At 49.3% G+C, this 55,754-nt stretch carries 56 protein-coding genes, 1 rRNA gene and 1 riboswitch; of the genes, 37 read left to right on the top strand and 20 right to left on the bottom strand.

The window, feature by feature from the left end; all coding sequences use genetic code 11:
- The first annotated feature begins 9 nt into the window (after positions 1-9).
- From rrf to NO559_RS14590, 6 genes are all read left to right on the top strand, one after another.
- Positions 10-125 (top strand): 5S ribosomal RNA (gene rrf / locus NO559_RS14565).
- Positions 126-722: 597 nt separating this feature from the next.
- Entirely contained in the window at positions 723-1,640 is a 918-nt protein-coding gene (locus tag NO559_RS14570) for a formylglycine-generating enzyme family protein (protein WP_258332605.1), read from the top strand.
- 85 nt (positions 1,641-1,725) lie between these two features.
- A complete protein-coding gene (locus NO559_RS14575; protein WP_258332606.1) occupies positions 1,726-3,270 on the top strand; it encodes a 2-isopropylmalate synthase in 1,545 nt (514 codons plus the stop codon).
- Positions 3,270-4,013, top strand: a complete 744-nt coding sequence (locus NO559_RS14580; RefSeq protein WP_258332607.1) for a hypothetical protein — start codon at positions 3,270-3,272, stop codon at positions 4,011-4,013. Before NO559_RS14575 ends, NO559_RS14580 begins: the two co-directional genes overlap by 1 nt.
- Positions 4,014-4,487, top strand: coding sequence for a ribosomal protein S18-alanine N-acetyltransferase (gene rimI, locus NO559_RS14585; protein ID WP_258332608.1), 474 nt, complete (start codon positions 4,014-4,016; stop codon positions 4,485-4,487).
- Positions 4,484-4,885 carry a hypothetical protein gene (locus NO559_RS14590; protein WP_258332609.1) on the top strand — a complete coding sequence of 134 codons (402 nt, stop codon included), beginning with the start codon at positions 4,484-4,486 and terminating at the stop codon, positions 4,883-4,885. Before rimI ends, NO559_RS14590 begins: the two co-directional genes overlap by 4 nt.
- A 51-nt stretch (positions 4,886-4,936) precedes the next feature.
- On the opposite strand, the gene NO559_RS14595 is transcribed toward NO559_RS14590, so the two are convergent.
- Both NO559_RS14595 and NO559_RS14600 read right to left on the bottom strand, forming a co-directional pair.
- On the bottom strand, positions 4,937-6,187 hold the full coding sequence (locus tag NO559_RS14595) for a hypothetical protein (protein WP_258332610.1): 1,251 nt from the start codon (positions 6,185-6,187) through the stop codon (positions 4,937-4,939).
- Positions 6,188-6,190: 3 nt separating this feature from the next.
- Positions 6,191-6,769, bottom strand: coding sequence for a tRNA-(ms[2]io[6]A)-hydroxylase (locus tag NO559_RS14600; RefSeq protein ID WP_258332611.1), 579 nt, complete (start codon positions 6,767-6,769; stop codon positions 6,191-6,193).
- Between the two features lie 175 nt (positions 6,770-6,944).
- Here NO559_RS14600 and fabV point away from each other — a divergent pair, with 175 nt between their 5' ends.
- The 4 genes from fabV (at position 6,945) to NO559_RS14620 (ending at position 11,363) form a co-directional block, all read left to right on the top strand.
- Positions 6,945-8,135 carry an enoyl-ACP reductase FabV gene (gene fabV / locus NO559_RS14605; RefSeq protein ID WP_258332612.1) on the top strand — a complete coding sequence of 397 codons (1,191 nt, stop codon included), beginning with the start codon at positions 6,945-6,947 and terminating at the stop codon, positions 8,133-8,135.
- 57 nt (positions 8,136-8,192) lie between these two features.
- Positions 8,193-9,029 carry an MBL fold metallo-hydrolase gene (locus NO559_RS14610; protein ID WP_258332613.1) on the top strand — a complete coding sequence of 279 codons (837 nt, stop codon included), beginning with the start codon at positions 8,193-8,195 and terminating at the stop codon, positions 9,027-9,029.
- A 90-nt stretch (positions 9,030-9,119) separates the two neighbouring features.
- Positions 9,120-9,686, top strand: coding sequence for a YfaZ family protein (locus NO559_RS14615; protein WP_258332614.1), 567 nt, complete (start codon positions 9,120-9,122; stop codon positions 9,684-9,686).
- A gap of 66 nt (positions 9,687-9,752) precedes the next feature.
- On the top strand, positions 9,753-11,363 hold the full coding sequence (locus tag NO559_RS14620) for a diguanylate cyclase (protein ID WP_258332615.1): 1,611 nt from the start codon (positions 9,753-9,755) through the stop codon (positions 11,361-11,363).
- Between the two features lie 196 nt (positions 11,364-11,559).
- Here NO559_RS14620 and NO559_RS14625 read toward each other — a convergent pair whose 3' ends face one another.
- Both NO559_RS14625 and NO559_RS14630 read right to left on the bottom strand, forming a co-directional pair.
- A complete protein-coding gene (locus NO559_RS14625; RefSeq protein ID WP_258332616.1) occupies positions 11,560-12,471 on the bottom strand; it encodes an MBL fold metallo-hydrolase in 912 nt (303 codons plus the stop codon).
- 28 nt (positions 12,472-12,499) lie between these two features.
- Positions 12,500-13,117 (bottom strand): methyltransferase, encoded by a 618-nt coding sequence (locus NO559_RS14630; protein ID WP_258332617.1) that lies wholly within the window; start codon positions 13,115-13,117, stop codon positions 12,500-12,502.
- 290 nt (positions 13,118-13,407) lie between these two features.
- Here NO559_RS14630 and NO559_RS14635 point away from each other — a divergent pair, with 290 nt between their 5' ends.
- From NO559_RS14635 to thiE, 6 genes are all read left to right on the top strand, one after another.
- The gene (locus tag NO559_RS14635; protein WP_258332618.1) at positions 13,408-14,070 is read left to right on the top strand and encodes an SDR family oxidoreductase; all 663 of its coding nucleotides are present in this window, start codon (positions 13,408-13,410) and stop codon (positions 14,068-14,070) included.
- Positions 14,071-14,209: 139 nt separating this feature from the next.
- Positions 14,210-14,320, top strand: a riboswitch (TPP riboswitch).
- Positions 14,321-14,426: 106 nt separating this feature from the next.
- Positions 14,427-16,295, top strand: a complete 1,869-nt coding sequence (gene thiC, locus NO559_RS14640) for a phosphomethylpyrimidine synthase ThiC (protein WP_258332619.1) — start codon at positions 14,427-14,429, stop codon at positions 16,293-16,295.
- Positions 16,296-16,301: 6 nt separating this feature from the next.
- Entirely contained in the window at positions 16,302-17,363 is a 1,062-nt protein-coding gene (locus NO559_RS14645; RefSeq protein ID WP_258332620.1) for an FAD-dependent oxidoreductase, read from the top strand.
- On the top strand, positions 17,360-17,575 hold the full coding sequence (thiS, locus tag NO559_RS14650; protein ID WP_258332621.1) for a sulfur carrier protein ThiS: 216 nt from the start codon (positions 17,360-17,362) through the stop codon (positions 17,573-17,575). The genes NO559_RS14645 and thiS overlap by 4 nt, the downstream gene beginning before the upstream one ends.
- A 2-nt stretch (positions 17,576-17,577) precedes the next feature.
- Positions 17,578-18,384 (top strand): thiazole synthase, encoded by an 807-nt coding sequence (locus NO559_RS14655; RefSeq protein ID WP_258332622.1) that lies wholly within the window; start codon positions 17,578-17,580, stop codon positions 18,382-18,384.
- 13 nt (positions 18,385-18,397) lie between these two features.
- Entirely contained in the window at positions 18,398-19,870 is a 1,473-nt protein-coding gene (gene thiE / locus NO559_RS14660; RefSeq protein WP_258332624.1) for a thiamine phosphate synthase, read from the top strand.
- Positions 19,871-19,931: 61 nt separating this feature from the next.
- On the opposite strand, the gene NO559_RS14665 is transcribed toward thiE, so the two are convergent.
- Positions 19,932-20,840 (bottom strand): LysR substrate-binding domain-containing protein, encoded by a 909-nt coding sequence (locus NO559_RS14665; protein ID WP_258332625.1) that lies wholly within the window; start codon positions 20,838-20,840, stop codon positions 19,932-19,934.
- 120 nt (positions 20,841-20,960) lie between these two features.
- On the opposite strand from NO559_RS14665, the gene NO559_RS14670 reads away from it, so the two are divergent.
- Genes NO559_RS14670 through NO559_RS14680 form a run of 3 tightly spaced genes read left to right on the top strand, consistent with a single transcriptional unit; the run spans position 20,961 to position 23,331 of the window.
- Complete coding sequence (locus NO559_RS14670; protein ID WP_258332626.1) at positions 20,961-21,404, top strand: DoxX family protein; 444 nt, start codon at positions 20,961-20,963, stop codon at positions 21,402-21,404.
- 11 nt (positions 21,405-21,415) lie between these two features.
- Complete coding sequence (locus NO559_RS14675) at positions 21,416-22,408, top strand: glutathione S-transferase family protein (RefSeq protein WP_258332696.1); 993 nt, start codon at positions 21,416-21,418, stop codon at positions 22,406-22,408.
- A gap of 50 nt (positions 22,409-22,458) precedes the next feature.
- A complete protein-coding gene (locus NO559_RS14680) occupies positions 22,459-23,331 on the top strand; it encodes a pirin family protein (RefSeq protein ID WP_258332627.1) in 873 nt (290 codons plus the stop codon).
- 87 nt (positions 23,332-23,418) lie between these two features.
- Here the strand turns inward: NO559_RS14680 and NO559_RS14685 are convergent, their stop codons facing one another.
- Positions 23,419-24,300, bottom strand: a complete 882-nt coding sequence (locus NO559_RS14685) for a LysR family transcriptional regulator (RefSeq protein WP_258332628.1) — start codon at positions 24,298-24,300, stop codon at positions 23,419-23,421.
- Between the two features lie 120 nt (positions 24,301-24,420).
- Between NO559_RS14685 and NO559_RS14690 the strand changes: the two genes are divergently transcribed.
- On the top strand, positions 24,421-25,095 hold the full coding sequence (locus NO559_RS14690; RefSeq protein ID WP_258332629.1) for a type 1 glutamine amidotransferase domain-containing protein: 675 nt from the start codon (positions 24,421-24,423) through the stop codon (positions 25,093-25,095).
- 97 nt (positions 25,096-25,192) lie between these two features.
- Here the strand turns inward: NO559_RS14690 and NO559_RS14695 are convergent, their stop codons facing one another.
- Positions 25,193-25,813: a MarC family protein gene (locus NO559_RS14695; RefSeq protein ID WP_258332630.1), complete on the bottom strand. Its 621-nt coding sequence runs from the start codon at positions 25,811-25,813 to the stop codon at positions 25,193-25,195.
- 388 nt (positions 25,814-26,201) lie between these two features.
- Here NO559_RS14695 and NO559_RS14700 point away from each other — a divergent pair, with 388 nt between their 5' ends.
- The gene (locus NO559_RS14700; protein ID WP_258332631.1) at positions 26,202-26,822 is read left to right on the top strand and encodes a PEP-CTERM sorting domain-containing protein; all 621 of its coding nucleotides are present in this window, start codon (positions 26,202-26,204) and stop codon (positions 26,820-26,822) included.
- A gap of 122 nt (positions 26,823-26,944) precedes the next feature.
- Here NO559_RS14700 and NO559_RS14705 read toward each other — a convergent pair whose 3' ends face one another.
- Positions 26,945-27,670, bottom strand: coding sequence for a hypothetical protein (locus NO559_RS14705; RefSeq protein WP_258332632.1), 726 nt, complete (start codon positions 27,668-27,670; stop codon positions 26,945-26,947).
- A 164-nt stretch (positions 27,671-27,834) separates the two neighbouring features.
- Positions 27,835-28,869 (bottom strand): HDOD domain-containing protein, encoded by a 1,035-nt coding sequence (locus NO559_RS14710; RefSeq protein WP_258332633.1) that lies wholly within the window; start codon positions 28,867-28,869, stop codon positions 27,835-27,837.
- A 162-nt stretch (positions 28,870-29,031) separates the two neighbouring features.
- Between NO559_RS14710 and NO559_RS14715 the strand changes: the two genes are divergently transcribed.
- Complete coding sequence (locus NO559_RS14715; RefSeq protein WP_258332634.1) at positions 29,032-29,295, top strand: DUF4404 family protein; 264 nt, start codon at positions 29,032-29,034, stop codon at positions 29,293-29,295.
- Positions 29,296-29,319: 24 nt separating this feature from the next.
- On the top strand, positions 29,320-29,778 hold the full coding sequence (locus NO559_RS14720; RefSeq protein WP_258332635.1) for a GNAT family N-acetyltransferase: 459 nt from the start codon (positions 29,320-29,322) through the stop codon (positions 29,776-29,778).
- Here the strand turns inward: NO559_RS14720 and NO559_RS14725 are convergent.
- Genes NO559_RS14725 through NO559_RS14740 form a run of 4 tightly spaced genes read right to left on the bottom strand, consistent with a single transcriptional unit; the run spans position 29,768 to position 33,685 of the window.
- Positions 29,768-30,109 carry a hypothetical protein gene (locus NO559_RS14725; protein ID WP_258332636.1) on the bottom strand — a complete coding sequence of 114 codons (342 nt, stop codon included), beginning with the start codon at positions 30,107-30,109 and terminating at the stop codon, positions 29,768-29,770. The two genes, NO559_RS14720 and NO559_RS14725, sit on opposite strands and share 11 nt — an antisense overlap.
- A gap of 19 nt (positions 30,110-30,128) precedes the next feature.
- Positions 30,129-31,412, bottom strand: coding sequence for a dihydrolipoamide acetyltransferase family protein (locus tag NO559_RS14730; protein WP_258332637.1), 1,284 nt, complete (start codon positions 31,410-31,412; stop codon positions 30,129-30,131).
- 25 nt (positions 31,413-31,437) lie between these two features.
- Positions 31,438-32,514 (bottom strand): alpha-ketoacid dehydrogenase subunit beta, encoded by a 1,077-nt coding sequence (locus NO559_RS14735; protein WP_309149083.1) that lies wholly within the window; start codon positions 32,512-32,514, stop codon positions 31,438-31,440.
- Positions 32,447-33,685, bottom strand: a complete 1,239-nt coding sequence (locus NO559_RS14740; RefSeq protein WP_258332639.1) for a 3-methyl-2-oxobutanoate dehydrogenase (2-methylpropanoyl-transferring) subunit alpha — start codon at positions 33,683-33,685, stop codon at positions 32,447-32,449. The genes NO559_RS14735 and NO559_RS14740 overlap by 68 nt, the downstream gene beginning before the upstream one ends.
- Before the next feature lie 127 nt (positions 33,686-33,812).
- Here NO559_RS14740 and NO559_RS14745 point away from each other — a divergent pair, with 127 nt between their 5' ends.
- Together NO559_RS14745 and NO559_RS14750 are read left to right on the top strand one after the other, a co-directional pair.
- Positions 33,813-34,370, top strand: a complete 558-nt coding sequence (locus NO559_RS14745; protein ID WP_258332640.1) for an O-acetyl-ADP-ribose deacetylase — start codon at positions 33,813-33,815, stop codon at positions 34,368-34,370.
- Between the two features lie 136 nt (positions 34,371-34,506).
- Positions 34,507-36,777 carry a DUF1631 domain-containing protein gene (locus tag NO559_RS14750; protein ID WP_258332641.1) on the top strand — a complete coding sequence of 757 codons (2,271 nt, stop codon included), beginning with the start codon at positions 34,507-34,509 and terminating at the stop codon, positions 36,775-36,777.
- An 80-nt stretch (positions 36,778-36,857) separates the two neighbouring features.
- Here the strand turns inward: NO559_RS14750 and NO559_RS14755 are convergent, their stop codons facing one another.
- On the bottom strand, positions 36,858-37,361 hold the full coding sequence (locus NO559_RS14755) for a DUF3806 domain-containing protein (protein WP_258332642.1): 504 nt from the start codon (positions 37,359-37,361) through the stop codon (positions 36,858-36,860).
- A 208-nt stretch (positions 37,362-37,569) separates the two neighbouring features.
- Here NO559_RS14755 and dapA point away from each other — a divergent pair, with 208 nt between their 5' ends.
- The 3 genes from dapA to NO559_RS14770 all read left to right on the top strand — a co-directional run bounded on the left by dapA (position 37,570) and on the right by NO559_RS14770 (position 40,313).
- A complete protein-coding gene (dapA, locus tag NO559_RS14760; protein ID WP_258332643.1) occupies positions 37,570-38,445 on the top strand; it encodes a 4-hydroxy-tetrahydrodipicolinate synthase in 876 nt (291 codons plus the stop codon).
- A 66-nt stretch (positions 38,446-38,511) separates the two neighbouring features.
- Positions 38,512-39,549, top strand: coding sequence for an outer membrane protein assembly factor BamC (gene bamC / locus NO559_RS14765; protein ID WP_258332644.1), 1,038 nt, complete (start codon positions 38,512-38,514; stop codon positions 39,547-39,549).
- Positions 39,549-40,313 carry an MBL fold metallo-hydrolase gene (locus tag NO559_RS14770; protein WP_258332645.1) on the top strand — a complete coding sequence of 255 codons (765 nt, stop codon included), beginning with the start codon at positions 39,549-39,551 and terminating at the stop codon, positions 40,311-40,313. The genes bamC and NO559_RS14770 overlap by 1 nt, the downstream gene beginning before the upstream one ends.
- Positions 40,314-40,326: 13 nt before the next feature.
- Here NO559_RS14770 and NO559_RS14775 read toward each other — a convergent pair whose 3' ends face one another.
- A complete protein-coding gene (locus NO559_RS14775; protein WP_258332646.1) occupies positions 40,327-41,241 on the bottom strand; it encodes a lysophospholipid acyltransferase family protein in 915 nt (304 codons plus the stop codon).
- Between the two features lie 150 nt (positions 41,242-41,391).
- Between NO559_RS14775 and NO559_RS14780 the strand changes: the two genes are divergently transcribed.
- Genes NO559_RS14780 through NO559_RS14795 form a run of 4 tightly spaced genes read left to right on the top strand, consistent with a single transcriptional unit; the run spans position 41,392 to position 44,775 of the window.
- Positions 41,392-41,661, top strand: a complete 270-nt coding sequence (locus NO559_RS14780) for a PilZ domain-containing protein (RefSeq protein ID WP_258332647.1) — start codon at positions 41,392-41,394, stop codon at positions 41,659-41,661.
- Between the two features lie 60 nt (positions 41,662-41,721).
- Positions 41,722-43,029, top strand: a complete 1,308-nt coding sequence (locus tag NO559_RS14785; protein ID WP_258332648.1) for a hypothetical protein — start codon at positions 41,722-41,724, stop codon at positions 43,027-43,029.
- A 22-nt stretch (positions 43,030-43,051) separates the two neighbouring features.
- Positions 43,052-43,984, top strand: coding sequence for a hypothetical protein (locus NO559_RS14790; RefSeq protein ID WP_258332649.1), 933 nt, complete (start codon positions 43,052-43,054; stop codon positions 43,982-43,984).
- A 5-nt stretch (positions 43,985-43,989) separates the two neighbouring features.
- The gene (locus NO559_RS14795) at positions 43,990-44,775 is read left to right on the top strand and encodes a class I SAM-dependent methyltransferase (protein ID WP_258332650.1); all 786 of its coding nucleotides are present in this window, start codon (positions 43,990-43,992) and stop codon (positions 44,773-44,775) included.
- A gap of 69 nt (positions 44,776-44,844) precedes the next feature.
- Here NO559_RS14795 and NO559_RS14800 read toward each other — a convergent pair whose 3' ends face one another.
- The gene (locus NO559_RS14800) at positions 44,845-45,609 is read right to left on the bottom strand and encodes a hypothetical protein (protein WP_258332651.1); all 765 of its coding nucleotides are present in this window, start codon (positions 45,607-45,609) and stop codon (positions 44,845-44,847) included.
- 299 nt (positions 45,610-45,908) lie between these two features.
- Between NO559_RS14800 and NO559_RS14805 the strand changes: the two genes are divergently transcribed.
- Entirely contained in the window at positions 45,909-46,202 is a 294-nt protein-coding gene (locus NO559_RS14805) for a DUF1244 domain-containing protein (protein ID WP_258332652.1), read from the top strand.
- A gap of 30 nt (positions 46,203-46,232) precedes the next feature.
- Here the strand turns inward: NO559_RS14805 and NO559_RS14810 are convergent, their stop codons facing one another.
- Positions 46,233-46,637 (bottom strand): hypothetical protein, encoded by a 405-nt coding sequence (locus tag NO559_RS14810; RefSeq protein WP_258332653.1) that lies wholly within the window; start codon positions 46,635-46,637, stop codon positions 46,233-46,235.
- A 120-nt stretch (positions 46,638-46,757) separates the two neighbouring features.
- Here NO559_RS14810 and dinB point away from each other — a divergent pair, with 120 nt between their 5' ends.
- Positions 46,758-47,867, top strand: coding sequence for a DNA polymerase IV (dinB, locus tag NO559_RS14815; RefSeq protein WP_258332654.1), 1,110 nt, complete (start codon positions 46,758-46,760; stop codon positions 47,865-47,867).
- 135 nt (positions 47,868-48,002) lie between these two features.
- Positions 48,003-48,575, top strand: coding sequence for a DUF4136 domain-containing protein (locus NO559_RS14820; protein WP_258332655.1), 573 nt, complete (start codon positions 48,003-48,005; stop codon positions 48,573-48,575).
- A 77-nt stretch (positions 48,576-48,652) separates the two neighbouring features.
- On the opposite strand, the gene NO559_RS14825 is transcribed toward NO559_RS14820, so the two are convergent.
- Positions 48,653-49,624 carry a D-hexose-6-phosphate mutarotase gene (locus tag NO559_RS14825; RefSeq protein ID WP_258332656.1) on the bottom strand — a complete coding sequence of 324 codons (972 nt, stop codon included), beginning with the start codon at positions 49,622-49,624 and terminating at the stop codon, positions 48,653-48,655.
- Positions 49,625-49,802: 178 nt separating this feature from the next.
- Between NO559_RS14825 and rapA the strand changes: the two genes are divergently transcribed.
- Positions 49,803-52,658: an RNA polymerase-associated protein RapA gene (rapA, locus tag NO559_RS14830; RefSeq protein ID WP_258332697.1), complete on the top strand. Its 2,856-nt coding sequence runs from the start codon at positions 49,803-49,805 to the stop codon at positions 52,656-52,658.
- An 84-nt stretch (positions 52,659-52,742) separates the two neighbouring features.
- Positions 52,743-55,031 carry a lipopolysaccharide kinase InaA family protein gene (locus NO559_RS14835; RefSeq protein ID WP_258332657.1) on the top strand — a complete coding sequence of 763 codons (2,289 nt, stop codon included), beginning with the start codon at positions 52,743-52,745 and terminating at the stop codon, positions 55,029-55,031.
- Positions 55,032-55,038: 7 nt separating this feature from the next.
- Here the strand turns inward: NO559_RS14835 and arfB are convergent, their stop codons facing one another.
- Both arfB and NO559_RS14845 read right to left on the bottom strand, forming a co-directional pair.
- Positions 55,039-55,452, bottom strand: a complete 414-nt coding sequence (gene arfB, locus NO559_RS14840; RefSeq protein ID WP_258332658.1) for an alternative ribosome rescue aminoacyl-tRNA hydrolase ArfB — start codon at positions 55,450-55,452, stop codon at positions 55,039-55,041.
- Between the two features lie 29 nt (positions 55,453-55,481).
- Positions 55,482-55,664, bottom strand: a complete 183-nt coding sequence (locus NO559_RS14845) for a hypothetical protein (protein WP_258332659.1) — start codon at positions 55,662-55,664, stop codon at positions 55,482-55,484.
- Positions 55,665-55,754: the final 90 nt, after the last annotated feature.

The following is a 55,754-nucleotide window of genomic DNA, read 5'->3' on the forward strand; positions in this document are numbered from 1 at the left end:
GCCAGTTTGCCTGGCGACCATAGAGACATGGTACCACCTGACCCCATCCCGAACTCAGAAGTGAAACGTGTCATCGCCGATGGTAGTGTGGGGTTTCCCCATGTGAGAGTAGGTCATCGCCAGGCTTCAAAATAAAACACCCCAGTAGGTTCGCCTACTGGGGTTTTTTATTTTGGATTGCGAGGAAACACTCCCCCCAGAAGCAAGCCAAAGGCTTGCCATGTGATTGCGCGTCTCGCGCAAGTACCCAAATCACTCCTTGCAGTCGCGGGGCAGGCTCATGCCCGCAGGGCAGTCCGAAGGATGATGCCCAAAACGTTGCACGGGGCAGGCTCTTGCCAGAGGCAATCACAGAGTAGGTCATACCCACAGCACTCGCTACGCTCATGGGGTAGGCTCTCGCCAGGCTTTAATTTAAAGGCCCACAGCACTCGCTACGCTCGCGGGCCGCACTGACACCCCGGTAGGTTCACCTACTGGGGTTTTTTATTTTGGATAGTGATACCTAGTGCCACTACAAAGGCCCATGTGTGCCCAAAACTCATGGGGCAGTCCGAAGGATGATAGCCATAAGCCAGGCTGAACCCACACTTATGCAGGTATGTTACATACTCAAAGAGCCCAACGTACTCGCTGCTAAATCCCCCCCTGCATTGCCCCCTCAATACTTATTACTTTTTATTTTTGTTACTATGCTTAGATAATTTCCCCAGCTTTAATAAATGAGAATAATAATGGGTTTGTTTAGTCGTGATAAATTGTTGCTTGTTGTTTGTGTGCTCCTGTCGGCCTGCGCGCCATCTTCTTTTCAAGCCGAGGATGGCCAACCGCTGGCTGCGCCATTGCCTACAGAGGCTGATTTTTTTAATGATCGTTTAGCTAATGGTGAGGCCGGGCCTAAGATGGTGCGGTTGCCAGCCGCTAGTTATGTGATGGGCTGCCAAGTGGCAGCAGATTGTTATGATGACGACCGGCCTTTGCGTTTGGTGACTATTCCCGAGGGTGTTGCGCTTATGGTGCACGAGGTGAGTTTTAGTCAATATGATGCCTACGCTAAGGCGGCCAATATAGAGTTGCCCGACGATAGAGGCTGGGGCCGGGGTGATAGACCGGTCATTAATGTGACTTGGGATGATGCCGTGGCCTATGCTCAGTGGTTGTCACAGCAAACCGGCCAGCACTACCAATTGCCCAGCGAATCAGTATGGGAGTATGCCGCTAGAGCTGGCACGACTACGCCCTTTTTCTTTGGTGATGATATTAATCAGCTTTGCTTATATGGCAATGTTGCTGATATAAGCGAGGCGCGCGATAGAGGTGGCAAGCCCTTAATTACTTGTGATGATGGCGTGGGCCGTCGTACCGCGCCAGTGGCTAGCTATAAGCCCAACCCCTTTGGATTGTATGATATGAATGGCAATGTGCGCGAGTGGCTGCAAGATTGCTATCATGATAGTTACCGCAATGCCCCCAGTGATGGCCGTGCGCGTGTGGAAGATTGCAATACCGAAGAGCAGGTTTTACGTGGCGGCGCTTGGTTTAGCTTCCCCTGGATTACCGCCTCTTCCACTAGACAAAGTGCCGAGCCCTATGCCGCCAGCTTTTCTATGGGCTTTCGTTTAATGCGTATTGCGAGATAGCCCGTTATTTAAGGTTTTATTTCTAGTACAATGGCGCCAATTCACTTTTTAACCGTTTAGCTATTTGTGTGATTCCGGAGCATGTATGAGCAAGTCGCCATTAATTATTTTTGATACTACTTTACGCGATGGTGAGCAAAGCCCTGGGGCTTCTATGACCAAGGATGAAAAGGTTCGTATCGCCAAAATGCTGGAAAAAATGCGGGTTGATGTTATAGAGGCTGGCTTTGCCATTGCCAGCCCCGGTGATTTTGATGCTGTGCAAGCCGTCGCTAAGGCCGTAAAAGACAGCACTATCTGCAGCCTGGCCAGAGCAAATAGCAAAGATATAGAGCGTGCCGGTGAAGCATTAAAAGCGGCTAATAGTGCTCGTATACACACTTTTATAGCCACCTCCCCCATACATATGGAATACAAGCTGCGCATGCAGCCTGATGCAGTGGTTGAGCGTGCCGTGCAGTCGGTGAAGCAGGCCTGCACTTATACTAACGATGTAGAGTTTTCCTGTGAGGATGCCTCGCGCTCAGAGTTCGATTTCTTATGCCGCATCATAGAGCAGGTCATTGAGGCTGGTGCCACCACTATTAACTTACCTGATACCGTAGGTTACGGTGAACCTGCTCAGTATGGCGAGTTAATTGCCCGCCTGCTCAATACCATCCCCAATGCCGATAAAGCCGTTTTTTCTGTGCACTGCCATAACGATTTAGGTTTGGCGGTAGCTAACTCTTTATCTGCGGTAATGCAGGGGGCCAGACAGGTAGAATGTACTATCAATGGCCTGGGTGAGCGCGCCGGTAATGCAGCCCTAGAAGAGATAGTCATGGCGGTGCGCACCCGTGGCGACATATTCCCAGTAGAGACACAGATTGATATATCGCAAATTGTGCCTACATCGCGCTTAGTGTCTTCTATTACTGGTTTCCCGGTACAGCCTAATAAGGCCATAGTGGGGGCTAACGCCTTTGCCCATGAATCGGGCATACACCAAGACGGCGTATTAAAGCATAGGGAAACCTATGAAATTATGCGTGCCGAAGATGTGGGCTGGAATACCAATAAATTAGTGCTGGGCAAACACTCCGGTCGCGCGGCGGTTAAAGCTCGTTTTACCGATTTAGGGGTGAGCTTTGACGATGAAAAAGTTTTCAACCAAGTGTTTGATCGCTTTAAAGAGCTGGCCGATAAAAAACATGAAATTTTTGATGAAGACTTACAGTCCTTGGTTTCGGATTCTAATAACGAAAACGCTGAAGAAAAATACAAGTTGCTTAGCTTAGATGCACGCTCACAAACAGGCCATAAACCCGCAGCAGAGTTGCGTTTATCCATAGCGGGTGCAGAGGTGAGCTGTGCCAGTGAAGGTGATGGCATAGTCGATGCTACCTTTAAGGCAATAGAGAGCGTGGTCAATAGCGACTCATCGCTACTGCTGTATTCGGTCAATGCAGTCACTCAAGGTACCGACTCTATTGGCGGTGTCACCGTACGCTTAGAGAAGGCCGGGGTGATTGTAAATGGCCTAGGTACCGATACCGATGTTTTAGTGGCCTCCGTTAAAGCTTATTTAGATGCGCTGAACTTATTGGATGCGGGGGTATTAAAAGCCCACCCACAAAAAGGCATTTAATGAACGAACTACACCGGCAAGCGTATTTGGATGCCATGGGCGTAGCTAGCTACTTCCCTAGAGCCGTGCTGCCCGGTGCTTTAGCATCGCCTATTTGCTTATTGCCAGTGGCAGAGCCTGCTACTACCAGTGTAGAGCCGGCGGCGAATAACGAAAATCAAGCCGCCACAGCTGCAGCCTCGGCAGCTAAAAATGTTATGGCTAGCATGGGGCTGATAGACCCAGCCGCAGTTAAAAAAGTCACTAAACCACCAGTCGCAACAACAGCAAGCCAAGCCAGCGAGCCTGCGGCCGAGTCGCGGGCGGTGCCGCAGTTTACGTTGGTGGTAGTTGTTGCCAGCCGCTTTTTATTGATTGCCGAGGCCATTAACGGCCAAAAAGCGCAAGATTATCAGCATATGCTGGCCAATATCTTATTAGCCTTGGGCGATACCGCGCCGCCACAATACTTACCTTTTAGCTGGCCTATGATTAACAGTTCGGCCGTTGATCAAAGCGCAGCTGTTGCGCGTTCGGCGCTAAATGCTTTTTTAAAAGAGCATACGCCCAAGCGCAATGCGATTATTTTTGGCTCCGCTGCGCAGCATCTTAACTTAGCAGATACCCAAGTGGGTGTGCTGCAATCCTTAGAGCCGCTAGCCTGTAACGGTTTGATTACTGCTTGCGCCGCCAAAGCTTATGCGCAACCGCAACTTAAGCGTGAGCTGTGGCAGCATATAGCACCGCTGCGTTTAGCTGAATAAATGAGTACAGCCCCTTTAACGATTAGGCCTATGCAGCTAGCTGATGTAGATGCGGTGGCGGCTTTAAACCTAGCGGCTACGGCTTATCCTTGGTCGCCAGGGCAGTTTATCGATAGTTTACAAAGCCACGACTGCCACCTGTTAGTGGCCGGCGAGCAATTGCTAGGCTTTATGGTATTGCAGCATAGTTGTGGTGAAAGCTGCTTACTTAATATTGCTATACATCCAGATTTTCATCAGCGTGGCTATGCACATTTTTTATTGAGCCAGGGTTTGCAACGTTGTATTGGTGCTAACTCCAGCCAGTGTTATTTAGAAGTCCGAGCCTCAAACACAGCGGCTATTGCTTTATATTTTAAAACGGGTTTTGAAGAAGTCGGGCTACGCAAAAATTATTACCCGGCAGTGCAAGGCCGTGAACATGCAAAAATTATGATTAAGAAACTGCCTGGCAGTGCTGGAGATAAAACATGAATGTGGTTGAAACGCAGTGGTGGATTATTGATTTACCCCCTGAATGGCAGGCTGAAGAAGACGAAGAAACCATCTTAATTAGCGATGAAGATGGCGTGGGTGAGATTGCAATTACCACTTTAGAAAAAAGCGACGGTGCTGTCAGTGATGCTGAACTGCGCGAATTTAGTTTAGAGGTAGAGCAGCAGTTTGGTGGCGGCCAAGCAGTTAGTTTAGACGAGCTGCAGGGCTATTATTTTTGCTATAGTGACGATGGCGATGCCGTAAGAGACTGGTATTTGCGCTGTGATAATCTGGCCTTATTGATTACCTACTCCTGTGCCGAGGACAACGCCGGCATGGATGACGCCGCGGTTAATGAAATATTAAGTACATTATTTATTAAAACGGCGGAGTAAACTTTTGCCTATAAGCTGGTCGTGGCTAGCGCTGTTAACAACAGAGTTTAGCTAGCTCGCTAGCTCAGGTAGTTGCAACTCTTGCCCAAAGGCTTGCTGCTTAATGGCTTGTTGCCATTCGCTATAAGCTAGCATGGGGTAGGCCATGTCACGAATATAATGCAAAAATTTTAAGGTCTTAAAACTGTCAAACCAGGTAGTTAGTTGTCGTAAGCGTTGTGTCTGGGTTTTGGCATGGCTATTTGTGTGATGCAGGGCTTTATATAAATCGAAATGTATCAGGGCTGATTCTAGCAGGGCCTTATCGACGCCAGGCTCGTCAATAGTGTGCAGCGCTGCTTGTAGTGTTGCGCCATTAGCCAGTGCGCTTATGATTGCCAGCATGGCCCGTAAATAATGGAAGATAGCTGGGTCATAAAAGGGCATGGCGTCATAGTCGCCGCTGGCTATAATTTGTTGCACGGCGGGGCCGGTGCCAAAGGGTACTCGGTTTGAGGCACGGCTGAGTATGCTGATGCTGGTGTCTAAACTTACAATGGCCGCTGTTTTTGCCAATTTGTTGAGTAAATAAAAATCTTCTGCGCCTGCGCGTTTAGGAAAACCTCTGACTTGAGCGTAGTGCTTATAGTTCACCACCATAATGCTGCCCAAGGTGTGGTAAGCATAAGGCGAGCCCGCCCATGCTAAGCCAGCAACATAATAGGCCAATGACAGTTCATAGAGTTGGGTGGCAGTGTCTAACGTAGGCTGATTGGCGCCTATATGTTGGTAGCTAAATAACAGGGCGGCATGTTTATTACTATCAAAAGCCTCAGCGCTAGTAAAATAATCCTGCGGTAAGCGCGCATCGGCGTCGGTATTAAATATCCAAGGCTGTTGTATCTGTTGGCGCTGGATTAACTGGCAGGCTATATCATTGGCTATTTTTCTGGCTAAGCCCACCCCTTGTTCGGTGGCAATAGCTGCGCCTGTTACGCAGCGATCCACCAGCAATACACCGCTGTGCTGGGCTAAAGGGTAATAGCTTAAGGGATGATGGGCGGCTTGCCATAACGGTGTTGATAGGCTGTTGATTAGCGTTTGCGCCCAAAGTTGTTCGTGGTCGCTTACCGGCCGGTTAAGCACAATAATTAGCAGGGTGCCGGGGTGTAGGCTAGCAAAGTCGCAAAAATAGTCGAAGTTGGCTGGGCTTTCCTTATACATGGGTATAGCCAGGCATTGCGCAAAGCGGTAGCTAAAGCTTTCTAGCCATTGCGATTCGGGCTCAGCGTAGTGCTGTAGGTATTTCGCAACGGCTGACATGGTTTAATGCAGCGCTGCGCGATGGGGTAGGGCTTTGACTATGTCGGCTTCTATGGCAATCAGTTCAGCCAAGCGCTGATCAACTATGGCTTTATCAAAATAAATATAAGCCAAGTCCACAAACAAACCTTCGTGGCGCTGTTCCGAGCGGCTAATGGCGATATAGAAGTTTTTTAATTTACCTGGCTCTAAGGCCTCGGCAATCAGACCAAAACGCTCGGCACCGCGGGCTTCAATAATGGCACCTACTAGCATACGGTCTAAAAAATATTCCTCTTTACCGCGTCTAAAAGCTTTACGAAACTCGTTTACGTAAGGGTCTTTTTCGTCCTTGTCGGCGTGGCCACCGCGCTCGTGTACCAGTTTGATCACCTCGCGGAAATGGGTCATCTCCTCTATGGCCAGGTCGGCCATGGCGTGTACCAGCTCTATGCGGTCGGGGTAATGGGAGAGCATAGACATAGCCATACCCGAGGCCTTTTTCTCAGCAGTGGCGTGATCGAGCAAAAAACGATCAAAGTCTGCCAGTACAGCGGCGGTCCACTCGGCGGGGGTTTGATAGGCTAAATTAACTTTACTCATAGGGGGGATACTACCAATAGCTATAGGGGCAAAAGCCGCCATTATAGCAATCTGCTGGCCTAAAGTTTTACTCTTATCACATAAAAACAGGCTGGCTATGTGGAGCTAGCAGTTTATAATACCGCTCATTTAAACACTGTCTTTAATGACCTGACTCCTAAACCAAGGGCCAATTATGATTATTAAGCCACGCGTACGCGGTTTTTTATGTGTAACTACTCACCCCACAGGCTGTGCCGCCAATGTTAAGCGCCAAATCGATTACGTAAAGGCCAATGGCAGCATAGAAAACGGCCCTAAAAAGGTCTTAGTGATAGGTTCATCTACCGGTTACGGCTTGGCCTCACGTATTACCGCAGCCTTTGGCAGCGGCGCGGCGACTCTAGGCTTATTCTTTGAAAAAGAAGGCACCGAGAAAAAGCCCGGCACCGCCGGTTGGTATAACTCAGCTGGCTTCCATCAGTATGCCGAGGCTGAGGGCCTATATGCTAAAAGCATCAATGGCGACGCCTTTTCTGATGGGATTAAACAAAAAACCATAGACGTGATTAAAGAGGACTTAGGCCAAGTAGACCTAGTGGTATACAGCCTGGCTTCCCCTGTGCGCAAGCACCCTAAGACTGATGTGCTACACAAGTCTACCCTTAAGCCTATAGGCCAAGATGTGGTGCAGACTGGTATAGATACCGATAAAAACGTGTTGAAGCAGTTCAATATAGAAGCTGCTAGCCAAGAAGAGATAGACAACACTGTTGCCGTTATGGGCGGTGAAGATTGGCAGATGTGGATAGACGCCTTAGATGCGGCTGGTGTGTTGGCCCCGGGCGCCAAAACCACCGCTTACACTTACTTAGGTGACCAAATCACTCAGGATATCTATTGGAATGGCACCATAGGCGCCGCTAAAAAAGACTTAGATAAAAAAGTACTGTCCATACGCGAAAAGCTAGCTGCCAGCGGTGGTGACGCCAGAGTATCGGTACTCAAAGCCGTGGTCACCCAGGCCAGCTCGGCTATTCCCGTTATGCCTTTATACCTGGGCTTGTTGTTTAAAGTCATGAAAGAAGAAGGCACCCACGAAAACTGTATAGAGCAAATCGATTTACTGTTCCGCGAAAGCCTTTATGGCAGCACGCCTAAGCTGGATGAAGACGGCCGTTTACGTGCAGACTACAAAGAGCTAATGCCACATGTGCAGCGCAAGGTTGAAGACTTGTGGGCGCAAATTAACGATGACAACTTATTCGAAATCAGCGATATGCAGGGCTATAAAGATGAGTTCTTAAAGCTGTTTGGTTTTGGTTTTGATGAAATAGATTACGAGGCCGAAGTAGACCCCGTAGTACCTATAAAAAATCTAGTATAAGCAATCTCAAAAAGGCAGCATACGCTGCCTTTTTATTGTGAAGAGAAACTCGCTACCTTGAAGCCTATTATTGCCGGTGAATGCGTACAGCTGTCTAAGCTAGTGCGGCGGATTACAGCGCCTAACCCCGGCCTGATGACGGGGCCGGGTACCAATAGCTATTTAATAGGTACGCAACAGGTTGCCGTTATTGACCCTGGCCCTGCCGAGCCCAGCCATATAGAGGCCATAATAAAAGCCTGCGCTGGCAAGCTGAAATGGATATTCGTCACCCACACCCATAAGGATCACTCCCCGGCGGCTCAGCAGTTGGCTCAGCGCACAGGTGCGCAGCTGTTGGGTAATCTATTGCCGCAAGATGATGGCCATCAAGACCTGAGCTTTAAGCCCGACCATAGCTTGGCTCACAACCAGCTGTTTACTAGCCCGGAGTTTAGCCTAAGGGCCTTGCATACACCGGGACATGTAGGCAATCACCTGTGTTTTTTACTAGAACAAGAGGGCATGCTGCTGGCGGGTGACCATATAATGCAGGGCTCTACGGTGGTGATTATCCCACCCTATGGTGATATGCAGGCCTACCTAGCCTCGCTACAGTTGCTGTTAAACTACCCCATTACTACAATAGCGCCGGCCCATGGCCTGCTTATTGAGCAGCCCATTGCTGAAATTGAGCGCTTGTTACAACATCGTTTAGCCCGCGAGAGTAAAATTATCCAGGCCTTAAAAACCCTGCAGCCGGCAAGTTTAGAGCAACTAACCGCAGCGGTTTACAGCGATGTAAATAGTGCACTACATGAGGTAGCCCAATTATCACTGTGGGCGCATTTACTTAAGCTAGAGAAAGAATCGGTGGCATATTGCCAGCAACAATTATGGCGGCTGGTCGACTAAATCGTGGGCTAAGCCAACAGCAAGTTAGGTACTTAAACCCTGTATTAAACAGGCCAAGTACTGCTAATTAAGCACTAAAGGAGATAAACAATGACAATAAAAAACCTGGTAAAAACTATAGCCCTGTGTGGCTTATGCATGAGCTACAGTGCTGTAGCCGACAGCTTTAATTTAAGCGTGAGTGATGAAAGTTTTGGTATAGGCGCCAGTTTTGACCCCGTAGGTGAAAATTCATCGGCAGATATTAACTTATTACACGACGACGATTTTGACTTGCTGCGTATAGGCTTTTATGTAGATGTATTGCCTCCCGAGAGCGAAGCTAAAACCATACATCAACTAGACTTAAAGCTAGGCCTAAAAGGCGTGGTCTTAGAAAGTGATTTTGACGATGGCATGGCGCTAGCCGTAGGGGGCTCAGCAGAGTTACCGGTAGCCGATAAAGTTTCAGTTTACGCTGACCTTTACTATGCCTCGGGCAAGCTCTCGTTCAATGATTTAGAAAACTACCAAGAGTGGTCGCTAGGGGTTAAGGCCCATGTTATCAAGAACGGAGCTATATCCTTGGGTTATGGCTCTATAGAGGTGGATACTGATAGCGTCAACAATGCTGAACTGGAAGATGGCGTAGTATTCAAAATTGCATTTGGGTTCTAAGTAGATTCTGCTATGTTTTTATAAGCGCTCTGCTTGTTAAGGCTATAGCAACCCTATGAGTACATTATGAAAGTAAAGCATTATTGGGCTTCCATACTATTGTTACTGATAGGGCTGCTAATCACCTATGCCTTGGTTCAATATTCTACAACTCGTGCACTTAATCGTGCCAACCAAACGGTAGCCGTTGATATAGAGCTTTACGGTGGCTACCTCACTGCCGAGACCCAGCGGGCCTTGACACTGCTAAACACCTTAGAAAGTTTTTTTAGTGTTAGCGAGGTTGACCACCACACCTTTGAGCTAGTGGGGGCCGATGCGCTGGCTAACTACAAACATCTACAATCGTTATTTTGGGTGCCCAAAGTGGTGGCCAGCGAGCGGGCGCTGTATGAGGGGGTTGCCAAAAAACTATACCCCGGCTACGAATTTAAAACGCGCAACGATAAGGGCGTGTTAATCACTGAGCAATTGCGTGATTACTATTACCCCATTTATTACCAGAGTTCGCGCAATAATCGTGCGGGGTTGGGTTTAAATTTAGCGGATGGGCTACTGGGTCGTGAGTTGGATAGGATACGCGATCAAGGGCCGGGAACGTTTAGTGTTGATATAAAGCCTATTTTTGGCGACCCGCAGTACGATGCTGAAGATGCCAAAAATTATCTCATGGTCATGATGCCGGTATACGCCGGTGCGCCCACGACTGTTAGCGCCTACCAAGAGGCATTTAGAGGTTTTTTAATTGGTGCTATACGCATAGATTCGCTAATTTTTGATTACTTAAACTATGAGCGCTATCAGCAATTAGAAATTACCGTTTCAGATATCACCTCGCCTGAGCGCACCGTTTATATTGCACTAAACGAGCCGGAAAAAGGCAGCCGTTTACTAGAAGAATACGGTGCTCGTATAGAAACCGTTATTGCCGGTGGCCGCCGATGGTTAATTGAAGGTGTGCCCACCGCTAAATATTTGGGCTTAGTTGCCACGGGGCAGGGTAAGTATATAGCCTTCATAGGCATGATGATCACCTTGGCCTTGAGTTTTTATATTTATTTTTTGCGCGCCAGAGCCGAGCATGTAGAGGAAGAAGTTAAGGCCCGCACCCGTGAACTGAGTTTTGTAAATCGAAAATTAGAACATCTTACCCGCACCGATGCCCTAACGCAGTTAGCGAACAGACGCTACTTTGATGAGTACCTAGAGAAAGAGTGGTTTAGAGGGCGGCGTGATAAAACCGTGCTGTCGTTAATTATTTGTGATGTCGATTATTTTAAAAAATATAATGATAACTATGGCCATATAGCCGGCGATAAATGCCTGCAGCAAATCGCCATCGCTTTAAAAGGGGCCTTCTCACGCTCGGTGGATATGGTGGCTCGCTACGGTGGCGAAGAGTTTGCCGTGATACTGCCAGGTACGGTGGTGGATGAGGCGGGGGTAATAGCACGGGCAGCAAAAGCTATTGCGGAATTACAAATAGAGCACAGTCAATCCGGCGTTTCTGATTATGTCACCATGAGTTTTGGTGCCTGCGTGGTGCGGCCCAGTGATGAAGTCAATGTGGTCGATTTTATTAAGCACGCTGACGAGGCGCTATACCAAGCCAAGTCTGATGGCCGCAATTGTGGCCGAGTGATTAATTTAAACAGTAGTGATAACGAAACAGTATGAAAAAATTAGCGCAGATTTTAATTTTAGCCAGCGCCTTGTTGGCGGGTTTGCAATTGGGCTTGTATTTGACTAAGCCTGATGTTGAGGAAGACCTGGCTATAGATTCAGCGGAATAAGATCGTTAAGTTTTTAGTGGTTATTAAAAAAATAGATGCCGGATCAAGTCCGGCATGACTATCCTTCTAGCGTCTAGCGTCTAAAGACTAGCCTCAATAAAGCTAATCCAAGTGGCTTGGTTAATAAAACCCTTGCCCCAGTCTTGCCATTGTTTGTTTAGTCCCTGCTTTTGCATGGCATCTAGACTCATGCCTTTGGCCTTCATGGCTTTAACTTCGGCGATGGTGTTGTCTAGCATATTTTTAAATTTTGCTAAGCCCGCTTTGTCGGTGACGGGGCCGTGGCCGGGTATAACGATGGTTTTGTCATTGATGCGCTCATGGATTAGGCCAATATTTTTAGCGTAGTTAATGGCGTTGCCGCCGTTGTGTATATCTACAAAAGGAAAGCTGGGGTAAAACATTAAATCGCCCATGTGTACCACATTGGCTTTGCTAAAAAATATCACCGTGTCGCCATCGGTGTGGCTGTTGGCAAAATGCTCTAGCTGTAATTCATCACCATTAAAATGTACTCGCATGGCTTGCGGGTAGGTCAGGCTGGGCAGTGCGTGTTGGGGGTGGGCGTCGGCTTGGTAGTTAAACAGGGGGATGGCCGATTTTTGCGCCAAGCGTTTGCGTACATTGTCATGGGCGATAATAGTGGTGCTTTTGCCCAGGGCATCGTTGGCGCCGGTGTGGTCAAAATGCCAGTGGGTGTTAATAATATATTTAAGGGTTTTATCGTGCCCCAGCTCGCTAAGCGCAGTTGCTAAGTCGCCTGCTAAATCCGCATAACCATTATCAATAATGAGCAGACCATCGTCGCCTTGGCTTAATAGAATATTGCCGCCTTTTTTACTGAGCATGGTTAAGCTGTCAGTAATATTTTGCTGCTGGTATTGGCTGTTAGTGCTGTCGTGGTTTTGATGGCTATAGCTCAGTGAGCTAACAGCCAGGCAGCTTAGGCTTAGGGCGTAGCTGATTAAACGCTTGTTGATGAACGGTTTCATATTAATATCCTTATGTTGTGAGTATTTACTAGGCGTTTTCTATCACCAGAATAGCACCGGTGGTGCGTTTAGGTTCGTCTACCGCATAGGGTAGTAGCTCTGCATAAAACTCTTCCATGCAGGTTTCGGCTAGCTCAAAAAAGGGCGCTCGCTCAGGGTCGCTGATCAGTACTTTTTTAACGTCCGCATCGCAGGCTTTTTCTACCAGCCCCAATACCTCTTCGGCTAGCTCATCCCAAAAACAGATGTCGGCACCTATGATGACATCAAAGCAGGCCAAGTCCTCTTCGGTGATTTCATTAAAGTAGCAGCTGTGGGTTTGTATATGTACGTCGTTATGTTCAGCATGGCATTGCAAGTAGGGAAATACAGAGGGGTCGGCATCTATAGCGGTAACATTGGCCTTAAAGGTTTTGGCACAAAAAATGCCGCCCAGGCCCCAGCCACAGCCAATTTCTAACACATTGGCGCCGGCTTCCAAAGGGTTGTTGTTCAGGTAGTCCATAAGCAAGTAGGTTGAGCCCCAAAATTTATTGCCGTGTATAGAGGGCTGTTCGTTGCTGTTTTTGAGACGGCGTAAGTCCTTGTGCTGGGCGCTTAAAAAGTTAACGCCATAGTGATTTTTAATATGAGTATTACTGGACATGCTCAGAGTATTACCTGTGTGCTGGTTGTATTGGTGGCCGCTGTTATAAGTCTTGCAAAGGCGAGAGTCGCAATAGGAAATTAGCTGTAGCCTAAGCTGCGGCGTATTAAGTGTAACGTGATTAAAGCGGCTGTGGCTAAAATTTTATACGGCATTGGCAACTACGCTTTTATTAATGTTATGGTTTCGTTATAGCGCTAGTCTTGGGGGTTGAAAAGGTCTATCTTTGAAGGCTGGCAAAGCATTATTCCGTATTAACGGCAATATTAACAACAGCGAGTATCTTGATTATGGCAACTGTATTAATTACCGGCGCTAACCGAGGCATAGGTTATGCGCTGAGCACTATTTTTCAACAGCGTGGCGATGAGGTGATTGCCGTCTGCCGCCAGAGTTCAGCCGAGCTAGACGCACTAGGGGTGGAGGTGATTGCAGGTGTTGATGTTGCCGAGGCTGAGTCGGTAGCTGCACTGGCACAAAAATTACAAGGTCGTCGCTTGGACTTATTGTTTAACAATGCCGGTATTCTGGTGAGTCAAAGTTTAGATACGCTGTGCTTTGATGATGTGGCGCGTCAATTTGAGGTCAATGCCATGGGGCCGTTGCGCTTAACCCATGCCGTGCTGGCTAACCTGGGTGAGGGCGCAAAAATTGCCATGGTCACCAGCCGCATGGGGTCTATGGCGGATAATGGTTCAGGTGGTCAGTACGGCTATCGCATGTCTAAGGCTGCCTTGAATGCAGCCAGCGTGTCTTTGGCGCAGGATTTAAAAAGCCGCGGTATAGCGGTGGCGATTTTACATCCCGGCTATGTACAAACGGGCATGGTGGGTTTTGGTGGTGAGGTTACGCCAGAGGCCGCGGCGGAGCGTTTAATTGCCCGCGTGGACGAGCTAAATCTTGAGAATACCGGTACGTTTTGGCATGCCAACGGTGAAGTTTTACCCTGGTAGTTGCCGTGCTTGTGGGCAATAAATCATTTGATTATTTGTATTGCCTAACTGTACAGGTAGCTATACAGGCATAGCTGCTATAACCATTAAAAATTCCTTTCTGCTTGCAATTCGATGTTGTGCTTGTATACACTGCGGGCAAATCTTCTCGGGGTGCTGTGACTTGATACAGGTCATGGCTGAGACCATATTGGAACCCGCTGTACCTGATCAGGTTAGTACCTGCGTAGGAAAAAAGATTGGACTGTGCACATCGCCTTAGGGCGATAGGCAGAGCTTATGCTCATTATTCCACTTTTGCAGCGCCATCTGTTTACCCTGAGTCGTCCATTAATCTACACGGCAGCAGGTAAACTATGACGACTTTTTCAAATAATCACCTCAGCGCAAGCGCGACAGTTGATGCGCTCTCTACGCAGGCCCTGCCTGCTTCCAAAAAAATCTATGTGCAGGGCTCCAGAGCCGATATTCGTGTGCCTATGCGAGAGATAACACTGCAGCAAACTCGCTTGCACGATGGTAGTCTGGCAGATAACCCCGCGGTTAGAGTCTACGATACCTCAGGGCCTTATACCGACCCCGCTATTGCCATCGATGTGCGCAAAGGCTTAGATAAGTTGCGTACCAACTGGATAGTCGAGCGCAATGATACCGTGCTGTTAAGTGCTGCTAGCTCTGAATTTGCCAAGGCGAGAAAAAATAATATTGCCTTGGAACAGCTGCGTTTTAATGGCCAGCATCAGGCTAGGCGTGCTAAAGCGGGCTGTAATGTTAGCCAAATGCATTACGCCCGCCAGGGTATTATTACCCCCGAAATGGAATTTATCGCCATACGCGAAAACATGGCCAGAGAGCAGCAGCGCAATAGCGATGAACTGCTGGCTCATCAACACCCCGGCAATAATTGGGGCGCGAAAATGGTCAAAGAAATTACCGCCGAATTTGTACGTCAGGAAGTGGCAGCAGGGCGAGCGATTATCCCCGCCAATATCAATCACCCCGAGTTAGAGCCTATGATTATAGGGCGCAACTTTCATGTAAAAATTAACGCCAATATTGGTAACTCTGCAGTCACTTCGTCGATAGAAGAAGAGGTGGAAAAACTCGTGTGGGCAACCCGCTGGGGTGGCGACACGGTAATGGATTTATCTACCGGAAAATACATACACGAAACTCGCGAGTGGATATTGCGCAACTCCTCAGTGCCTATAGGAACAGTGCCTATATATCAAGCTTTGGAAAAGGTGGATGGCGTGGCCGAAGACCTTAGCTGGGAAATATTTCGCGACACTTTAATAGAGCAGGCCGAACAAGGAGTGGATTATTTCACCATACATGCGGGGGTATTGCTGCGCTATGTGCCCATGACAGCCAAGCGACTTACCGGCATAGTCTCTCGCGGAGGCTCTATTATGGCGAAATGGTGTCTGGCCCATCATCAGGAAAATTTTCTCTACACCCACTTTGAAGAAATCTGCGAGATTATGAAGGCCTACGATGTGTCTTTTTCACTGGGCGATGGTTTGCGCCCGGGCTGTTTGGCCGACGCCAATGATGAGGCACAATTTTCTGAATTGAAAACCTTGGGTGAACTCACCAAAATCGCCTGGCAGCACGATGTGCAATGTATAGTTGAAGGGCCGGGGCATATACCCATGCACATGGTGCAAGAAAATATGACCGAGCAACTCAAGCACTGCCACGAAGCGCCTTTCTATACTTTGGGGCCATTAATTACCGATATTAGCCCAGGCTATGATCATTTTTCTTCGGGCATAGGGGCCGCCATGATCGCCTGGTTTGGCTGCGCCATGTTGTGTTATGTCACCCCTAAAGAACACTTGGGCTTGCCCAATAAAGACGATGTTAAGCAAGGCATTATTGCCTACAAAATTGCCGCCCATGCTGCGGATATAGCCAAGGGTATGCCGGGGGCGCAGTTGCGTGATAATGCACTTTCAAAAGCGCGTTTTGAGTTTCGCTGGGAAGATCAATTTAATTTAAGCCTGGATCCGGATACCGCCAGAGCGTATCACGATGAAACCCTGCCTAAAGAGGGACACAAAGCCGCGCACTTTTGCTCTATGTGCGGCCCTAAATTTTGCTCTATGAAAATCACCCAAGAGGTGCGTGATTTTGCAGCCCAGCAGGAAGCTGAGCAAGGTATGCAGGCCATGTCCGAAGCCTTTAGGGATAAAGGCAGTGAAATTTATCATAAGGCTTAATCAAGCATGGGCTTAGATATTGCGATAGCCGGTGGCGGTTTGCTGGGTCGCTTAACTGCCTGGCGGCTGTTAAAGGCTGGCCATAAGGTGCGACTCTATGAGGCGGCCTGCTTCAAACGCTATTGCGGTGCTGCGGCAACTGCCGCCGGTATGGTGTCACCCTTGGCGGAGCTGGTGGATAGCGACAGGGCGATTTACGAGCTGGGTACGCAGTCCTTAGCACTATGGCCGCAGTGGTTAAGTGAGATGCCGGGCGGTATGCACAGCCTGTTTGTGCAGCGGGGTTCTATGATTGTGGCGCATCCACAGGATAGCTCTGAGCTGCAGCAGTTTGCCAGCAAGTTACATTATCATCAGGCCCCTGAGGAAACGTTTGAGTTGCTTGCGCCAGCGCAACTGCAGCAGTTAGAGCCTGCACTAGAGCGGTTTGCACAGGGCATATTATTGAAACCAGAGGCACACATAAACAACCGCTCGCTACTGCCTTTATTGTTAACAGAGATTCAGCGGCTGGGGGGCATCTGTGTAGATCAGTGCGCGGTAAGTGCAGTGGGTGAGCAGGGCATGGAGACTGCGCAGGGGCGGATTAGCGCCGACTGGCACATCGATTGCCGGGGCCTGGGGGCCAAGCAGGAACTGGCGGGTTTGCGCGGTGTGCGCGGTGAAGTGATGTGGGTAAGCAGCAGTGAAGTCAAGCTAAGCCGGCCTGTTAGATTATTGCATCCCCGTTATAAATTGTATGTGGTGCCCAAGCCTAATCAGCAGTTTATTGTTGGCGCCACAGAAATAGAATCAGAAGATCTCAGTGCCATTAGCTTGCAATCCCAGCTGGAACTTAGCAGCGCACTTTATAGTTTGCACCCGGCTTTTGCCGAAGCCAGAGTACTGGGCAGTGATGTTAATCTGCGCCCAGCCATGATGGATAACCAGCCCTGCTTGCACTGTGCTCAGGGTTATATTCGAGCCAACGGCTTGTACCGGCATGGCTACTTATTAGCGCCCGCTATGGTAGAGAGGATTCAGGCCGTGGTAGAGGGGCGCGCTGTAAGCGCCGAGGTTTTTCCATGATCAGCATTCGTTGCAATGGCGATAATTTTAGCTTGGCTGGCGAACAATGTTTGCAGGAATTTTTACAGCTGCCATCGGTGCGGGCTTACCAAGGTTCGGGCAGCTTTGCGGTGGCGGTGAATGGCTGCTTTGTTCCCCGCCAGGATTACCACACGGTTGTGCTACAGCAGGGCGATGAAGTTGATATCGTTTGCCCCATAGCCGGAGGATAAAGATGCCAGAAAACCAAACTGAACCATTACGTTTATACGATAAAACTTTTTGCAGTCGTTTTTTGTTAGGCACAGCGCTGTACCCATCGCCACAAATTATGCGCGACAGTATTAGCGCTGCGGGCTGTGAAATCATCACCCTGTCGTTGCGGCGACAAAACCCCAATGACAATAGCGGTGAAGCGATATGGCAATATATTAAAGCATCAGGCTGCCAGTTGTTGCCCAATACGGCGGGCTGCCAATCGGCTAAAGAGGCCATTAATCTGGCGGAAATGTCACGCGAGCTGTTTGCCACCGAGTGGATAAAGCTGGAAGTCATCGGCGACAATTATAATTTACAGCCCGACCCTTACGCTTTGGTTGAAGCCGCTGAGGTGCTAATTAAGCGCGGTTTTAAAGTGCTGCCCTACTGCACGGATGATTTAATCGTCTGCCAAAAATTATTGGATGTGGGTTGCGAAGTGCTGATGCCCTGGGGCGCACCTATAGGCACGGGCCAAGGGCTGCTGAATAAATATCAGCTCAGCACTTTGCGCGAGCGCTTGCCGCATACCCCGCTGATTATTGATGCCGGTATAGGCTCACCTTCACAGGCTGCCGAAGCTATGGAGCTGGGTTTTGATGCCGTGTTATTAAACACGGCAGTCGCCAAGGCGCATCAGCCGGTATTAATGGCTCAGGCCTTTGCCAATGCCATTGTCGCCGGCCGGCAGGGGTATCTGGCCGGGCTGATGCAAAAACGCCAAACCGCCTCTGCCTCTACTCCCACTATAGGCCAGCCATTTTGGCATCAGCCTAATTATTAATGGCTGAAATTTTATGTCGAAAGTTTTCCGCAGAGTGAGTGTTTGCTGTTTTTCTGCCTCTGATAGCAGTGCTCATGCTGGCATGCAAGCCGACCTACGCACATTAAGCGATCTTGCTGTGCATGGTTGCAGTGTAGTAACGGCGATCACCGCCCAAAACTCACAGCGCCTGCTACAGTGCAGCGCCAGCGATCAAGCAAGTCTTATTGCGCAATGGCAAAGTGTGGCCCAAGACTTAAAGCCTGTGGCCTGCAAAGTGGGTTTGCTAGCTAATAGTGATCAAGTAAAAACGCTGGCGACTATTGCCGGGCAATACAGCGCGGTGTGGATTGCCGACCCGGTGCTGCAATCATCCACTGGCCATAATTTTCACTCGCCTGACTTTATCGCGGCCTATAAGCAATTACTGCCACAACTGGATTTAATCACACCTAATATTCCCGAGGCCGCAGCGCTCACTGGCCAGCCTATCAACAGCGCTGAGGATGTGATCTGCGCGGCTAAACAATTACAGCGGCAGGGGGTTGGGGCGGTGTTGATTAAAGGTGGCCATGCCATAGGCGGCGGCACGCGCAGCCAGGATTATTTTTACAGCCCGGATAAACAGTTTTGGTTAAGCAGCCCTAGGCAGGCGGCCGCTAATAATCGCGGCACCGGTTGCGTGATGGCCAGCGCCATCGCCGCCTTTATCAGCCTGGGTAAATCCATGGCCGATGCGGTGGTGTTGGCCTATGCCTATGTGCAGCAGGGCTTACGTGCTGGCTATGCCGTGGGGCAGGGGGCAGGCCCGGTGTTAAATGGCGGATGGCCTAAGGCGCTTAGTGATTACCCGGAGGTTAGCGAGCAGGCCGATTATGTCAGCCCCAGTCCTTTTGCCAGCTGTGATACCGATAGCCTAGGTTTGTACCCTGTGATTGATAGTATTGATTGGTTAAAAAAATTATTAGCCGCAGGGGTGAGTACCATTCAATTGCGGATTAAAAACTTACAGGGTCAGGCGCTTAGTGAAACGCTAAACCTAGCTATACAGCTGGGGCGAGAATATAAAGCGCGGCTATTTATTAACGATCACTGGCAACTGGCCCTGCAGCTTAAAGCTTATGGCGTGCATCTGGGGCAGGAGGATATCGGCAGTGCCGATATTAACGCCTTGCGCGCGGCGGGCATACGCTTGGGGGTGAGTACTCATAGCGAGTATGAGTGGGCGCGGGCGCATGCGCTGAGGCCCAGTTATATTGCCTTGGGGGCGGTGTTTGCTACCCAAACCAAGCCGGCGCAGGTGATAGGTTTGGATAACTTGCAGTGCTGGGCGCCTTTATTGCAACAGCGTTACCCGGTGACTGCTATAGGTGGCATTAACGCCAGTAATATTGCGGCAGTCTTGGCCAGCGGGGTGAGGTCGGTGGCAGTGGTGACGGCGATTACTCAAGCTGCCTGCTACCGCCAGGCCACACAGCAGCTATTACAGCAAATGGCGCAGGCTTAAGTCCCTAGCCCGCCAGCCTGTGTTGTTAAAAGTCTGGCGATAGGATGGCCCCGGCCTGGCTTCATCGCGCAGCGTTTGGCGGCGTGCAGAGTTGCTGTAGCTGTGCTACCAGCCATTGCAGGGCTTGGCCACGGTTAGCCGTTTTCCAGGCCAAATGCAGGGATGCGCGGGCGGGGGGCTGAGCTAGCGGCAGCTCGATTAGCTTTCCTGCAGCCAATTGCTCAGCCACTCTAAAGCGCGGGGCCAGCCCCACGCCCAATCCCGCGCAGTGGGCGTTAATCTTTTCGGCCATGCTGGGCACATACAGGTACTGCTTGCGATTGAGTATGCCGTAGTTAAGGGTGGGGAGGTTGCGGGAGGAATCGCGCACTATCACCGAGCGGTGCTGGTTGAGGCTCTCGGCGCTTAGCGGTTGTGCTGCCTGCGTAATAGGGTGCTGGGGGCTGGCAACAAAACACATATCGGCGTCAAACCACTCTAAGCAGCGTATGCCTTGATGCCCCGGTGGCCTATCGACTGCCCCCACGATTAAATCGACGCGGTTTTCTATTAGCGCCTCCCAAGTGCCACCCAACACTTCTTCGCTTAACTCTATGATGATGTTGTTTTGCAGGGCGTAGAGTTGCTCCAGCAAGGGGTGCAGCCAGCTGCTGGGTATAACTGTATCGCAGGCTATGCGCAGGCGCGGCTCCCAGCCAGTAGCTACCTGCTGAGTGCTGTGGCTGAGCTGTTCGGCAGCCAGTAATAACTTGCGGCCCTGCTCAAGTAAGTGCTCACCAGCACTGGTAAGCACCGAGCGCCGGCCCTGTTTTTGAAACAGGGTGACGGCTAAATCCTGCTCTAGCTTTTGTATGGTATACGACAGCGCCGAGGGCACTTTATTGAGGTGGCTGGCGGCCGCGGCGTAGCTGCCTTTGCGCTGTATGGCGTCTAAAACCTCTATTGCCTCTAGGCTGATTAGGTTTTTCATGGTGACCTTTATTATTCAAATAAATTGATAGAATCAGTCAGTTTATATCGCTTTTTTAATTTACGGGCAAGAATATACTTACTTCATCACATTAAATTAATTGATTGTTTGGAGTAAGCCATGACAGTTTTAAACGTAAAATCACTACTTAGCAGTGACAACAGCTATGCCTCTTTGGCCCTGCGCCTGCCAGCGGGGGTTATTTTTGCCGCCCACGGTGCACAAAAATTATTTGCCTGGTTTGGCGGATATGGTTTGCAAGGCACCGGCCAGTACATGGCCTCTATAGGCTTAGAGCCGGGTTATTTGATGGCGTTAATGGCCGGCAGTGCGGAGTTTTTTGGCGGCCTAGCCTTAATTGCAGGCCTGCTGGTTAGGCCTGCGGCGGCGGTATTGGCGGTGACCATGTTAGTGGCTATTTTTCTGGCGCACTGGTCAGCTGGTTTTTTCATCAGCAATGGTGGCTATGAGTACGCACTGGCATTACTTGGCATGAGCGTGGCGCTGGCGGTACAAGGTGGTGGCCGTTACGCCCTAGATAATGTTTTGGCTAGCAAGCAGTAAGGAGGTGCATGATGGGTTTATTAGTACAAGGCCAATGGCAGGATCAGTGGTATGACACTGAGGTCTCGAAAGGCGAATTTGTGCGCCAAGCTAGCGCATTTAGAAACTGGATTACCGTTAGCGGTGATGCGGGCCCTACTGGCGAGGGCGGCTTTAAGGCTGAGAAGGGGCGTTACCACCTCTATGTGTCGCTAGCTTGCCCCTGGGCACATCGCACCTTGATTTTTCGTGTACTCAAGGGGCTAGAGGATTACATAGGCGTAACCGTCGTTGACCCATTAATGGGCGAGCATGGCTGGGTGTTTCAGCAAGAGGCAGCCGCTGACGAAAATACTTATGGCTATCAGTATCTACACCAGCTTTATAGCCGGGTAGACCCTGCAATTACTAGCCGTGTTACCGTGCCGTTGTTGTGGGATAAACAACAGCAAACCATAGTTAGCAACGAGTCGTCTGAGATTATTCGTATGTTTAACAGTGCCTTTAATCACCTAACCGGCAATACCGTGGATTACTACCCAGAGGCGCAGCGGGCCGAGATAGATGCTTGGAATGACGCTATCTACCCCGCAGTTAATAACGGCGTTTACCGTGCGGGTTTTGCCACTACGCAACAGGCTTATGAGCAAGCCTATACCCAGCTGTTTGCCATGTTAGACAAGCTAGAGCAGCACTTAGCTACGCACCGCTACCTGGTTGGCGCGGTGATAAGCGAAGCCGACTGGCGTATATTTACCACCTTGGTGCGTTTTGATGCAGTGTACTTTGGCCACTTTAAAACCAACCAGCAGCGTATAGCCGATTACCCCAACCTATCGGCTTATGTGCGCGATTTATACCAGCAGCCCGGGGTGGCGGCCACGGTGGATATGCAGCATATCAAGCAGCACTATTATCGTAGCCACGGCACCATTAACCCCACCGGCATAGTGCCCTTAGGGCAAGAGCATGACTTTATGCAGCCCCACGATAGAGCTTTATTGAGTAAGAGATCGAGTGAGTAATCGAGTTAGTGAGTTGCAGGCCTTAAGTGCCTGCAAGAGGAGTGTTAAACATGAAATTACGTAAACTTAATCGCATAGTGCATGCGCAGGCTTCATCCGACGGTGCCGGCGTTAAAATACAGCGCCTAGCTGGGCGCGATTTAAATACCGCCCTAGATCCATTTTTAATGGTGGATGAAATACGCTCGGAAGAGGGGGCCGATTACATAGGCGGCTTCCCCTCGCATCCGCACCGGGGTTTTGAAACCATTACCTATATGAAGCAGGGGCGCATGCGCCACAAAGATCACATGGGTAACGAGGGCGTGTTAGCGCCCGGCGATGTGCAGTGGATGACGGCTGCGCGCGGGGTCATACACTCCGAAATGCCCGAGCAAAGCGAGGGCTTGCTGCACGGCTTTCAGCTGTGGCTAAACCTGCCCGCCGCCGAAAAAATGCTGCCTGCCGCTTATAGCGATTATCGCCATGCGCAATTGCCTGTGGTTGAGTTGGGAGATGGTAGCTGGCTTAAAGTCATAGCGGGTACTTACACACCTCTGGCTGAGAGCAGCCAAAAAGCTAAAGCGGTGGCCAGCCCTATCCCCCAGGGGACTACCGAGGCGCTGTATTGGGACCTGCAATTAGCCCCCGGCGCTTCCTGGCAGGCGGCTATACCCGCAACGCATAATCTGGCGGTCTATGTGTATCAAGGCAGCAGTACTGAGGCCCAAGGCATGTCGCTCACAGCCAGGCAGCTGGGCTTATATGGTGAGGGTGAAGGCCTGAACTTACAGGCGGGCAGCGAAGGCCTTAATGCCCTGGTAATTGCCGGCAAGCCTTTAAAAGAGCCCATCGCCCAGTACGGCCCCTTTGTGATGAATAGCAGCGCAGAGATAGAGCAGGCGATAGCGGATTATCAGGCGGGGCGCTTGGTTGCAGGTTAAGTATTGCAAAGAGATGGATAAGTAAGTACTTGCAAATCCTAATGTATTTGTTTTTATTGGGTTGTGTCGCTACTTCCTGCCCAATGATTACTCTTGCCAATCGGCAAAATGTTGTAGCAAGTAATCTATGGCTAAGCGTGCCCGCATGGGCAAGAATCGTCGGTTTTGGTACACAATCCAACTACTTGCGCCTTTGCTCCAAAAAGGCTCTAGCACAGGCTTTAGCTTGCCTAACTCTATAGGTCTTATAAAACTACTCTTTGGCATATAGGCAATGCCTAAGCCTTGCTCGCAGGCTTGCACTACAGTGTGGGCATTGTTGCTGCGCCAGCGGCCACTGACTTTTATACTGTCGGTGATGCCGCCTTGCTCAAAGAGCCAGTGCTCATTATTTGAGATGATGCAGCTATGTTTATGTAAATGGCTGGGTTGTGTGGGAGTACCATGTGCCTGCAAATAGCTTGGGCTGGCAGCAGCCATCATCGGCCGGTCAACGAGCTTTCGGGCTACCAGCCCTGAGTCTGCCAGTTTTCCATAGCGAACAGCGAAGTCTATGCCGTCTTCAACAAAGTTAACAATACGACTATTAAAATCCATATCTATATTTAGCCCCGGGTGTTGTTGGGCAAAAGTCATTAATGCGGGGGCAACAAATTGCTCTACAAAGGTGCCCGCGCCACTTACGCGTAAGGTGCCGTTAAGGTAAAACTGCTGTTGGTTTACCTGCTCGTTGGCTTGTTGCAGGCCCACTACCAAATCTTTGCATTGCTGATAGTAGGCAGCACCAGTGGAGGTGAGGCTGACTAGGCGTGTGGTTCTTGCAAATAAAGCGCTGCCTAAGCGTTGCTCTAGCCTTGCCACCTGTCGGCTTACGTGGCTGGTGCTGCAGCCTAGTTGTTTAGCTGCAGCAGAAAAACCTTGGCTTTCAGCCACGGCTACAAACTCGATAATACCCTCAAAGCTATTCATGGCCACCTTATTGTTGCTATATAACAATGATCATTTGCTAATCTCTCATATTATCAAGCATCAGGTAAGCAATTAAACTCATTAGCTATCAGATAGCCTAATGATTAAGAGGACGTGAATATGAAAAAGGTACTTATCCCCCTGAGCAACCATGCCACCTTGGGCGCTACCAATGAAGCCAACGGTACGTATGCGCCAGAGTTGACTCATGCCCTAGCTGCGTTTTTAGCACAGAGTGTTGATTATGATTTGGCCTCTATTAAAGGCGGTAGGGCACCAATATATGGAACTGACATTGAGGATGACGAGGTAAACAGCCGAATACTGGCCGATGATGACTTTCAAAGCCGCATTAATAACACGATTCCCGTCTCACAAATAAACATAGCTGACTACGATGCAGTTTTTTACCCCGGTGGTTTTGGTTTGTTGTCTGACTTATCCACTAATGAGGACTTTGCCAGTTTAGCTGCAGAGCACTACCAAGCAGGCGGCATTGTTGCGGCTGTGTGCCACGGCCCTGCAGGCTTGCTGCCTATTACATTAAGTAACGGTGAAAAATTATTGGCTAATAAATCAGTAACCGGTTTTACCCGCGAAGAGGAAATAGATTACGGTACTATTGAAAAAATTCCCTTTCTCTTAGAGGAGTCACTGACCCGTAATGCCGCTAGATATAATAAGGTGCAGCCTTGGCAGGAGTTTGTTATAGAGGATGATCGCGTTATTACAGGCCAAAACCCGGCGAGTGCCCATGCTGTTGCTTTGGCGATTTTGAAGCACTTTGCTGGATAATTATAGGCTTACTGATAAGCATCAAGGCGGTTAATTTTTACTGTCTGCTACGGGTTTATTAGAGTTGGCCGGCGTATAGCCGGCTTTGTTAGGCTAGCTATAGCTGCGCAAATGTATAATATTCACCAAGGCCACTGAGTATATTAGTGGTGGCGACAGAGGAAAGAATTAAGCCCATCACTCGGCTAATAACGCTGGCGCCACTGCTACCTATGTGTTTATTAATAAAGCCGGCAAGCAGCATTAAAATATAGGTTAAGACTAAAACGCCTAGTATCACCAAGCTGGTTTGCACCTGTTCCCATAGTGTAAAAACGGAGTTTTTGGTGAGCAGCACTGCGGCAAGCATGGCACCGGGGCTGGCGATAGAGGGCACCGCTAGGGGAAAGATGGCGGTTTCTTTGTGGGATTTATCCAGCAGCCTTATCTCCTCTTCGGGCTTGCTATCGCCAAATATCATATTTAAAGCAAATAAAAATAAAACAATACCGCCCGAAATTTGAAAGGCGGGCAGTGGTATGGATAAAGCATTGAGCACAATCTCGCCAGCAACCACAAAAAACAACAACACACAGGCTGATACGGCAGTGGCGAGTAAGGCTATGCGCCTTTTGGTTTTATTGTCATATTGATCGGTTACCGCAATAAAAACTGGGATTGTTCCTATAGGGTCTATAACGGCAAAAAATGTAATAAAAACGGCAATAAAATCTATCATTGTTGAAAAACGGGCCTCGTTGAAACGTAGGGAGGGGGAGTAATTAACTCACGGTATGTTATGGCGAATCATACAGCATCAGCCGCTGGCTTGCCGGCCTATAAAATGGAAGCTGCTCTTAAGTGCAGGCGTTTTGCCCACCAATACCCGTTAGCAGCTAGCCGTTGCGGGCTGGGTTTGGTGGCGATGGCAAATAGCCTTAGCAAGGCAAGTTAACACTGACGGAATACTTTACATTTGCCACCTGACAACACTGGTTTAAGTGACGCTTTTTAATTTTTTTCCCTTTAAAATCAATTGCCTATATAGGTGGGCCCTATTTTTGCCTGGCTAAGCCGCAAACACTAACAACACTTTAGTAGCGCTTGGCTGCTATACGGAGGAAATAATGTCGGTTTTACGTAGTTTTTTGGCAGTTGCCCTACTTGCGAGCACATCGCTGTTATCACATGCCAGCTTGATTAATGGCAGTTTTGAAAGCGGTTTAACGGGTTGGACTGTTTCCAAATCTGGCAGCTTTGGCTCTGGTACTAGCCCAGCAAATGTAACGGACGGAACAACATCGGCGCGCATGTGGTCGTATACCTCTTGTGCGACTTCAGGCTGCGGCGCTTTCTCTTATACTGCCGGCAATTATATTGGCCTGGCACAAACATTTGATATGAGCGGCATTAACGACATTTACTTTGATGCATACCTTGGCGGTGCCCCTAATCCTGGCACCAGCTATCAATCCTTTATGACTGCGGCAGCATATATAGGCGCCACCCAAGTTTGGAACTCGCAAGCCATAGGCCAATATCTAGATATTAATATTGATGTATCTGCACTGGTAGGCTTACAAACATTAGAGTTCCGCATTGAAGCCATAGGCAATGGTGTGGATGCAAAATCTGATCATTTATATATAGACAATGTACGCGCGCCTAGCGCGGTACCAGAGCCTGCTACTTTAGGCTTGTTTGGCTTGGGCTTAGCGGCATTAGGTTTTGCTCGCCGCAAAGCGTAATCTGGTGATTGTTTTTTATTAAGGGCTGATGATCAGCCCTTTTTGCTTTTTGGGTTTTGTTAAAGCTGCTGGGGTTGGGGTGGGGGTTGATAAAAGGAAGGCCAGAGCCCTGGCTCATTTTGTTACTTACCGTAGAAATTTATTTCATTGCCCCATGGCTCTTCGTGAATGACAGTAACCCCTGTATGCATACCTATTACAAAGGTTTTACCTATTTTGACCATGCTGCGAGGTGAAAAACCATTCCAAGGAGCGTTATGAACAATGATTTTTATTGAGAAAGCGCCATTCCAATACTCCAGTGAAACTAGTCCATCGTATGTAAGAATATAAATACGATTTTCATCAGAAATAACATAATTTGGAGCGGCTGGTAATAGTGTAATCAGTTTTAATTCAGGGTTCGTTTCTAAGTTGATCAGTTCATGTACTGCTCCACCGTTGGAGCCCAAGTGTGCTTGCCCAGTAATCACATAGATAGAGTCGTTAAATCTGTGAATGTTTGTAATATTATCTTTAAGTAATACTTTGGGCTCATTGCTGGGGGGATACAATGTTAATTCACCTCCCCATTCGCCCTTGTCCGTACCAATTAACCTATACCCATTAATGGAAGTCTCTCGACTGTTCATATCGCTAGCTTCAGAAAGAGCCAGGGGGGATATACTAAGCTGGTTGCTTTCCAGTGTAACCTTGTATGACTTTAATTTTATTTTATTCGAGGTGATTCCCCCAGTTGGAGGTTCTTGCTTAGTTAATCCAGCCCGTTTAATGCTTTCAACAATTTCATTTGCGGAAACCCAATAAGAAAAAAACGAAAATAATGTAAACACCACAATTCTATTCATGAGCTATGTGTGCCTAACCTTTATGGCTTCAAAGGATCAATGTCGTTGAAATTGAGACGGCCCTTTGTTGGACTAAGTTAATAAAAGCAGTGCTAGATTATTTTACAAGGCCCAAGCAAAAATGCTGGCCGCTTTAATGTCTTAAAATTACTAGCAGGACACGACTATCCCGTCACCTGCTGATCTATAGAATCCAACTGCTTAAACAAATTCTTAGGCAAGGCCATTTCCGTTAAGGCTTTTTGCGAGGCGCGCTCTAATATTTCTCTGTCTTCTTCGGGGGCTTCTTTTAAGGTGAAGTACATTTCACAAGCCAGGTTAGCTTGAAATAGTAAATGGGCGTAGGCGCCCACTTTATCGCCGGGGCTGATATCTTGTTGTTGCTGCAGGGCCGAGCAGATCTCTTCGGGTAGTTCCCAGTCTTGGGCTATGGTGTAGCTCAGTGCCGGTGACAGGGTTTCCATTAGTGGGGCGAAGGTGGCGTAGCTGGGCAGTACTTTGTCCATTTGGTGGCTGTTGATTTTAAATTGGGTGCATAGCTCGCTAAACAGGGTGATTTTGCCCATGTCGTGTACTAATCCCAATAGGTAGGCTTTATAGGGTTCCAAGCCGCGCTGGCGGGCGATAATTTCACAAGCTACCGCGCAGGAGAGTGAGTGCTGCCACAGTTTGTGGCCAAAGTTGGTGAAGTAGGGTGACTTGCGCTCTATCACCGGTTGCATGACCGCTGCCGACAGTACCGTGCGCAGGCCGTCTATGCCCAGTTTTACTACTGCTATGTCTATGCTGGTAATGCGTTTAACCACGGGGTTAAAGTAAACGCTGTTGGCCAGCTTTAACACCGCGGCGGTCATGGCTGGGTCTTTGTTAATAATATTAACGTAGTCTTTTGACGAGGAGTTTTTGTTGCGCAGGCTCTGTAATAACCTGGGTATTACCGAAGGCAGTCTAGGCACGGCCTTAAGGCGTTTGGCCTGCTGGCTCATGTCCTGGGTGACTACATCCAGTATCAATTTTTGCGGTACGCTAAGGCTGTCTACCTGCTCGGCCTTGCCAAACAGGCTGCGATAAAAACTGGCGGAAATAGAGGCCATACTAAAATTAGAGGGCTCAGCAACTTCTATGGTGTCGTTGCCGGCAGGGAGGGCAACGGGGCTGCTGTTAAAGGCTGCTTTCAGACGTGACAGTAAACCGGCCATAAGTTATGCAATATTCCAGTCAAAAAATAAGGTGGGGCAAGTATAGCGTGATTTAAGCAAAAGGCGTTTTACTTTTTGGGGATTTTGCTTAACTATGGCCGTTATTGCAGTAGCAAGTGCTATGCTAACAATTATATTTTAAGCGTCTTTTGGAGGCAGCCAGTGGCAAAGAAGCAGTTAAAAGAATACATAGAGCAACTCAATAGCTACATCAACGATAAAGACCTCAGCGAGCAAGAACAAGATGCCCTAGAGGGCCTAATTGACAATATAGAAATACGCCTGGATGAGCTAGAGGGGGAGGAGCACAGCGATACTTTATCCGAGCAAGTGGATGAGCTGGCCACCGCCTTTGAGGCTGAGCACCCGGTTTTAACCGGTGTATTAAAAGATATTATGGTGAAGCTGAGCAGCATGGGTGTGTAGGGTAAGTCGCAGGGAGCTAGTAAGGTGAAAATTCAGTTGGCGCGCATAGATCAAAGTGATTTGGTGGCGCAAGGTGTTTACGATTTATTATCGGAGTTATTCCCCGCCGAGGCAGCTAACTATCCTTTAGCTAAACTGCAAAAGGCGGCATTTCAAGGCTTGCGCCCCGATGGTGGGCTGTGGTCGTTGCTGGCTTTTAATGAGCAAGAGCAAATGGTGGGCATGCTTAACCTCAGCCGTTGCGTGGCCATTTATGCTGGCGGTGAGTTTGGCGAAATAACGGAAATGTATGTGCGGCCCGATTACCGTTCGCAAAAAATCGGCGAGCAATTAATAGCTAGAGCAAAACGCTTTGCCCAAGAAAAGGCCTGGCCAGTACTGGAGGTAGGGGCACCCGATGTGCCGCGCTGCCAGCGCACGGTAGATTTTTATCAAGCAAATGGCTTTGCTATGGTGGGGCCGCGCTTGGAACTTAGCCTGTAATGCCGCTGCTTGCGGCATAATAAATAATGGGCAAAAACCCTAGCGCGATTAGCAGTATAAATACCAGCAAAGAAAACTCCCCGCGTACCTCACCACTAAAAAATGTTAAGCGCTTTTTACCTAGTGTGGGCTGATATAAAGCCTGCCACCACAGCACGCCTATATGCACTATGGCAATTAATATGGCCAGCGCAAAGGCAGTGGCCGTAAGCCTAAGCATGGGGTATTGCGGTATATGGGTAAAGGTAACAATCTCACCTACGCCAACTAGCGCGCAAACGCTAAGCACATAGTTGCGGGTTTGGCTGACCATTTCTAAGCGGGTTTTCATTTTATTGTTATTTTTTTATTTAGGGGTTAATTAACATTTCGGGTTGTTCTAATAATTTTTTGATAGCCTGCACTAAGCTCGCGCCGTCATAACCGTCCACTATTCTATGATCAAATGAGGCCGATAGATTCATTATAGACCGTATCGCTATGGCTTCGTCTACCACCACGGGGCGGCGTTGAATTTTATTAATTGCAATAATGCAGGTTTCCGGTGCATTGATAATAGGAGTGGCGGCTATGCCCCCCAATTTCCCCAGGCTGCTAAGGGTAATGGTAGAGCCACTTAACTGCGAAGGTTTGATCTGGTGATTTCTGGCGGCATCGGCAAGTTGCTCTATACGGGCAGCGCACTCCCACATATCTAAACTTTGGCAGTCTTCTATTACGGGCACCATCAAGCCTTGGTCGGTCATGGTTGCTATGCCCATATGCACGGCTTGATACTCAGTTACTTCGTTGCTGTCGTTATTAAAATGGGCGTTGCAATGGGGGAATTGCGGCAGGCTTTTTAGCAGCGCCTGAATAATAAAAGGCAGCAAGGTGAGTTTGCTTTTGTGATGGCTATGCTGTTGGTTGAGTTGCTGGCGCAGTTGCTCTAACTGGCTGACGTCTACCTCTTCTACATAGCTGTAGTGGGGGATTTGCTGCGCCGCCTGCTGTAGTTTTTTGGCAATAATGCGGCGGGTGCCGGTCAGCGGGTAGCTTTTTTTGGGGGTGTTTGGTAACGCGTTACTCGCCGTTGTTTTGGTGCTGGCGGCAGTGGCGCTATTGGCTTTGGGTTCATGAATAAGGCGATCCAAGTCGCTGTGATTAATACGCCCCTTGGGGCCGCTGCCGCTAATGCTGTGCAAGTCTATATTATGTTGCCGCGCTCTTAAGCGCACCGAGGGGGAGGTTAATATAGCGCTGTCGTTTTGCTGGCTTGCGCTGCTCTCTGTAGTGGCGCTAGGGCTGACAGCTTGCTTATCGGCGGCGGCTGGCTGTGGTGTAGCAGCGGCTTGCGGTTTAGCGCTTGCTGCTGGCGTATCGGCTGTACTGGTGGCTGTGGCGCTGGCAGTGCCTTGGGTATCAAACAGCACTAACTCGCTGCCCACTGCTAATACTTCACCGGCCTGGCAGCCTAGTTTGACTACGGTGCCGCTAATGGGCGAGGTGGCTTCTATTACCGCTTTGTCGGTTTGCACATCGGCGATGTGTTGATCTTGGCTAACTTCATCGCCCACGGCGATATGCCAGGCCACAATTTCAGACTCCACTATGCCTTCGCCTAAGTCGGGCAGTTTGAAACTAAAGGTACTCATCAACTAGCCTCCTCAATGCCGATGATTAGCGATTCTCTAGGGTGCGTTGCAGGGCTTCGATAATGCGCTCTTGGCTGGGGAAATACTCCCACTCAAAGGCGTGGGGGTAGGGGGTGTCCCAGCCGGTCACGCGCTCTATGGGGGCCAGCAAATGCCAAAAGCATTCCTCTTGCACCTCGGCCACCAGCTCGGCGCCGTAGCCGCCGGTGCGGGTGGCCTCGTGTATCACCACGCAGCGGCCGGTTTTTTTTACCGAGTTGGCAATGGTGTTTAAGTCCAGTGGTACCAGGCTGCGCAGGTCTATGAGCTCGGCGTCTATGCCGCTTTGTTTAATGGCCGCGGCGGCCACATGTACCATGGTGCCGTAGGCCAGCACGGTCACGTCGTTGCCTGCTTGGCTGATGGTGGCCTGGCCTATGGGGATGCTGTAATGCTCCTCGGGTACTTCGCCCAAGGGGTGGTTGGCCCAGCTCACCGAAGGCTTGTTGTGGTCGCCATCAAAGGGGCCGTTGTAAATGCGTTTGGGTTCAAAAAATAATACCGGGTCGTCATCTTCTATGGCGCTAATCAGCAGGCCCTTGGCATCGTAGGGGTTGGAGGGCATGACGGTTTTTAAGCCGCAGACATGGGTGAATATACCCTCGGGGCTTTGCGAGTGGGTTTGGCCGCCGCGTATGCCGCCGCCGCAGGGGGTGCGTATGGTGACCGGTGCCCAAAACTCGCCGCCGCTGCGGTGGCGCAGCCGAGCCAGCTCGCTGACGATTTGGTCGAAGGCGGGGTAAATGTAATCGGCAAACTGTATCTCTACCACGGGGCGCAGGCCGTTAACCCCCATGCCTATGGCGGTGGCGATAATGCCGCCTTCGGCTATGGGCATATCCAGCGAGCGGTGGGGGCCGTGTTTTTGGTACAGCCCCTCGGTGCAGCGAAACACGCCGCCAAAAAAGCCCACGTCTTCGCCCATAACCAGTACGCAGGGGTCTTGCGACATTTTGATATCCAGGGCCGAGTTAATGGCCTGCACCATATTCATTTTACTCATGGCCGTGTTCCATTTTTTGACGTTGTATTTGCAGGTGTTGGGGTAACTCTTTAAAAACATCATCAAACATAGAGCTCAGCGGCCAGTGTGGGCCTTCCTCCAGCGAGCCGTAGGATAGTGCCTCTTGCCAGTCGGCGGTCACGCTCTCTTTTAGTTCTTGTTGCAGTGCTAGGTGCTGCTCTTCGCTCCACTCCCCTAGGCTGATTAGATGATTTTTAAGGCGGGTAATGGGGTCGCCCAAGGGCCATAGCTCGGCCTCTTTGGGGGAGCGATAGGCATCGGGGTTATCGCTGGTGGAGTGGCTGGCTACGCGGTAAGTAAACAGCTCTATAAAGGTGGGGCCGCCGCCATTGCGGGCTCGTTGGGCAGCCCATTGGGTCACGGCGTACACCGCTAAAAAATCGTTGCCGTCTACTCTGATGCCGGGTATGTGAAAACCCAGGCTGCGGGCGGCAAAGGTGGTGCCTGCCGAGGCGAAGGATTGCGGGGTGGAGATGGCCCACTGGTTGTTGACTACATTTAAAATCACCGGCGCTTGGTAGGTGGAGCTAAATTGCAGGGCGTGGTACACATCGGCTTCGGCGGTGCTGCCATCCCCCACCCAGGCGGCGGCGATGTGGTCTTCACCTTTGTAAGCCGAAGCCATAGCCCAGCCCACAGCTTGGCAGTATTGGGTGGCGAGGTTGCCAGAGACAGTAAAAAAACCGCCTTCTTTCCAGCTGTATAGCACCGGTAGTTGTCTACCTTTTAGGTTATCGCGGGAGTTGGAGAGACACTGGCACATCATGTCTACCACCGGGTAGCCGCGGGCAAATAGCAGGCCTTGTTGTCGGTACGTGGGGAAGCACATGTCTTGTTGATCTAAAGCCATGGCCTGCGCCACGGCCACGGCTTCTTCGCCGGTGCATTTTAAGTAAAAACATAATTTGCCCTGGCGTTGCATGGCGAACATGCGATCGTCAAAGGCGCGCACATGCATCATTTTTTTTAAGCCAAAACGCAATTTATCAGCGCTGAGCTGGGGGTGCCACTCACCCTTAGCTTTGTGGTCGTCGTCCAGCACCCGTACTAAACCATAAGCCATGTGACGTATGGCGTTGGGGTCTATCAGCGGCTCGGGTTTGCTGGAGGATTCAGGGCTGGGTATATCGAGATAGGAAAAGTCGGGCTCTTCATCGGGCCGGAAAGGGGCTTTGGGTATATGCAAGCGACTGGTGAACTCTTGGGCCATGGCAACCTCGCAATATCAGCTAACCTTTTTACTATAGCTCATGGCGCGCGGCTTACCGCTAAATTATTAAATGCAGCAGCCAAGTTTTAAATAGCTTATTAGACGGGTTTATAGGCTAAGCTACAGCTTGAAAGCAATAACTAAACTTACCTGGTTGTGGAGCAAGGCTATGGCCAATATAGTGATACAGCTAGGTGATATTACCGAGCTGCCGGTAGATGCCATAGTCAATGCTGCTAATAACAGCTTGCTGGGTGGCGGCGGCGTTGATGGTGCTATACACAGGGCGGCGGGTCCGGGCTTGCTGGCAGAGTGCCAGGGCTTAGGTGGTTGTGAAACCGGCGCTGCCAAGCTTAGCCAGGCTTATGATTTGCCGTGCCGTTATGTAATACATACGGTGGGGCCGGTGTGGCACGGCGGTGAGAAGAATGAGGCGGCGTTATTGCGCAGCTGTTATCAGCACAGCTTGGCGCTGGCGGATGAGCTGGGCTTGGCCAGCATTGCATTTCCCGCGATTAGTTGTGGCGTTTATGGTTATCCACATACGCTGGCCTGCACTGAGGCTGTCACTGCCTTAAAGGCGTATTTCGCTAATAATAATTCTAGCCTGCAAGAGGTCTATTTAGTGGTCATGGACCCTAATTTGGCGGACTTGTACCAGCAGTTGCTGCGAGAGAGTGTGTAGGGCTTTAATAAAATGTTTCTTAGCCAAGAATTTATCTTCTAAAATCAATACAATAGGCTACCTTTAAAAGACTATTGCGCTAATTTAACTGGCGCTTAAATAACTAATAACAATGAGACATCAGAGATAAACGCCAATGGAGCTATTGAATAACTGTCGTGAGTACGCCCACGGCTACTACAGTAATTTACTGGTAGCAGCCGAAAAAAAGTTGATCGATAGTTTGTTTGAGCACTCTGATGCCGCCAAGAGTAATGACGAACAGCGTTTCTATTACGAAGCCATGCAACTTTGCCGTAAAAACTCCGGCAGTATGCACGATGCCTTTAATCAACAGCTCAATGATTGCTATCAACGCTTTAGCAATGGCGTAGTGGCTTCACAAACCCCGAAAGAGGCAGTGGATGAGCTGTCGCTGGTTAACACCCAAAAGCTGGAAGATGACCTAGCGATCTCGGTGATTGTTTCTAAATCGAATAGCCGCTATTCCGAGCCGTTATGGAAGCTAAATAAACGCCTGTCGGTATTGCGCAGTGGCACTCCGGTTTACGATGAGGACAACCCCTTTGCCCCGTCCATGGTGGGTGAGGCCTTGCAGGCCGCGGTCAATGCCCTAGGTTTAGAGAGTAAGGCTCGGCTGCTGGTTTATAAGCAATTGGGCAAATTATTTATTATTGGGTTTGAAAAGCCACTAAAGCAATTAAACGAGCAGCTATCAGCCAAGGGTATTTTGCCCAATCTTAAATTTTTGGCGCAGCAACAGGCTGATGGCGGCATGCCCAGCCCGCCAGTGTTGGCCGAGCCCGATCACGCCCATGAAAGCCCCGCCAGCATAGAAAATCAGCGCAAAATGTTTGAGGCCATACAGGCTATACAAGCCCAGCTGGGGCCGCGCACGCATACCGCTGGCGGTGTTAGCTTAGGGGGTATAGCTACCGATGGTGATGGTAGCGCGGCGGCCTTTGGGCAAATGGATTACGCCTTAGCGCTAAGTGCTGTGCAGCAATCAAAAGAAGTTTTACAGGCGGTGACGCAAAACCGCCCCATGCCTGCTGAGCAGGTAGAGAAAAAAGTTGTAGAGCAGTTATTAAAACAAGGTGATGAAAAATCACGCCATAAAATGACGGGCGCCGATGCCAATACGGTTGATTTAGTGGGGATGATTTTTCGCTATATTCTGGATGATGAAAACCTCAGCGATGCGGTTAAGTCATTGCTTAGCCATTTGCATACCCCTTATCTTAAATTGGCGTTAATGGATAAAACCTTTATCGATAACTATGAGCACAGCGCCCGTATATTAATCAATAGCCTGGCTGATGTGGGTGGGCGTTGGGTAAAAGACGAGGACGATAAAACGGTACTGCCTAAAATACGCCTAGTAGTAGAGACCATATTAAAAGGCTTTGTTGATGACTACAGTATTTTTGATCGCCTGTTAGAAGATTTTCAGCGTTTTAGGGAAAACCTAGAAAAACGCTCAAAAATGGTAGAAAAGCGCAACACCGAATCACAGCTGGGCATGGAGCGTTTGGAGTTGTCGCGCCATCGCGCCGAAGAAGAAGTGTTAGTGCGTTTTGAAAGTGGCGAGATAGATCAGCAAGCCGCCGCTATTTTACAAAAGCCTTGGACTGACTTTTTAGCGTTTAACTTATTGCGCCACGGTGACGAGGGTAGTACTTGGCAATCGGCACTAAAAGTTGTTGATGCTGTGGTGTGGAGCATACAGAAAAAGCAAGCAGTCGATAACAAAGAAGATTTTCATCGCCGCCAGCATGAGTTTGAGGCCTCTATTAAAGAGGGCTTGCTGGCCATGGGTTATGACCCTGAAGCCTCTAAAGGCCTATTGCTGAGCTTACATGAGGCGCAAGAGCTGGCTTACCATCAATTGGTGTTAGACGGCAGCGCGGCTAAGGCCGAGCCGCAAAAAACTAATGCGGCTAGCGAAGTAAGTGCGCCAAAAGCTGAGCCTGTGCCGGAAAGTGAAACTCAAAAATCCACTGAGCAGGAGCCGCCGCAAACAGCCATACAGCGCCAACAAGCCAAAATGGCCCTTAAGGCCAAGTTGGCACCCGTAGCGGCGCGGGAAAAAGAGGCGCTGTCTGAAACCGAGCAGCAGCAGTTAGATGCCCTAAAAGATATTGCCTTTGGTACTTGGTTTGATTTTGTTCGTGAAGATGGCGGCCGCGATAGAATGAAGCTGGCCTGGTATAGCCGAGTCACCTCAAATTATATGTTTGTTAATAATGCCGGGGTTAAGCAGGCGGTGATGACGTGTGTGGAGCTGGCCAAAGGCATGCAGGCGGGTACTATAGAGTTGGTGGTGTTGGAAAAGCGCAGTTTTATGGAGCGCGCCATAGGTGCTGTGTTTAATAAGTTAAAATCAAAGGCTCAGGTGACGGCTTAGGCAGTGCATGCTGAGTGTATAAAACGCCACTCTTATTGATAAGCGGTTATTGATAAGCGTGGCGTTTTTTATTTTTGGCGTTAGGGCACAATAATCTGTTTTTTGATGGCGGTAACACTGGCGAGTGCTTTTTGGTAAATCTCTTCTATGTTGACCTCGGCACCGACTTCATAGCGCCGAGAAATCATGGTTATGGGAAATACCACATCGGGCTTGCCCGGCACCGCTAAGGCGCGGCTGCGGCCATAGCGATCAATATAAATAGTCCAGCTCAGGCCTTCCTGTTCTTTGAGTATATTGCCCAAAACCACGCCCATGGCCTGTAAGATTGCGACTTGATCAGATTTGACGATTTTATCGTCTAACAGGCGCTGCATTAGGGCAAAATCATTGTCTTTTTTGCCGTTTAATTGGCGGCCAAAATGTATCCTGGTGAGCTCGTCTATACGGTCGCGCTGGGCGGCCATAAAGGTTTGATCATTGACGGTAAGTGGCTCTTTGCGCCACTGCTGGGCCGAGCTGTTAAGGCTGAAACACAGGCCTAGGACCAAACAAAACAAAGTTAAGTAGTGATGTTTGTACATGGGATGCTCTCCTTTGTTAGGTTAGTTGGGCTTTGCTTGTGCTAGTTTAATCAAAAAAGCTACACTAGCGAGCTTTAATTGCCAGATATTGCGCTAATTTACCGCTTCTAGCTTGAGCTTGCTCTAGCCTGTCAGTACCATAGCCCCTTATTTTATTTTGGCGTTTTGCAAACGGGTAATACGCCGGTACGACCTTCCGGAGAGATGTATGATAGCGGGCAGTCTTGTTGCTCTAGTAACCCCCTTTACCCCTAGCGGCGACGTTGATTGGGCGGCTCTAACAGATTTGCTAGACATGCATTTAGAGAAGGGCACGCACGGCATAGTAGCCGTAGGCACCACCGGCGAATCCGCCACCCTAGATGTGCAAGAGCACTGCAAAGTGATACGCCATACTGTAGAGCATATTAATGGCCGTATCCCTGTTATTGCCGGTACCGGCGCCAATAGCACCCGCGAGGCCATAGAACTCACCGAATCTGCCAAGTCAGCCAAGGCCGACGCCTGCTTATTAGTGACCCCTTATTACAACAAGCCCACCCAAGAGGGCATGTACCAGCACTTTAAAGCAGTGGCGGAGGCGGTAGCCATCCCCCAGATTTTATACAACGTGCCAGGCCGCACGGCCTGCGACATGCTTAACGACACGGTGCTGCGCCTGGCAGGTATTAGCAATATTATTGGCATTAAAGATGCCACCGGCGATGTGGCCCGCGGCATTGAACTTATTCAACGCTGTGGCGACCAACTGGCAGTTTATTCGGGTGATGACCCTACAGCCCTAGAGTTGATGCTTAATGGCGGCAAGGGCGATATTTCGGTAACCGCCAATGTGGCACCTGCTGAAATGGCGCAAATGTGCGAGGCCGCGCTGAAGGGCGATGCTGAGTTGGCACGCCAAATCAACCAAAAAATTCAGCCCCTGCACGACAAGCTTTTTGTTGAGGCCAATCCCATACCGGTGAAGTGGGCTTTACATGAAATGGGCTTAATCGGTGAGACCCTGCGCCTACCGTTAACGGTAATGAGCAAAGAATTTGAGCCTGTGGTGCGCGTGGCCATGCAAGAGTCAGGCATTTTATAAGTCCTTAAATACAGGTAATTAACGTTGTTAAACCCTAAAAGTATAAAAATATCAGCACTGCTAACAGTGGTTCTAAGCACTAGTGCCTGTGGTTGGCTTACCGGCGATGACGGCATTTTTCGCGACCGCAGCAACGATTACCGCAAGTCTAAAGATTTACCGCCCATGCAGTTGCCAGCGGGCATACGCAGCGACAGCATTGATGACGGCTATATGATCCCGGCCATTTCCGATCGCGCCGAATTGAGCGGCGAGTTTGTGGTGCCGCGCCCGGATTCCTTAGGTGCCGAAGTGGATAGAGAGGCGGTGCGCATTAACCGCTTAGGTGACGAGCAGTGGATACTGGTTAACGGCTCGCCCGGCCAAGTGTGGCCCCGCCTGCGCAGCTTTTTTAACCTGGGTGGAGTGGGTTTATTGCGCACCGATGCCGTTAAAGGTGTGCTGGAAACCGCGTGGATACAGCCGGTTAATGCTGAGCTACCTAAAGAGCGCTACCGCTTGCGCATAGAGCAAGGGGTGCAGCGCGGCAGCAGCGAAGTGTATGTGTTGCATATGGATATAGCTGCCGGCCCGCAGTGGCCCAGCCAATCAACTAGCTTTGAGCGCGAGACCGCTTTAGTGACGCAGCTGGCACAATTTTTAGCTGACTCCGCGATAGAAGGTTCGGTATCTATGCTGGCTGAACAGGCCTTGGATTCTTCCGGCCGGGTTAGCATAGAGCAACAGCATGGCAGCGAGCCTTATATATTATTGCGCCTGCCTTTTTACCGCGCTTGGGCCTCTTTAGGCTTAGCCATAGAGAAAGCCGGCTTTAAGCAATCGGATTTGGATATAGGCGAAAAAGTTTACTATGTGCGCTATATACCCAACAAAGCCGACGATGAAGATGAAGACGAAGATGGCGGCTGGTTTTCGGGTTGGTTCTCTGGCTGGTTTAGCGATGATGACAGCGCCGCTAAAAAGCTGGGTGTGCTATACCATATTCGGGTGAAAGATCGCGATGAACAAGCGGTAGAAGTACGCATAGAGCAGCCCAACGGTCAGCCTTTTGCCGAAGGCGAAGCCAATAAATTATTAAAACTGATTAAGCGGCAGCTGAGTTAGTGAGCCTGCGCTTTGCCTCTTTAGGTAGTGGCAGCAAAGGCAATGCGACTCTTATAGAGTCGCAGCAGGGCTTGTTGCTGCTGGATTGCGGCTTTACCATTAAGGAAACCGTTAGGCGTTTGCAGCTGCTGGGTCACCAGCCAGAAAACCTCACGGCTATTTTGGTCACCCATGAGCACGGCGACCATATTGCCGGCGTAGGTCCCTTGGCGCGCCGTTACAATATTCCTGTTTATATGACGCACGGCACCGCCCAGCACAAGGGCGTGGCTAAATTACCTAGCCGCCATCTGATTAATACCCACCAAAGTTTTCATATTGCCGATATAGAAGTCACCCCTGTGGTGGTGCCTCACGATGCCCGCGAGCCCTGTCAGTTTGTGTTTAGGCATAGGCAAAAAACGCTGGGGGTGCTTACCGACCTGGGCAGCATTACCCCCTTTATTGTGCAGCAGTATCAACAGTGCGATAGTTTAATGTTGGAGTGCAATCACGACAGCCGCATGCTGGCCATGGGGCCTTATCCGCCTTCGCTAAAAACCCGGGTAGGTGGCCAGTGGGGACATTTAAATAATATACAGGCGGCTAATTTGCTGCGCGAGATAGAGACTGACCCACTGCAGCATCTGGTGATCTCCCATATCAGCGAGCAAAATAATACTGAAATGTTAGCCCGCAATGCCATTGTGGAAGTCTATGGCGACGACCAGCCTTTGTTGCTGGCTAAGCAAGATCAGGGCTTTGACTGGCTGGCTATTGATTAGCTCGCTTGAGTTGCTAAGGCTGATTTTGCTCAGGCAGGTACTGATGTTTGGGAAAATCCTCGGCAAAAATATCACTACTATCACCACTGGGGCTACGGCGCCATTTGCGATTACTCCATAGCCAGGTTTCGGGCTGGGCAGTAATGGCGCGCTGCATGGCGGCAATATAATTATCTAATACTTGATAGCTGTTTTTGGCATAGGGCGGCTGAGCAATAATCTCAAAAGTCACCTTATAATAGCCCCGCTTGACTCTGTGTACGGCAAAATACACCACTGGATTTTGAGTTAACTCAGCAATTTTTTGGCTGCCTAAATAAAAGGGCGCAGGGCGGTTAAAAAACATCTGCCAATATTTTTTGTCTTTTCTTATAGGGGCTTGATCCGCCGTCATAGTAATCAGGTGAAACTCTTTGCGCTTGCGCAAGATGTGTTTCATAGCTTTACTTGAGGGGATTAATTGCGTGCCTAGCTTGGAGCGGTTGGCTAAAAAAATGGCATCAAAAAAGTCATCGTGTAAGGGCTTGTAGATGGCGTCCACCGGGGCCTTAAGTTTATAGGGCAGCAGCTGCACCAGCCATTCCCAACCGCCCTGATGTATAGACAGCAGCTGTAAAGACTGTTTGTTATCTAAATAGGGTTGGATGAGTTCTAGGTTGGTAAACTCAAAGCGCGAGGCCAACTCCTCGGCGCTGATGTTTTGGGAGGCGATAGCCTCCATAAAGTTATCGCAAATAAAACGGTAGTAATCTTTTTCTATGCGGATAATCTCGGCCAGGCTTTTGTCGGGAAAAGCCTGGCTAAGATTGCTGCGTACGATGTCGCGGCGGTAGCGTACCAGATAGTAAGCTAGCCAATATAAACCGTTAGAAAGTTTGTATAGTGAGGCCAAAGGCAATTTGGCTAACAGGGCGATGAGTAATTTCATTAATACATAATGGGCAATAATTTGCGCTCTATTGTAATGATTATGGGGCTTGCAGCACAGCCTTAATTAGGCCTTAATAAGCACTATTGCTCATATTAGCTATTATGCTACTACTAATAACAAAGAAGAAAGTTAAGCAAAAGGTGAATAATGGACGAGCAGCGCAAATATGTACGGGCTGAATGCTCGGCTCTGGTAGAGCTGAGCCACCCCAGTTTTGGCCACTGCGAACTTAAGGCCAGGGATTTATCGGATGGTGGTATGTTTGTAATACTGGGGGCCAATACTGCGCCGCCAGTAGGCACGGTACTAAATGTAAAGATTAAGCGCTATACCGGCGTCATCAATGATCAACCCATTCCTATGGAGGTGGTGCATCATAATGGCGGTGGTATGGGCTTAATGTTTGTGAATTTATAAAGCAGTAGCTTGGTCGGTTGTTACGCCGTGCTAAAACCATCAATAACGACATAAGAGTTTATGGTAGACGAAAATTCCAATCCGCTAGGTTTAGATGCCAGCATAGCGGCTGAAATAGGCAAGGTGCAGCAGCTAAACTTGCAGCTTTTGGCGCAGCAGTTTAATGAGCTATGGGGCCATGGCCGCAATATTATCTTATGTTGGTGTGCGGTGGAGGCTGGCATAGAGGTTTTGGTAGTACCTCATTATTTTTTAAGTGATTTTACCGAAAGCCTGAATGATTGTTCGCCGGTAGATAGATTAGATGCTCTTAATGGCCGCTTTATACGCCAGTTAATTTCCGGCGGCCGGCAGCTAAGTGTAGAAGATTTACACGGCACCGCTAAACGTTTTGACTTAGAAATACAAACCTTAGAATTACCGGTACCGGTGACAAAAAAGCTGGCCGTGTGCAAAGCCATTGATCAGCTGGTACAGCGCTATAGCCTCAATTATGTTAAAAACCGTGGTGTGCTGTTATTTGATATTTGTGATTTTTCTCGGGCTACTTCCTTTGAGCAAATCAGCCAGCTCAGCAGCCTGTCCTATTCTTTAAACTCGGCGAGAGTAAAGCTGCTTAGCACGGGGGTGGAGGTAAACTTTTCCCGCACCACAACGGGTGACGGTTATTATATTTGGAACCAGGATACCAAACCTCAGGGCAATGCCGATCTATTTTATTTTATGTTGCTAGTGCTGGCCGATAACGCCTTAGCGCGCCGTAAAATGCAGCAAAAAAATAAAGGCCGCAGGGTCAACGCCAACAATGTGCCGTTGCTGCGCACGGGCTTTCACATAGGCAGCCACTATGAGTTCTACCAAACCGAATCGGGTAACGGGGCGGTGGATAGTTTTATTGTTGGCGATGTCACTATAGAGCTGGCCCGTATGTTAGAGCTGGCTCAGCCCGGGCAAATTTTTATAGGTGATATAGATACCTGGTTGCCCACCTCCAGGAGCGAGGGCGCCTACTTGGTTACCGTCGATAGCCAAAACTTTGTGGATCGCGTCAGTCGCCGCACCAGCCCCTTAAACGGCTTGGAGCTTTCCGGTGAAAAAATCAGTGATATACACTGTTACTTAACCGGTGAAACTGGCGCCAGTGCCGGCCGCAGCGTACGCCGTTTTAAGGTCACCGATAAGCATGGTTACAGCCGCAACGTCTATAATTTACGCATTAATATTCGAACCTGTGACGGGCGTCCACTCCTACTAGGCCTGTCAGATAGTAATCTACCCAAACGCCAATACGATGGAGTAACCGCTATCGCCGATAGTGAACGCGTATTAAAGCGGTTATCGCCCAGCATAGCGGTGGCCGACGACTAAATATGGAAAAGCCGGGGGGAAGATGGCAGGCTGCGCTCAACAAGTCACTATGGATGTGACCGGAACCGTAAATGTCAGCGATGCACAGGCTGTGTGCAATGCTGTGATGGGGATTTTGACGGTCCGTTATCCCGGTTATGACTTCACTATTATTAGCACTCTCTATAAAGACTTTGCCGCGCTGTATAGCGGTAATTACCCCGGCTACATAGCCTGCGAGACCCCCTATCACGATGTGCAGCATGTGCTAGATGTAAGCCTGGCTATGGCGCGCTTATTGGATGGCTACGATAAAAGCCACAGCTCTGAGCAACAGTTAGGCCCCGAGTTGGCGGTGCTGGGTATGGCCGTGGCGCTGTTTCACGACTCGGGCTATATACGCAGCAGCGATGATAAAACCACTAGTCACGGGGCCGAGTACACCAAAACCCATGTAAGCCGCAGCGCTGCCTTTATGGCCCATTATTTTCCTCTAGTGGCTATGGCGCAGTGGGTGAAGATTGCCGAAAAGCTGGTGCACTTTACCGGTTACGAGTTACCGCCCGAGTCCATCACTTTGGCCAACCCCAAGCATCGAGTACTGGGGGCGATGATAGGCACTGCCGATGTGGTGGCACAAATGGCAGATGCGGCTTACCTCAATAAATGCCGTGACCGTTTGTACCCAGAATTTGAGCTAGGGGGCATGTTAAAACAGCGCATGGCCGATGGCAGCGAGCAAGTCATATACAGCTCGGCAGAAGATTTATTGGCCAAGACCCCAGGCTTTATTAAAACCACAATTACTGAGCGTTTAGACGGCCACTTTCAGGGTTTATACCGCTACGTGGAGGCGCACTTTGGCGGTACTAATAAATATATGGAAGCTTTAGAAAATAACTGTAAACATTTAGAATCGCTGCTGGCAAAAAACGACCCCGAATTACTTAAGCAAACCCTACATCGTCCCGAGTAAACCCTATGCCCTGTTCCAAGCTTGTTGTGCTGCTGGATGATCATCACCAGCCGCAACTGCATACGCTGGCCCAACAATTACAGTTGCCCTTATTAAATGCCGATGACTTAGCCTGCAGCCAGGCTGAATATGGTTTAGGTTTTTTTCAGCAGGCGCTAGGGGTAAAAGAGTTAGCCAGCAAAGCTGGGCCAGTATGCGTCGACTTTGTGACTGGCACTGCCGCGCATCGGCGCAATATGGGTGGCGGCGAGCTTATTGTGAAAGCCATGGGAGGCAGTAAACAGCAGCGACCCAGTGTGTTAGATGTAACGGCGGGCTTAGGCCGCGATAGCTTTGTGTTGGCTAGCTGGGGTTTTAGCGTGCAAATGTTAGAGCGCTCCCCGGTAGTGGCTAGTTTATTAGCCGATGGCCTGCTGCGAGCCAGCCAGTGCGAAGATAGAGAGGTGCAGGAAATCGCTAGCCGCATGCGGCTATGGCAGGGCGAGGCACAGGAATACTTGGCGCAAATTGGCGATAGCATCGCCCCCGATATAATCTACCTAGACCCTATGTTCCCGCCCTCTAAAAAATCTGCGCTGGTTAAAAAAGATATGCGCGCATTTCACGCCATAGTTGGCAAAGAGCAAGATGCCAGTGAGCTATTAGCCGCCGCGAGAGCCAAGGCTAGGCATAGGGTAGTGGTGAAACGGCCAAAAAAATCTGCTTTTTTGGCGGAGCAAAAGCCCAGCTTCAGTTTGGCCGGTAAAGCGGTAAGATTTGATGTTTACAGCCTGCGGGCCTTTGCCAAATAAGCACAGTGGCAAAGTCATCAGGCATAAAAAAGCCCGCTAGCAGCGGGCTTTTTTATTAGCGCGGGCTAATTAAGCTTTTTTGGCTTTCTTAGCAGCTGGCTTTTTAGCGGCTTTTTTAGCAGCAGGCTTCTTGGCAGCTTTAGGGGCTGCTTTTTTAGCGGCAGGCTTTTTGGCAGCTTTTTTGGCTTTCGCTTTTTCTTTAGCAGCGGCTTTTTTGGCAGCAGCTTTAGCTTTAGCGGCCGCTTTTTTGGCCTTTTCTTTCTCTTTGGCGGCAGCTTTCTTAGCAGCGGCTTTGGCTTTAGCAGCTTTAGCTTTAGCAGCTAGCTTAGCTTTGGCAGCAGCTTTTTTAGCTCTTTCTTTTTCTTTGGCAGCGGCTTTTTTAGCAGCTATTTTAGCTTTGGCAGCAGCTTTCTTGGCTTTAGCAGCTTCCTTCTTAGCAAGCGCTTTTTTAGCAGCAGCTTCAGTTTTGGCTTCAGCAGCAGCAGCTTTCAGGGCCGCTTTGGCAGCAGCAACTTCAGCTTTAAGGGCGCTGGCAGTGTCTTTAGCCGCTTTTTCAGCAGCTTTAGCTTTGGCCGCAGCAGCTTTAGCCTTGGCAACGGCAGCTTTAGTAGCAGCAGTTTTTTTGGCTTTGGCTTTAGCTTGAGCAGCAGCTAATTTTTTAGCAGCAGCAGCACTGGCTGTTTTGGCTTTAGCAGCGTCTTTAGCAGCTTTAGTTGCCGCTTTTTCAGCATTAGCAGCTTGAGCAGTGCGGGCTTTCTCTAGCTTAGCTTTTAACTGAGCGATTTCTTTTTCTATTTCAACAACAGGGTTTGCAGCTTTTTTTGCAGCGGCCATAGTTTTGTCCTTACGTTCATTAAAAAATTAATTATAAAGGTTCAAAAGGTTTGTTTAAAAAACCAGCGAATTATACGCGGCTTTTTGCGTGAGGAAAGTGAAAATAGAAAATAAGTGGTGGAAATTAAACAAATAGGCATTATTTTTTTGATCTTTTGTAAAATAAATCGGCATTTATCCCCTTGCGATGCTTTTTGCTGAGAAATGTTACCTCAACCTTGCGGGCTGGGGTGTTTGTGGCCCATACTTTTTTACCGCACTAAGCCATAGTGTTTTGAACTAAAAAAAGAGTGGAAGATATGGAAAAGAAGACCCAAACAGAAATAGAGGCGGCGGTTTTTCGTCGCTTATTGGCCCATTTTGACAGCCGTAAAGATGTACAAAATATCGATTTAATGAATTTGGCGGGCTTTTGCCGTAATTGCTTGTCGAAGTGGTATGTGGCCGAGGCGGACGAGCGCCAACAAGCAATAAACTACGAGCAGGCGCGGGAGATTGTTTACGGCATGCCCTATGACGAGTGGAAAGAGAAATATCAATTAGAGTCCACCCCAGAGCAATTGGCTGCGTTTAATGCCAATAAGAAAAAATAACCGGGTTTAACTCATGTTGGCCAGCCCGTTTTATAACAGGCTGCCATGTGGCAAAAAGCGGTTATTACTATTGGCTTTAATCCATAGGCTTAGCTCTTTATTAATGCCTGTGCCTCGTTGTTTTAAGATCTTTCCTAGGGCTATAACTGGCGATTGATCGCCGGCATCCCAGCCGGGCAGTTGCTCGGCTTTGGTAAAAAACTTCATTAAAGCGATTATTTCAGCATCACTCAGCTCTTGTACATGGGGCTGCCAGAATGCCAGGTTTTGACGCATTAGCAGTGCATAGTCGGCCTGTTCCTGCGCTGATAGTTGTTGGCTTAAATCATCCAGCTGCTGTTGCTCAGTTAGGGCGATAAAACTCTGTAATAGTTGCTCGCTCATGGTTATGGATTGTGATGCTGCTGGGTCTGCTGACCAGGTGCCTATACTCATACTGCGTGCCTAAGGTAAATTGCTTTCTTTTATTATAGTGCGGTTGTGGGCAAATTATACGGCTTTGTTTTTTATTTGGGCGGTGTATACTGTTTTTACATACAGTTAATTGCTTTTAAAATGTTAAATTCTGCTACCGAAACGTCGTTGCGAAAAATTATTCACTGCGATTGTGATTGTTTTTTTGCCGCTATAGAAATGCGCGATGACCCTTTGTTGCGGGGCCGGCCTATGGCTGTGGGTGGTAGTAGCGATAAGCGCGGGGTGATTTCTACCTGTAATTACGAAGCCAGGGCTTATGGTGTGCACTCAGCCATGGCTACTGCCCATGCCAAAAAATTGTGCCCAGATTTACTGGTAGTGCCTCATAATATGGCCAAATACCGGCTGGCTGCTCAGCAGATACGTGATATTTTTTATGACTATACCGATGCGGTGGAGCCGGTCTCTTTAGATGAGGCTTACTTGGATGTGAGTGCCAGCAGCGCCTGCCAAGGCAGTGCAACGTTAATCGCTAAAGAGATTATGGCCAGGGTACATGCCGAGGTGGGTATTACACTTTCGGCGGGAGTTGCGGGTAATAAATTCTTGGCAAAAATTGGCAGTGATTGGAATAAACCCAATGGCCTATGTGTGATCTTACCGCAGCAAGTTGCCGATTTTGTGGTGGAGTTACCGGTGGCCAAAATCAACGGCGTGGGCAAGGTGACTGCTGAAAAATTGCAGCGCTTAGGAGTGCAGCGCTGTGGTGATTTACAAGCTTATACGGTGTTTGAATTGGTGGAGTTATTTGGCGCTTTTGGCCAGCGTTTGTATAAATTATGCCGCGGCGAGGATGATAGGCCGGTCAAGGTCAGCCGTCAGCGCAAATCCTTGAGTGTAGAGCACACCTACCCAGAAGATAAAGACAGCTTGTCGCAATGCTTGCAGCAATTACCGGCCTTGTTTGCCCAGCTTAATCAGCGTTTGGAGGGTTTAGAGGGCAGTTATCTGGTGACTAAGCAGTTTGTAAAATTTAAATTTTCTGACTTTCAAACCACCACCGTAGAGTGCGTGGTGGCAGGCAGTATTAGGCTGTCCGTTTACCATGATTTATTTCAGCAAGCCTTTGAGCGAGGGGCTGGGCTGGGGGTGAGGTTGTTGGGCTTGGGGGTACGCTTTCAAGTTAGCCACGACAGCTACGGTGAGCAACTGCCATTGTTTCCCTATGACTTAACCTTGCATGGCTAGGCTTTTGCTCACCACTAAACTGATAGCTGTTGCGGGCCTTATTTCGCTATATTTGGCCTTGGCCGGCTGACATGGGTTACACTCACTAGTAATAATCAATGAATGGCAACGATGCGTCACTGTTGAGGGTTTTTTGTGAATAAATTAATAGGTTTAAGCTTATTGGCTGCTGTGTTGTGCCTAGCTGGCTGCGCCAACACGCAAATTGATGCGGGCGATACTGGTCGTTTTAATAGTAAACAATACCGTGACTATAGTTGGGCAACGGCCACTATGACACATAAGCAGGGGCGCTCAGAGCGGCTGGTGATATTGGATCATGCACTACGCGATGCGGTTAATACCCAGCTAAAGGCCAAAGGTTATCGGTTGGTGGAGCCTGCTGAGGCGCAATTTGTGGTGGATTATCGCTATACCCGCATGGTCAGCGTCGATCAAGGTGACCCTATGGCCACGCCTAAGGCATTGGAAGGTGCCTGGGATGCCGGGGCAACTATGGGTGACCCCGGCCTACAGCTAGGCTTTGTGCCTGAGAAAATTAGCGAGTTATTTTTGCGCTTTTCGGTGCGTGATAAGTTTAGTAAAAAAGAATTATGGAGCGGCACAGCGTCAAGAATTATGGATCAATCCTCTAAGAGTAAGACGCAGATTAATGCCATAGCCGAGAGAGTGGTGAAAAAACTTTTTGCTCAATTTGCTAAGCGCTAAGCCTTGCACATTAAGACTGTATAGATAGCGTAACCATAGATTTAAATTAACGGCGTAGCTTACACTACGCCGTTTTGCTATGTGGCAGAGAGTGGCTGGGGCTTAATAGCCAGCTGTAATTGGCGGCTTTGCCGAGGGGCTAGCGTGACTATATCTTCACCCACATTGGCGGTTTCTATGCATAGCATCTGTTGGTAATCATCGTCGGCAAAATTGTTTAAGTGCTGGGCCTTATTGCGCCAAGGGTTCCACACCACCGTGCTGTGGCTGCCGCTGCTATGGATAAGGGTTTGTTGCTGCTGCTCTTTGTCTATAAGGCGTATGGTGGGCAGCTCTTTTTGTTGCAGCCTGGAGTGTTGATAAATACGATCCGTCTCGCTGCTGATACTGAGCAAGCCCTGCTGAGTTTTGACTTGCTCATTGTCTAGCTTATCAATATAGCGCTGCTCTTCTAAGCCGCTAACCTGGCAGCGACTAATATCCCCCACGGCATAATAACTGTGCAGAGCACTGCTATAGCTAAAGGGCTTGCTGCCGGTATTGGTAACGACTAGGTTTAGTTCTAGCTGTTCGCCTACAGTGATGGTCAATTCTAGGCGGCTGGCGTAGGGCCACAGCGCTTGTTGCTCAGCCGCCAGCTCGTAACTGAGCTTTAATTGTGTTTGGCTACTGCTAACGGGGGTGATGCTGTCTAGCTGCCATAAATTATTACGGGCAAAGCCATGGGCGGGGGGCTGGGCTGCAGCATCAAACTGCGCGGTAATAGCTTTGGGGTTTTGCGCCAGCTGACCAAACCAGGGCCAGCTGATGGGTATGCCGCCTCGCAAGGGCTGGCCCTGCTGGTAGCGATTGCTGCTACTTAGCCATAGGGTTTTACTATGGCCATGGGCTTGGTACTCGGCAACTTGCCCACCCTGTAAAAATATTAGCGCTTTGGCGGCGCTGTTATTAACGGCAACGGCAATTAATTCCTTGTGTAACTCTATGTGTATGCCTTCTATATGGCCAAATTCACTATAGAGGTGTTGTAGCTGCTGAGCGAGGTTCATAGCGCTGGTGCTGTCCTTTGACTATTGCAATAGCTGCTAAGCTTAATCGCTATGGCTGAGCTAGGCCAGAGCAGAACGCGCTAAGCTAGGCCTTTTACTGCTAAGAACTTGCAAATAGTCGCTAAGGCCTTATCATCCGCGGCCTTTATAGAACAAATAGGAAGCATACGTGAGCGAAATGTTGTTTGTACCTGGCCAGCGATGGGTAAGTAATACCGAGTCAGAGTTAGGCCTGGGTATAGTAGTTGAAGTCATGAACCGACGTGTCGACATCAGTTTCCCGGCCTCTGGCGAGCGGCGCACCTATGCGGTAGATAATGCGCCCCTAAACCGTGTGCGCTACGAAGTTGGCCAGCAAGTGAGCACGGCTGATGAGCAAAGCTTTACCGTTAGCGAGGTCATAGAAGAACGCCACTGCTTGTTTTATAGAGGCCTTAACGAGCAGGGCGAAACCCTAACGGTGCCCGAGTTAGAGCTCAATAGTTTTGTACAATTTAGCAAGCCGCAAGATCGCCTCTTTGCTGGCCAAATTGATAAAAACCGCGCTTTTCAATTGCGCTGTGAAACCCTAGAGCATATACGCCACCAACAGCTCTCAGCGGTGCGTGGTTTGCTGGGGGCCAGAGTGCAACTATTACCCCACCAGCTGTATATAGCCAGTGAAACGGCTAATCGCTTTGCTCCCCGTGTGTTGTTAGCTGATGAAGTGGGTTTGGGTAAAACCATAGAGGCCGGCCTGGTAATACATCACCAGCTAATGACCGGCCGCGCCAGCCGCGTGCTAATAGTAGTGCCCGATAGTTTAGTGCATCAGTGGCTGGTAGAAATGCTGCGCCGCTTTAATTTATATTTTAGTATTTTTGATGCCCAGCGCTGTCAGGCCCTTACCGAGTCCGGTGCCGATAACCCCTTTGAAGAGGCGCAGTTAGTGCTGTGCAGCCTGTCCACTTTTACCGAACATCAAGACTTACATCAGCAGGCCGTGGCCGCACGCTGGGATTTAATGGTAGTGGATGAAGCTCACCACCTAGCCTGGAGCCCCGAACAGGTCAGCCCTGCCTACCAATGTGTAGAGGCCTTGGCGCAAACCGCACAGGGTTTATTGCTGCTAACTGCTACCCCAGAGCAATTAGGCATAGAGAGCCATTTTTCACGCCTGCGTTTATTAGATCCTGACCGTTATTACGATGTAGAAAAATTTATCGCCGAAGAGCAAAACTACCAGCCGGTTAATGAACTGGTGCAAAAGCTAATGGCCGACAGTGTTGCCGAACATATTGCCGCGCCAGCATTTATTAGCCAGTTAACCCAATACCTGGGCGACTCTGCAGTAGCGCATTTACAGCAGGAGCTGCAGGGTGCAGAGCCACAGCAGGCGATTAATCACGCGATAGAATTATTATTAGATCAACACGGTACCGGCCGCGTTTTATTTCGCAACACGCGTTCCTCGGTAGCGGGTTTCCCCGACCGGCATTTGCATACACACCCCTTAACGGCTCCCAGTGAGTACACCGCCCAGTTAGCACAGGCAGAACTAAGCGACAGCCTGCGGCCGGAAACCTTACTGGGTGATGAGCAGTGGCTAACTATTGATCCGCGCGTGCAATGGTTGAGTGGATGGCTGCGAGAGCGGCGCAGTCATAAAGTATTAGTGATCTGCGCGCGGGCCGAAACCGCCTTAGATTTAGAGCTGCACCTACGCTTGAAAGAGGGCGTGCAGTCGGCGGTATTTCACGAGGGCTTAAGCTTGGTAGCTCGCGATAGGGCGGCAGCTTATTTTTCTGATGATGAGGATGGCGCTCAGGTATTAATTTGTTCTGAGATAGGTAGTGAAGGTAGAAACTTCCAGTTTGCCCATCACCTGGTGTTGTTTGATTTGCCGTTAAACCCCGACTTATTAGAGCAGCGCATAGGCCGCCTAGATAGGATAGGCCAGCGCCACGATGTGCAAATTCACTGCCCCTATTATCAGGGCAGTGCGCAAGAAACCTTATTGCGTTGGTACCACGAGGGCTTAAATGCTTTCGAAAAAACCTGCCCGGCGGGCAATAATATTTACCAACAGGTTGAGGCCGAGTTATTGGCTTGTTTACGGGGTGAGGCGACTGATCAGCAGCTAGCGCAATTACTCAGCCATACCCAGCAGATTAGCGAGCAAACTCTGGCCGCGCTGCAGCAGGGCCGCGATCGCCTAGTGGAGTTAAACTCTTTTAATGAGGCTAAGGCCGAGCGTGTAGTAGCAGCCTTTATTGCCGAAGAGCGTCGCCATGAGCTGGCTAAATATATGGAGCAGGTGTTTGATTTATTTGGTGTAGACCAAGAGGAACACTCGGCGCTAAGCACCGTGATACATCCCGGTGATCATATGTTGTGCCACAACTTCCCCGGCTTGCCGGAAGATGGTATGACCGCCACCTATCAGCGCGAATTGGCGCTGTCGCGTGAAGACATACAGTTTTTAACCTGGGAGCACCCCATGGTCACCGGTGCCATGGATATGATCTTGGGAGGCGAGCTGGGCAATACCGCGCTAGCCACTATTAAATTGCCGCCTATTAAACCCGGCACTTTAATGTTGGAAGCGGTGTTTACCGTTCAGTGTACTGCGCCACCCCAATTACAATTGCACCGCTATTTGCCGCTTACCACTATACGTATAGTGGTGGATGCGAATAATAATGACCTCAGTAATATTTTAAGTGCACAGCGCCTGGCAAAATTAGTGGCCAAAGTTCCTAAGCGAGTGGGTCAGGACTTGGTGCGTCAAACGCGCAAAGATATTTTGGCACTTATCGAACAGGCCGAAACTCTAGCGACTGCGCAGCAGCAGGATATCGTGGCCAGCGCCCAGCAAAATATGTTGCAGCAGCAAACTGAAGAAACTGAGCGACTTAAAGCTCTGGCCCAGCGCAACCCCAATATACGGCAAGAAGAAATTGATTTTCAGCTACAGGCCACGGATATGCTATCTGCAGCCTTGCAACAAGCTAGAATTAAATTGGAGGCCGTACGATTGCTGGTGGCGGTATAAACAGACTTAGTCGTTTGATTTATGGCCGCTTAGCGGCATGCGCGATACAATGGCGGCTATATAACATTATAACGAGTGTGAATTTTGAGCAAAACGGTAGTCGACAATAAGGCAGCAAACACGGTGGCAGCCGCCACCATCGCAAGCAAAATAGTGCCGTGGAAAATCTGGGCCAGAGCGGGCTTAGATGTACTAAGCTGTCTAGCCGAAATCCCCTCTTGGTTGCGTTTGTCTCACGAAATTCACCATCGCAACCGCATAGGCAGTGACTTTGTGGGGGTTAATATCGCCACCTCTAGTGATCCCGCCTGTGATGATAAAGTACTGGATTATTTACAAGATTTATCCATACGCCAAGTGCGTATGGACTACAGCTACTGCTCGCAGCAGGGTGATGCTCAGCGTTTATTAAACCGCGTCTTGGCTGAAGGCTTGGAGGTGATGCTGGATTTATTTCCGCCCAAAGAAGAGGCCGCAGCCCTGCGCGATGATGAGCAGGCACAGCAGCGCTGGCGCGAATTTTTACAGCAGGTGTTTACTGACTACGCCGGGCAGGTCAGTATTTTTGAAATAGGCAGCACACCTAACCGCGGCAAGTGGTCGGGCTTTGACGGCATTAGTTATTTACACGCTTGGCAAATTGCCACCGAGGTGGCGCAGGGCTTTAACCTTACTTTGGCAGGCCCCAATATTTCAGATTTTGAGCCGCTGTATAACTTCGCCTATTTAAAAGCCATGAAGCGGGTAGACTCAGTGCCCGTGATACACAGCGATAACTTATTTGTTGAACGGGTAGTACAGCCCGAGGCTTACGACCACCGCGTGGCGGGCAATTGGGCCACCCGTAAGCTCAACCTTAATCTGATTAAAAAAGCGCGTATTATCGCCGAGATAGGCCACCAAGAAGGTTGTGAGAAAACTTATTGCACCTATAAGTGCTGGACCAGAAAACGCCTTAGCCGTTGGACCCTAGACCCCGAACAAAAAAATGCCGATTACTTAGTGCGCTATTTGATTATTGCTGCCGCCAGTGGCGCTTTGGATAGGGTGTATTGGGGGCCATTAATTTGCAATCGCGATGGCTTAGTTGACTGTGGCGATAGCAGCTATCCCTATGTAGACAATGTTAGTTTTTATAAAGAGGTACGCGGGCAAGTCGCAGACTTTAAACCCACTAAAGCCTATACCGCCTTTAAGTATGTATCGACTTTATTGCGTCATATTACCTGTGTGCAAGGTGTGAGCGCCGATAACGGCATTAATCATTTTATTTTTGAAACTGAGCAGGGTGGCGAAGTGCATGCGCTGTGGTGTTTGGATCGTAGTGCCCTAGCGTTGACTGATATATACAGCAAAGCCCAGTTACAGAGTGCTAGTTTTAGAACCGTTTACGGAACCGCGCCCGTACAACCGCCGCATATGGCTACAGAGCAGCCGCTACTAATAGAGTGGCCACAACAGCAAAGCCTGCGACCCAGCACCGACGATATACGTACTTTAGATGACACCCTAAGTAGCACGGTGGTCTATCATGCCCACCCCGGTTTACAGTCGGTGTCGGTGAATACGCCGCAGTGGCTGGGGGTGGTAGCGGTAGCTGATGGCCAAGACGCTGAGGCTACGGTGGAGGCTTATATGCCTGCGTCAATGTTAGCAAAACCGGAAATTTCAGTATTGCGCGACACCCGCAATCGCCTGTGGAATATACAGCTAGATGAGCAGGCTGAAGAAATACAAACGGTTAAATTAAATCGCGCTAAAGGTATTAAAAAATTCACCTACCGCTTTATGCCCAGTAAGGGGAAAAGGCATTGGAATAATGCTACCGAAATGCTGCGCAGAGGTATTAATACGCCGCAGCCTCTGGCTTTTTTTGAGCGTCATAGTAACGCGGGCATAGAAGATAACTACTATGTGTGCCGTTTTGTCCCTAATGCTTTTTCAGCGCGCGATGTGTTTCATGCCTTTAATAGCGGTGAACAAAGTTATAAGGGCTTGGATAAAGAGGCTTTTTATACTGAGATAGCGGGCTTTGTGGCTAAAATGCATAGCTGCAATATTATTCATAGAGATTTATCATCGGGTAATTTGATGATGACTAAAGATGAGCAGGGCTTAATATTTTACGCGATAGATATAGGCAGGGCAGTCATAGATAAAAGCAAAGTGATAACTAATATGCAGCGTGGGATAGATTTAAAGCGCATTTGCTATAAATTAAACTGGGTCGATCGCGAGTTTTTTATAACGGCTTATCAGCGCCACGCCGGTAAAGAAATAAAATATTGGAAGTCTATGCTGTGGTCTTATGATGCTAAGCAAGGCTTTAAGAAAACACTTAAAGCGAAATTAAAACGCAAAAAACGAGTTTAAGGCTTAGTTAAAGCTCAACCTTACCCCTAAGCACCTTCTTTTTGCCATGTTTGTTTTTACTATCCATGCGCTTACTTTGCGAACTTTTGCTGGGCTTAGTGGCCCGGCGTACTTTTTGCCTTACCCCTGCTTGTTGAATTAAGGCTTGCAGGCGGTTGAGGGCATCCTCACGGTTTTTTTCCTGGCTGCGAAAACGCTGGGCTTTGATAATAATCACGCCATCTTTGCTAATACGTTTATCATTTAGCGCCAGCAATTGCTCTACATAATAGGCGGGCAGGCAGCCGCAGTGTATGTTAAAGCGCAAGTGTATAGCGGTAGAGACTTTATTAACATTTTGGCCGCCCGCGCCTTGGGCGCGTATGGCACTTAGCTCTATAAACTCTAAGGGTATGGTTACAGCGTTGGATATGGTCAGCATGGCTTTACTTGTGCTCAGCCTGTTGCGGATTAAGCGTTGCTGTGCAGTTTGATGTAAGTTTTTAATTGTTCAGCAACGGCGGGTTGTTGGCTATCTATAGCCAGTTGTACATGTTCCCAACCTATGGGGGCGTTGTTACCTTCCACCAGCCATTCAACGTCGTCTATTAAACCTGCCTCTATAGAGGTCTTTAATTGTTCTGCGCGTGTCATCGTGATTACGTCGTTTCTTGTAGGAGCTAAGCATGCTGTTAGTGGCAGCTTAGAGCTGCTTAGTCAGGCTTAGTTCAGTTGTTATTGTTA

This window comes from Dasania sp. GY-MA-18, from assembly GCF_024734385.1.
Taxonomy (GTDB): Bacteria; Pseudomonadota; Gammaproteobacteria; order Pseudomonadales; family Dasaniaceae; genus Dasania; species Dasania phycosphaerae.

What these genes read in the sequence shown, in the direction of transcription:
- NO559_RS14570 (WP_258332605.1), top strand. Translation starts at nt 723, where the DNA reads ATGAGAATAATAATGGGTTTGTTTAGTCGTGATAAATTGTTGCTTGTT.
- NO559_RS14575 (WP_258332606.1), top strand. Translation starts at nt 1,726, where the DNA reads ATGAGCAAGTCGCCATTAATTATTTTTGATACTACTTTACGCGATGGT.
- NO559_RS14580 (WP_258332607.1), top strand. Translation starts at nt 3,270, where the DNA reads ATGAACGAACTACACCGGCAAGCGTATTTGGATGCCATGGGCGTAGCT.
- rimI (WP_258332608.1), top strand. Translation starts at nt 4,014, where the DNA reads ATGAGTACAGCCCCTTTAACGATTAGGCCTATGCAGCTAGCTGATGTA.
- NO559_RS14590 (WP_258332609.1), top strand. Translation starts at nt 4,484, where the DNA reads ATGAATGTGGTTGAAACGCAGTGGTGGATTATTGATTTACCCCCTGAA.
- NO559_RS14595 (WP_258332610.1), bottom strand. Translation starts at nt 6,187, where the DNA reads ATGTCAGCCGTTGCGAAATACCTACAGCACTACGCTGAGCCCGAATCG.
- NO559_RS14600 (WP_258332611.1), bottom strand. Translation starts at nt 6,769, where the DNA reads ATGAGTAAAGTTAATTTAGCCTATCAAACCCCCGCCGAGTGGACCGCC.
- fabV (WP_258332612.1), top strand. Translation starts at nt 6,945, where the DNA reads ATGATTATTAAGCCACGCGTACGCGGTTTTTTATGTGTAACTACTCAC.
- NO559_RS14615 (WP_258332614.1), top strand. Translation starts at nt 9,120, where the DNA reads ATGACAATAAAAAACCTGGTAAAAACTATAGCCCTGTGTGGCTTATGC.
- NO559_RS14620 (WP_258332615.1), top strand. Translation starts at nt 9,753, where the DNA reads ATGAAAGTAAAGCATTATTGGGCTTCCATACTATTGTTACTGATAGGG.
- NO559_RS14625 (WP_258332616.1), bottom strand. Translation starts at nt 12,471, where the DNA reads ATGAAACCGTTCATCAACAAGCGTTTAATCAGCTACGCCCTAAGCCTA.
- NO559_RS14630 (WP_258332617.1), bottom strand. Translation starts at nt 13,117, where the DNA reads ATGTCCAGTAATACTCATATTAAAAATCACTATGGCGTTAACTTTTTA.
- NO559_RS14635 (WP_258332618.1), top strand. Translation starts at nt 13,408, where the DNA reads ATGGCAACTGTATTAATTACCGGCGCTAACCGAGGCATAGGTTATGCG.
- thiC (WP_258332619.1), top strand. Translation starts at nt 14,427, where the DNA reads ATGACGACTTTTTCAAATAATCACCTCAGCGCAAGCGCGACAGTTGAT.
- NO559_RS14645 (WP_258332620.1), top strand. Translation starts at nt 16,302, where the DNA reads ATGGGCTTAGATATTGCGATAGCCGGTGGCGGTTTGCTGGGTCGCTTA.
- thiS (WP_258332621.1), top strand. Translation starts at nt 17,360, where the DNA reads ATGATCAGCATTCGTTGCAATGGCGATAATTTTAGCTTGGCTGGCGAA.
- NO559_RS14655 (WP_258332622.1), top strand. Translation starts at nt 17,578, where the DNA reads ATGCCAGAAAACCAAACTGAACCATTACGTTTATACGATAAAACTTTT.
- thiE (WP_258332624.1), top strand. Translation starts at nt 18,398, where the DNA reads ATGTCGAAAGTTTTCCGCAGAGTGAGTGTTTGCTGTTTTTCTGCCTCT.
- NO559_RS14665 (WP_258332625.1), bottom strand. Translation starts at nt 20,840, where the DNA reads ATGAAAAACCTAATCAGCCTAGAGGCAATAGAGGTTTTAGACGCCATA.
- NO559_RS14670 (WP_258332626.1), top strand. Translation starts at nt 20,961, where the DNA reads ATGACAGTTTTAAACGTAAAATCACTACTTAGCAGTGACAACAGCTAT.
- NO559_RS14675 (WP_258332696.1), top strand. Translation starts at nt 21,416, where the DNA reads ATGGGTTTATTAGTACAAGGCCAATGGCAGGATCAGTGGTATGACACT.
- NO559_RS14680 (WP_258332627.1), top strand. Translation starts at nt 22,459, where the DNA reads ATGAAATTACGTAAACTTAATCGCATAGTGCATGCGCAGGCTTCATCC.
- NO559_RS14685 (WP_258332628.1), bottom strand. Translation starts at nt 24,300, where the DNA reads ATGAATAGCTTTGAGGGTATTATCGAGTTTGTAGCCGTGGCTGAAAGC.
- NO559_RS14690 (WP_258332629.1), top strand. Translation starts at nt 24,421, where the DNA reads ATGAAAAAGGTACTTATCCCCCTGAGCAACCATGCCACCTTGGGCGCT.
- NO559_RS14695 (WP_258332630.1), bottom strand. Translation starts at nt 25,813, where the DNA reads ATGATAGATTTTATTGCCGTTTTTATTACATTTTTTGCCGTTATAGAC.
- NO559_RS14700 (WP_258332631.1), top strand. Translation starts at nt 26,202, where the DNA reads ATGTCGGTTTTACGTAGTTTTTTGGCAGTTGCCCTACTTGCGAGCACA.
- NO559_RS14705 (WP_258332632.1), bottom strand. Translation starts at nt 27,670, where the DNA reads ATGAATAGAATTGTGGTGTTTACATTATTTTCGTTTTTTTCTTATTGG.
- NO559_RS14710 (WP_258332633.1), bottom strand. Translation starts at nt 28,869, where the DNA reads ATGGCCGGTTTACTGTCACGTCTGAAAGCAGCCTTTAACAGCAGCCCC.
- NO559_RS14725 (WP_258332636.1), bottom strand. Translation starts at nt 30,109, where the DNA reads ATGAAAACCCGCTTAGAAATGGTCAGCCAAACCCGCAACTATGTGCTT.
- NO559_RS14730 (WP_258332637.1), bottom strand. Translation starts at nt 31,412, where the DNA reads ATGAGTACCTTTAGTTTCAAACTGCCCGACTTAGGCGAAGGCATAGTG.
- NO559_RS14735 (WP_309149083.1), bottom strand. Translation starts at nt 32,514, where the DNA reads ATGTTTTTAAAGAGTTACCCCAACACCTGCAAATACAACGTCAAAAAA.
- NO559_RS14740 (WP_258332639.1), bottom strand. Translation starts at nt 33,685, where the DNA reads ATGGCCCAAGAGTTCACCAGTCGCTTGCATATACCCAAAGCCCCTTTC.
- NO559_RS14750 (WP_258332641.1), top strand. Translation starts at nt 34,507, where the DNA reads ATGGAGCTATTGAATAACTGTCGTGAGTACGCCCACGGCTACTACAGT.
- NO559_RS14755 (WP_258332642.1), bottom strand. Translation starts at nt 37,361, where the DNA reads ATGTACAAACATCACTACTTAACTTTGTTTTGTTTGGTCCTAGGCCTG.
- dapA (WP_258332643.1), top strand. Translation starts at nt 37,570, where the DNA reads ATGATAGCGGGCAGTCTTGTTGCTCTAGTAACCCCCTTTACCCCTAGC.
- NO559_RS14775 (WP_258332646.1), bottom strand. Translation starts at nt 41,241, where the DNA reads ATGAAATTACTCATCGCCCTGTTAGCCAAATTGCCTTTGGCCTCACTA.
- NO559_RS14780 (WP_258332647.1), top strand. Translation starts at nt 41,392, where the DNA reads ATGGACGAGCAGCGCAAATATGTACGGGCTGAATGCTCGGCTCTGGTA.
- NO559_RS14785 (WP_258332648.1), top strand. Translation starts at nt 41,722, where the DNA reads ATGGTAGACGAAAATTCCAATCCGCTAGGTTTAGATGCCAGCATAGCG.
- NO559_RS14790 (WP_258332649.1), top strand. Translation starts at nt 43,052, where the DNA reads ATGGCAGGCTGCGCTCAACAAGTCACTATGGATGTGACCGGAACCGTA.
- NO559_RS14795 (WP_258332650.1), top strand. Translation starts at nt 43,990, where the DNA reads ATGCCCTGTTCCAAGCTTGTTGTGCTGCTGGATGATCATCACCAGCCG.
- NO559_RS14800 (WP_258332651.1), bottom strand. Translation starts at nt 45,609, where the DNA reads ATGGCCGCTGCAAAAAAAGCTGCAAACCCTGTTGTTGAAATAGAAAAA.
- NO559_RS14805 (WP_258332652.1), top strand. Translation starts at nt 45,909, where the DNA reads ATGGAAAAGAAGACCCAAACAGAAATAGAGGCGGCGGTTTTTCGTCGC.
- NO559_RS14810 (WP_258332653.1), bottom strand. Translation starts at nt 46,637, where the DNA reads ATGAGTATAGGCACCTGGTCAGCAGACCCAGCAGCATCACAATCCATA.
- dinB (WP_258332654.1), top strand. Translation starts at nt 46,758, where the DNA reads ATGTTAAATTCTGCTACCGAAACGTCGTTGCGAAAAATTATTCACTGC.
- NO559_RS14825 (WP_258332656.1), bottom strand. Translation starts at nt 49,624, where the DNA reads ATGAACCTCGCTCAGCAGCTACAACACCTCTATAGTGAATTTGGCCAT.
- rapA (WP_258332697.1), top strand. Translation starts at nt 49,803, where the DNA reads ATGTTGTTTGTACCTGGCCAGCGATGGGTAAGTAATACCGAGTCAGAG.
- arfB (WP_258332658.1), bottom strand. Translation starts at nt 55,452, where the DNA reads ATGCTGACCATATCCAACGCTGTAACCATACCCTTAGAGTTTATAGAG.
- NO559_RS14845 (WP_258332659.1), bottom strand. Translation starts at nt 55,664, where the DNA reads ATGACACGCGCAGAACAATTAAAGACCTCTATAGAGGCAGGTTTAATA.